General features: G+C 69.4%; 43 protein-coding genes and 6 pseudogenes (2 of these 49 only partly in view). 27 read left to right on the top strand and 22 right to left on the bottom strand.

Going from position 1 to position 57,671, the window contains the following annotated elements; translation table 11 throughout:
* Positions 1-2,570, top strand: partial view of an AfsR/SARP family transcriptional regulator gene (locus ACWDR4_RS13405; RefSeq protein WP_450407754.1) — the 3' portion only. Its footprint begins 439 nt before the window's first position; the window shows 2,570 of its 3,009 coding nt (coding positions 440-3,009); its start codon lies off the left edge, out of view; its stop codon occupies positions 2,568-2,570.
* 243 nt (positions 2,571-2,813) lie between these two features.
* On the top strand, positions 2,814-3,014 hold the full coding sequence (locus tag ACWDR4_RS13400) for a hypothetical protein (RefSeq protein WP_450407752.1): 201 nt from the start codon (positions 2,814-2,816) through the stop codon (positions 3,012-3,014).
* A 404-nt stretch (positions 3,015-3,418) separates the two neighbouring features.
* On the opposite strand, the pseudogene ACWDR4_RS13395 reads toward ACWDR4_RS13400, so the two are convergent.
* Together ACWDR4_RS13395 and ACWDR4_RS13390 are read right to left on the bottom strand one after the other, a co-directional pair.
* A pseudogene (locus ACWDR4_RS13395) lies at positions 3,419-3,658 on the bottom strand (ATP-binding protein); the annotation flags it as partial.
* A gap of 68 nt (positions 3,659-3,726) precedes the next feature.
* Positions 3,727-3,954: a hypothetical protein gene (locus ACWDR4_RS13390; RefSeq protein WP_450407750.1), complete on the bottom strand. Its 228-nt coding sequence runs from the start codon at positions 3,952-3,954 to the stop codon at positions 3,727-3,729.
* 131 nt (positions 3,955-4,085) lie between these two features.
* On the opposite strand from ACWDR4_RS13390, the gene ACWDR4_RS13385 reads away from it, so the two are divergent.
* Both ACWDR4_RS13385 and ACWDR4_RS13380 read left to right on the top strand, forming a co-directional pair.
* Complete coding sequence (locus tag ACWDR4_RS13385) at positions 4,086-4,937, top strand: helix-turn-helix domain-containing protein (RefSeq protein WP_450407747.1); 852 nt, start codon at positions 4,086-4,088, stop codon at positions 4,935-4,937.
* Positions 4,918-5,199: a DUF397 domain-containing protein gene (locus tag ACWDR4_RS13380; protein ID WP_450407744.1), complete on the top strand. Its 282-nt coding sequence runs from the start codon at positions 4,918-4,920 to the stop codon at positions 5,197-5,199. Before ACWDR4_RS13385 ends, ACWDR4_RS13380 begins: the two co-directional genes overlap by 20 nt.
* Here the strand turns inward: ACWDR4_RS13380 and ACWDR4_RS13375 are convergent.
* Together ACWDR4_RS13375 and ACWDR4_RS13370 are read right to left on the bottom strand one after the other, a co-directional pair.
* Positions 5,180-6,025: a helix-turn-helix domain-containing protein gene (locus ACWDR4_RS13375; RefSeq protein ID WP_450407743.1), complete on the bottom strand. Its 846-nt coding sequence runs from the start codon at positions 6,023-6,025 to the stop codon at positions 5,180-5,182. The genes ACWDR4_RS13380 and ACWDR4_RS13375 overlap by 20 nt on opposite strands.
* Complete coding sequence (locus ACWDR4_RS13370; protein ID WP_450407741.1) at positions 6,022-6,819, bottom strand: peptidoglycan-binding protein; 798 nt, start codon at positions 6,817-6,819, stop codon at positions 6,022-6,024. Before ACWDR4_RS13370 ends, ACWDR4_RS13375 begins: the two co-directional genes overlap by 4 nt.
* A 316-nt stretch (positions 6,820-7,135) precedes the next feature.
* On the opposite strand from ACWDR4_RS13370, the gene ACWDR4_RS13365 reads away from it, so the two are divergent.
* From ACWDR4_RS13365 to ACWDR4_RS13355, 3 genes are all read left to right on the top strand, one after another.
* Positions 7,136-7,579, top strand: coding sequence for a peptidoglycan-binding domain-containing protein (locus tag ACWDR4_RS13365; protein ID WP_450407738.1), 444 nt, complete (start codon positions 7,136-7,138; stop codon positions 7,577-7,579).
* Positions 7,580-7,695: 116 nt separating this feature from the next.
* Entirely contained in the window at positions 7,696-8,121 is a 426-nt protein-coding gene (locus tag ACWDR4_RS13360) for a peptidoglycan-binding domain-containing protein (RefSeq protein WP_450407736.1), read from the top strand.
* 285 nt (positions 8,122-8,406) lie between these two features.
* Positions 8,407-9,318, top strand: coding sequence for a MerR family transcriptional regulator (locus ACWDR4_RS13355; protein WP_450407733.1), 912 nt, complete (start codon positions 8,407-8,409; stop codon positions 9,316-9,318).
* A gap of 973 nt (positions 9,319-10,291) precedes the next feature.
* On the opposite strand, the pseudogene ACWDR4_RS13350 reads toward ACWDR4_RS13355, so the two are convergent.
* A pseudogene (locus tag ACWDR4_RS13350) lies at positions 10,292-15,357 on the bottom strand (DNRLRE domain-containing protein).
* Between the two features lie 318 nt (positions 15,358-15,675).
* On the opposite strand from ACWDR4_RS13350, the gene ACWDR4_RS13345 reads away from it, so the two are divergent.
* Entirely contained in the window at positions 15,676-16,416 is a 741-nt protein-coding gene (locus tag ACWDR4_RS13345; protein ID WP_450407732.1) for a hypothetical protein, read from the top strand.
* A gap of 73 nt (positions 16,417-16,489) precedes the next feature.
* Here the strand turns inward: ACWDR4_RS13345 and ACWDR4_RS13340 are convergent, their stop codons facing one another.
* The 4 genes from ACWDR4_RS13340 to ACWDR4_RS13325 form a co-directional block, all read right to left on the bottom strand.
* Positions 16,490-16,744 carry a hypothetical protein gene (locus tag ACWDR4_RS13340; protein ID WP_450407729.1) on the bottom strand — a complete coding sequence of 85 codons (255 nt, stop codon included), beginning with the start codon at positions 16,742-16,744 and terminating at the stop codon, positions 16,490-16,492.
* Positions 16,745-16,760: 16 nt separating this feature from the next.
* On the bottom strand, positions 16,761-16,988 hold the full coding sequence (locus ACWDR4_RS13335) for a hypothetical protein (protein ID WP_450407727.1): 228 nt from the start codon (positions 16,986-16,988) through the stop codon (positions 16,761-16,763).
* A gap of 47 nt (positions 16,989-17,035) precedes the next feature.
* The gene (locus ACWDR4_RS13330; RefSeq protein WP_450407724.1) at positions 17,036-17,737 is read right to left on the bottom strand and encodes a 2-phosphosulfolactate phosphatase; all 702 of its coding nucleotides are present in this window, start codon (positions 17,735-17,737) and stop codon (positions 17,036-17,038) included.
* Between the two features lie 92 nt (positions 17,738-17,829).
* The gene (locus ACWDR4_RS13325) at positions 17,830-18,084 is read right to left on the bottom strand and encodes a hypothetical protein (RefSeq protein WP_450407722.1); all 255 of its coding nucleotides are present in this window, start codon (positions 18,082-18,084) and stop codon (positions 17,830-17,832) included.
* A 792-nt stretch (positions 18,085-18,876) separates the two neighbouring features.
* On the opposite strand from ACWDR4_RS13325, the gene ACWDR4_RS13320 reads away from it, so the two are divergent.
* Positions 18,877-19,419, top strand: coding sequence for a hypothetical protein (locus tag ACWDR4_RS13320; RefSeq protein WP_450407720.1), 543 nt, complete (start codon positions 18,877-18,879; stop codon positions 19,417-19,419).
* Between the two features lie 132 nt (positions 19,420-19,551).
* Here the strand turns inward: ACWDR4_RS13320 and ACWDR4_RS13315 are convergent, their stop codons facing one another.
* Positions 19,552-21,132: a FadD3 family acyl-CoA ligase gene (locus ACWDR4_RS13315; protein WP_450407718.1), complete on the bottom strand. Its 1,581-nt coding sequence runs from the start codon at positions 21,130-21,132 to the stop codon at positions 19,552-19,554.
* Between the two features lie 115 nt (positions 21,133-21,247).
* Here ACWDR4_RS13315 and ACWDR4_RS13310 point away from each other — a divergent pair, with 115 nt between their 5' ends.
* From ACWDR4_RS13310 to ACWDR4_RS13265, 10 genes and pseudogenes are all read left to right on the top strand, one after another.
* The gene (locus ACWDR4_RS13310; protein ID WP_450407716.1) at positions 21,248-22,405 is read left to right on the top strand and encodes a lipid-transfer protein; all 1,158 of its coding nucleotides are present in this window, start codon (positions 21,248-21,250) and stop codon (positions 22,403-22,405) included.
* A 37-nt stretch (positions 22,406-22,442) separates the two neighbouring features.
* A complete protein-coding gene (locus ACWDR4_RS13305) occupies positions 22,443-22,859 on the top strand; it encodes a Zn-ribbon domain-containing OB-fold protein (protein ID WP_450407713.1) in 417 nt (138 codons plus the stop codon).
* Complete coding sequence (locus ACWDR4_RS13300) at positions 22,856-23,635, top strand: enoyl-CoA hydratase/isomerase family protein (protein WP_450407710.1); 780 nt, start codon at positions 22,856-22,858, stop codon at positions 23,633-23,635. Before ACWDR4_RS13305 ends, ACWDR4_RS13300 begins: the two co-directional genes overlap by 4 nt.
* 53 nt (positions 23,636-23,688) lie before the next feature.
* Positions 23,689-24,651, top strand: a complete 963-nt coding sequence (locus ACWDR4_RS13295; RefSeq protein ID WP_450407801.1) for an alpha/beta fold hydrolase — start codon at positions 23,689-23,691, stop codon at positions 24,649-24,651.
* A 152-nt stretch (positions 24,652-24,803) separates the two neighbouring features.
* Positions 24,804-25,199: a sortase-dependent protein gene (locus tag ACWDR4_RS13290; protein WP_450407798.1), complete on the top strand. Its 396-nt coding sequence runs from the start codon at positions 24,804-24,806 to the stop codon at positions 25,197-25,199.
* On the top strand, positions 25,196-25,843 hold the full coding sequence (locus ACWDR4_RS13285; RefSeq protein WP_450407707.1) for a class F sortase: 648 nt from the start codon (positions 25,196-25,198) through the stop codon (positions 25,841-25,843). The genes ACWDR4_RS13290 and ACWDR4_RS13285 overlap by 4 nt, the downstream gene beginning before the upstream one ends.
* 127 nt (positions 25,844-25,970) lie before the next feature.
* Positions 25,971-26,462, top strand: a complete 492-nt coding sequence (locus ACWDR4_RS13280) for an RNA polymerase sigma factor (RefSeq protein ID WP_450407705.1) — start codon at positions 25,971-25,973, stop codon at positions 26,460-26,462.
* Complete coding sequence (locus ACWDR4_RS13275) at positions 26,446-27,030, top strand: hypothetical protein (protein ID WP_450407703.1); 585 nt, start codon at positions 26,446-26,448, stop codon at positions 27,028-27,030. Before ACWDR4_RS13280 ends, ACWDR4_RS13275 begins: the two co-directional genes overlap by 17 nt.
* 68 nt (positions 27,031-27,098) lie before the next feature.
* A pseudogene (locus ACWDR4_RS13270) lies at positions 27,099-27,377 on the top strand (AraC family transcriptional regulator); the annotation flags it as partial.
* A gap of 74 nt (positions 27,378-27,451) precedes the next feature.
* On the top strand, positions 27,452-28,039 hold the full coding sequence (locus ACWDR4_RS13265; protein WP_450407701.1) for a hypothetical protein: 588 nt from the start codon (positions 27,452-27,454) through the stop codon (positions 28,037-28,039).
* A 90-nt stretch (positions 28,040-28,129) separates the two neighbouring features.
* Here the strand turns inward: ACWDR4_RS13265 and ACWDR4_RS13260 are convergent, their stop codons facing one another.
* Positions 28,130-32,377: a carboxypeptidase regulatory-like domain-containing protein gene (locus ACWDR4_RS13260; RefSeq protein ID WP_450407698.1), complete on the bottom strand. Its 4,248-nt coding sequence runs from the start codon at positions 32,375-32,377 to the stop codon at positions 28,130-28,132.
* 216 nt (positions 32,378-32,593) lie between these two features.
* Positions 32,594-35,599, bottom strand: coding sequence for a helix-turn-helix transcriptional regulator (locus tag ACWDR4_RS13255; RefSeq protein WP_450407696.1), 3,006 nt, complete (start codon positions 35,597-35,599; stop codon positions 32,594-32,596).
* A gap of 520 nt (positions 35,600-36,119) precedes the next feature.
* Between ACWDR4_RS13255 and ACWDR4_RS13250 the strand changes: the two genes are divergently transcribed.
* Positions 36,120-36,656 (top strand): hypothetical protein, encoded by a 537-nt coding sequence (locus ACWDR4_RS13250; RefSeq protein WP_450407693.1) that lies wholly within the window; start codon positions 36,120-36,122, stop codon positions 36,654-36,656.
* A gap of 175 nt (positions 36,657-36,831) precedes the next feature.
* On the opposite strand, the gene ACWDR4_RS13245 is transcribed toward ACWDR4_RS13250, so the two are convergent.
* The 3 genes from ACWDR4_RS13245 to ACWDR4_RS13235 form a co-directional block, all read right to left on the bottom strand.
* Complete coding sequence (locus ACWDR4_RS13245) at positions 36,832-37,848, bottom strand: HNH endonuclease (RefSeq protein ID WP_450407690.1); 1,017 nt, start codon at positions 37,846-37,848, stop codon at positions 36,832-36,834.
* A gap of 302 nt (positions 37,849-38,150) precedes the next feature.
* Positions 38,151-39,134, bottom strand: a complete 984-nt coding sequence (locus tag ACWDR4_RS13240; protein WP_450407687.1) for a hypothetical protein — start codon at positions 39,132-39,134, stop codon at positions 38,151-38,153.
* Between the two features lie 73 nt (positions 39,135-39,207).
* Positions 39,208-39,882 (bottom strand): recombinase family protein, encoded by a 675-nt coding sequence (locus ACWDR4_RS13235; RefSeq protein WP_450407685.1) that lies wholly within the window; start codon positions 39,880-39,882, stop codon positions 39,208-39,210.
* 451 nt (positions 39,883-40,333) lie between these two features.
* Here ACWDR4_RS13235 and ACWDR4_RS13230 point away from each other — a divergent pair, with 451 nt between their 5' ends.
* Positions 40,334-41,278 (top strand): hypothetical protein, encoded by a 945-nt coding sequence (locus tag ACWDR4_RS13230; RefSeq protein WP_450407682.1) that lies wholly within the window; start codon positions 40,334-40,336, stop codon positions 41,276-41,278.
* Between the two features lie 189 nt (positions 41,279-41,467).
* Here the strand turns inward: ACWDR4_RS13230 and ACWDR4_RS13225 are convergent, their stop codons facing one another.
* A complete protein-coding gene (locus tag ACWDR4_RS13225) occupies positions 41,468-44,497 on the bottom strand; it encodes a Tn3 family transposase (RefSeq protein WP_450407680.1) in 3,030 nt (1,009 codons plus the stop codon).
* A 364-nt stretch (positions 44,498-44,861) separates the two neighbouring features.
* Between ACWDR4_RS13225 and ACWDR4_RS13220 the strand changes: the two genes are divergently transcribed.
* Positions 44,862-46,151 carry an MFS transporter gene (locus ACWDR4_RS13220; protein ID WP_450407678.1) on the top strand — a complete coding sequence of 430 codons (1,290 nt, stop codon included), beginning with the start codon at positions 44,862-44,864 and terminating at the stop codon, positions 46,149-46,151.
* A 533-nt stretch (positions 46,152-46,684) separates the two neighbouring features.
* On the opposite strand, the gene ACWDR4_RS13215 is transcribed toward ACWDR4_RS13220, so the two are convergent.
* Positions 46,685-47,875, bottom strand: coding sequence for a UDP-N-acetylglucosamine--N-acetylmuramyl-(pentapeptide) pyrophosphoryl-undecaprenol N-acetylglucosamine transferase (locus ACWDR4_RS13215; RefSeq protein WP_450407676.1), 1,191 nt, complete (start codon positions 47,873-47,875; stop codon positions 46,685-46,687).
* 72 nt (positions 47,876-47,947) lie between these two features.
* Positions 47,948-48,403: an ATP-binding protein gene (locus tag ACWDR4_RS13210; protein ID WP_450407672.1), complete on the bottom strand. Its 456-nt coding sequence runs from the start codon at positions 48,401-48,403 to the stop codon at positions 47,948-47,950.
* A 136-nt stretch (positions 48,404-48,539) separates the two neighbouring features.
* Between ACWDR4_RS13210 and ACWDR4_RS13205 the strand changes: the two genes are divergently transcribed.
* Complete coding sequence (locus ACWDR4_RS13205; protein WP_450407669.1) at positions 48,540-49,424, top strand: helix-turn-helix domain-containing protein; 885 nt, start codon at positions 48,540-48,542, stop codon at positions 49,422-49,424.
* 3 nt (positions 49,425-49,427) lie between these two features.
* Complete coding sequence (locus tag ACWDR4_RS13200) at positions 49,428-49,610, top strand: DUF397 domain-containing protein (RefSeq protein WP_450407666.1); 183 nt, start codon at positions 49,428-49,430, stop codon at positions 49,608-49,610.
* Here the strand turns inward: ACWDR4_RS13200 and ACWDR4_RS13195 are convergent.
* Positions 49,594-49,734 (bottom strand): annotated as a pseudogene (locus ACWDR4_RS13195) (TetR/AcrR family transcriptional regulator); the annotation flags it as partial. The gene ACWDR4_RS13200 and the pseudogene ACWDR4_RS13195 overlap by 17 nt on opposite strands.
* Between ACWDR4_RS13195 and ACWDR4_RS13190 the strand changes: the two are divergent.
* A pseudogene (locus ACWDR4_RS13190) lies at positions 49,719-50,091 on the top strand (FAD-dependent oxidoreductase); the annotation flags it as partial. The pseudogenes ACWDR4_RS13195 and ACWDR4_RS13190 sit on opposite strands and share 16 nt — an antisense overlap.
* Here the strand turns inward: ACWDR4_RS13190 and ACWDR4_RS13185 are convergent.
* A pseudogene (locus ACWDR4_RS13185) lies at positions 50,074-51,705 on the bottom strand (IS200/IS605 family accessory protein TnpB-related protein). The pseudogenes ACWDR4_RS13190 and ACWDR4_RS13185 sit on opposite strands and share 18 nt — an antisense overlap.
* 315 nt (positions 51,706-52,020) lie before the next feature.
* On the opposite strand from ACWDR4_RS13185, the gene ACWDR4_RS13180 reads away from it, so the two are divergent.
* Entirely contained in the window at positions 52,021-55,170 is a 3,150-nt protein-coding gene (locus ACWDR4_RS13180; protein WP_450407664.1) for an ATP-binding protein, read from the top strand.
* On the opposite strand, the gene ACWDR4_RS13175 is transcribed toward ACWDR4_RS13180, so the two are convergent.
* Together ACWDR4_RS13175 and ACWDR4_RS13170 are read right to left on the bottom strand one after the other, a co-directional pair.
* Positions 55,151-55,945: an ABC transporter permease gene (locus tag ACWDR4_RS13175; protein WP_450407661.1), complete on the bottom strand. Its 795-nt coding sequence runs from the start codon at positions 55,943-55,945 to the stop codon at positions 55,151-55,153. The genes ACWDR4_RS13180 and ACWDR4_RS13175 overlap by 20 nt on opposite strands.
* Positions 55,942-56,952, bottom strand: a complete 1,011-nt coding sequence (locus ACWDR4_RS13170) for an ATP-binding cassette domain-containing protein (RefSeq protein WP_450407659.1) — start codon at positions 56,950-56,952, stop codon at positions 55,942-55,944. The genes ACWDR4_RS13175 and ACWDR4_RS13170 overlap by 4 nt, the downstream gene beginning before the upstream one ends.
* A 199-nt stretch (positions 56,953-57,151) precedes the next feature.
* Between ACWDR4_RS13170 and ACWDR4_RS13165 the strand changes: the two genes are divergently transcribed.
* Positions 57,152-57,671: the start of an eCIS core domain-containing protein gene (locus tag ACWDR4_RS13165; protein WP_450407656.1), read on the top strand. 890 nt of this gene lie beyond the right edge of the window; 520 of the gene's 1,410 nt are visible here — the first part of the coding sequence; it begins with the start codon at positions 57,152-57,154; its stop codon lies off the right edge, out of view.

Here is a 57,671-nt window from a genome sequence, read left to right as displayed (position 1 = left end):
ATGCCCGGGACGTCCTGAACAAGGCCCTCGACCTGTGGGAGGGGGAGCCGCTGGCGGGCGTACCGGGCCCGTACGCGGACGCGCAGCGCGTCCGGTTGGAGGAGTGGCGGCTCCAACTCCTCGAATCCCGCCTGGACATGGACCTGGAACAGGGCTGCCATGCCGAGTCCATCGGCGAGTTGACCGCCCTGACGGCGGCCCATCCCCTCCGTGAGCGGCTGCGCGAGCTGCTGATGCTGGCCCTGTACCGCAGCGGCCGGCAGGCCGAGGCCCTGGCGGTGTACGCGGACACGCGCAGGCTCCTCGCGGACGAACTCGGCGTCGATCCCCGCCCCGGCCTCAAGGAGTTGCAGCGGCGCATCCTCAAGGCGGACCCGGGCCTCGCCGAGCCCTCCGCCCCGCTCGCGCCCGAACCCGCCCCCGCGCCCGTCCGGCCCGCCCAGCTCCCGGCGACGGTCCCGGACTTCACCGGCCGCTCCGCCTTCGTCTCCGAGCTGAGCAAGGTCCTGGCGTCCGCGTCGTCGGCGTCGCCGACCCAGGGCCGGGTGATGGCCGTGTCCGCGCTGGCCGGTATCGGCGGCGTGGGCAAGACGACTCTCGCCGTGCATGTGGCCCACCAGGCCCGGTCCGCCTTCCCCGACGGGCAGTTGTACATCGACCTCCAGGGCGCGGGGACGCAGGCGGCGGAACCGGAAACAGTCCTGGGCGCCTTCCTGCGCGCCCTGGGAACAGCGGACTCGGCGATCCCGGACTCGTTGGAGGAGCGCGCGGCCCTGTACCGCTCGATGCTGGACGGCCGCCGGGTCCTGGTCCTGCTGGACAACGCCCGTGACGCCGCCCAGGTACGTCCGCTGCTGCCGGGCACGGAGGGCTGCGCGGCCCTGGTCACCTCCCGGGTACGGATGGTGGACCTGGCCGGCGCCCACCTCGTCGACCTGGACGTCATGTCCCCCGAGGAAGCACTCCAGTTGTTCACGCGGATCGTGGGCGAGGAGCGCGTCGCGGCCGAGCGCAAGGCCGCCCTGGACGTGGTGGCGGCCTGCGGTTTCCTGCCGCTGGCGATCAGGATCGCGGCGTCCCGGCTGGCGGCGCGCCGCACCTGGACGGTGTCGGTCCTGGCGGAGAAGCTGGCGGACGAACGCCGCCGCCTGGACGAACTCCAGGCCGGCGACCTCGCCGTCAAGGCGACCTTCGAGCTGGGCTACGGCGCCCTGTACCGCCAACAGGCCCGCGCCTTCCGCCTGTTGGGCCTGGCCGACGGCCCCGACATCTCGCTCGCGGCGGCAGCGGCCGTACTGGGCCTGCCGGTCGAGGAGGCGGAGGAGGTCCTGGAGTCCCTGGTCGACACGTCCCTCCTGGAGTCGGCGGCGCCGGGCCGCTACCGCTACCACGACCTCGTACGGCTCTACGCGCGTGCGTGCGCCGAACGGGACGAACACCCGCCGGGCGAACGGGAGTCGGCGATGTCGCGGCTGCTGGACTTCTACCTGGCGACGGTCGCGGCGACGTACCGCATCCAACGCCCCGAGGACAAGCTGGTCGACCACCTGGAGCACGCGGAGTACCCGGGCCTGACGTTCGCCGACCGGCACGCGGCGCAGGACTGGGTGCACGCGGAGGCGGTGTGCGTACTGGCCTGCGTACGGCAGTCCGCGAGCCGGCCGCACGCACTGCGCCGCGCCGCCGATGTCCTGTGGGCTGCTGTGGAGTTGGCCGAATCGGGCACCAACTCCCGGGAGTACGAGGCGGTCGCGGCGATCGTGCGGGACGCGGCGCGGGCGGCGGACTCCCCGCGCACGGAGGCACGCGCCCTCACCACCCTGGCCTTCGTGCACCACGTCTCCGGGAGCCTCTTCGACGCGGCCGTCCAGGAGTCGGAGCGGGCGACGGAGCTGGCGCTGGCGGCCGACGACCAGTACACCGCGTGCTGGTCGTCCAACATCAGCGGCGTGGTGGCCCTTTACCAGAGCCGGCACGACGCGGGCGAGGCCCACTTCACCCGCGCCATCGAGAACTACCGTGCCTGCGCGGACCGCCCCGGCGAGGCCAGCGCCCTGTGCAACCTGTCCCGCATCCACCTCGCCACCGGCCGCACCGACAGCGCGGTCGCCCTGGCCGAGCGGGGCACGGCGATGTACGACGCGATGGGCCACACGGTACGAGGGGCCAACGGCCGTTACGCGCTGGGCCTGGCCCTGACTCAAAGCGGCCAACTGTCGGAAGCGGCAGACCACTTGGACGAAGCCCTACGAGTCTTCCGGGACAGCCGGCAGCGCCTGTGGGAGGGCATGACCCTGTTCCGCCTCGCCGAGGTCGATCTCGCGGCGGCCCGTTCGGCGCGCGCGGCGACCAACGCGGAGCAGGCGCTGACGGTACTGCGAGGCATAGGCGGCGAGTGGCGCCGCGGAAATGTCCTCACGGTCCTGGGCCGCGCCCTGCACGGCATAGGCCAGCTGGACCGCGCCCAGGTGTGCTGGCAGGACGCGCTCGGCATCTTCGAGTCGCTGAAGGCGCCCGAGGGGGACGCGGTACGGGCGCTGCTGGGGCGGCCGACGCGCACGAACCACTGACGGTTGCCCGGACGAACCTCTGACGGTCGCCAGGCCAAACCCGAAGGTGAGCGGCGTTCATCGTTCGTTTATCGCGGTCCGGCAGTCTCGTCCCTGTCGAGCCGTCGCGTCGGGGGGCAGGCGGAACGACAGGGGGGCCGGACCTTTAGGGTGAACCGGCCCCGGGCCCGTCCCACGATCCGCGGGGGAATCGAGGGGCGGGCCCGTCCAGTCCACCGGTCACCATTCAGGGGAGACAGCAAGATGAGCGACGAAACCACCACGGACGACGTCCACGCGACGTCGGAGCCGGCCACCGTCACCACACTGGGCGACGTCCACGCGACGACCGAACCGGCCAAGGCGACGAAGGCCACGGCGACGATCCTGGGCGACGTCCACGCCACGACGGAACCGGCCACGGCCACGACGGACGACGTCCACGCGACGGACGAGACGGCCTGAGCCACGGCCTCCAACGGGGCTCCCACGGGGGGAGTCCCACGGGGCTCCAACAGACGTACACCTGCACGGGGAACGACCGCGGCGGCGCGGAGGGGGAGCCGCCGCGGTCGTCGTGTTTGCGGGGCGGTCACCTGTCCGGCTGTGCGAAGGCCCGGTGAGCAGCTCCCGGCCCCGCGCTCGGCGAAGACACGGCCGGCTTCCCGCCGTTCCATCTCTGCCGCCGCCATCTCCTCCTCCGCGACCGGACCGCCCTTCTCCTCCATCCACGCCACCAGCTCCCCCAGCCGCTCCTGCTCCCGCCGACGCTCCATGGCCCGCGGAACACCGGCACCGGCCAGCTCACACCACACCGTCTTGCCCACGGCGTCCACCTCCACGCCCCACCGCACCGCCAACGCCCCGAGCAGCGCCAGCCCACGCCCCGACTCGTCGGCCCCCGTGGCGCTGAGCAGCACGGGAAGGGCTCGCGGGTCGGGATCACCGACCTCGACCCGGATACGCGCGCCGTCGACACGGGCCACTCGTACGACGATGGGCACCCCCTCCCCGACATGCCGGATGACGTTGCCGATCAGCTCGGTGGCGCACAACTGGACGTCTCCGCACACCTGTTCACAAGCCTCGTCCCCGAGCCACTCCCGCACCGCGCGCCGCAACTCCGGTACCGCCTTGGGGACTGCGAGCAGTTCGGCACCGAAGGACGTCGTGACGTTCACCGCCCGGCCGCGTTCCGCAGCACGGCGGCCAGCTTCCGCGCGGTGGCCGCGTTGCAGCCGCCCAGCGCGACCAGTCCCATCGGCGGCCGGTAACTCCCCGCGAAACTCGGCAGATCGATCCGGAGCGACGGCAAGGTGATCCCGTGCTCGCGGAGGGCGTCGCGGAGTTCCTCGACGCAAAGGGTCACGTCGTAGACGGTGGAGTTCGACTGTGTGGGCTCCATCGGGCGGCCTTCCTGTTCAGCGCACATTTCCGTGCGCTCTGTGACGATTCCCTCACAGAGTGGCGTGACGGTGCGTACGGTGGAAGGGATTCAGATTGCGCAGTGCAACTGGAAAGAATCGGTGGTGAGTTGTGCCCGTACGCAAGGAACCCGATGCGTCGGCGAACGTCCCTTCCTTCTACGGCGCGGAGTTGCGCTATCGAAGGGAGCAGGCGGGCCTGACCCTGGAACAACTGGTCGACGGGAGCTGGCGCGGCATCTCGTTCCTGAGCCAGGTCGAGCGCGGCGAACGCAGGATGACGGACGACCTGGCCAAGCACGTCGACCAGAAGCTGGATACGGACGGCTTTTTCGTACGGCGCTGTGAAGACGCCCGGAAGGCTAAGCAGTCGGGGCACGCGGAGTACTTCGCAGACGTGGTCGAGATGGAGCAGCACGCGGAGTCGATCGAGGAGTGGGCGCCAATGCTCCTGCCCGGCCTCCTCCAGACCAAGGAGTACGCCAAAAAGGTCATCGAAACCGGGAGCCCCTGGCTACGCCCGCGCACGGTCGAGAAACAGGTCAAGGCTCGGGTGGAGCGCGCCAAGCTCTGGGCACGCGAGGAGCCTCCCGCGTTCTGGGCGATCGTCCGCGAGGCGCTGATCCGCGAACCGCTGCTGCCGCCCAAGGAGATGGCGGAACAACTGGAGCACATCGCGCACGTGATCCGCTCCACGCAGGGCGTTCTGCAACTCCTCCCGGAAACCACCACCGCCCACCCGCTCATGATGGGCATGATCAAAGTCATGACCTTCCCGGACGCACCCCCCGTCGTCTACACCGAGGGTCTCCACAGCGGCCAACTGATCGACTATCCACCCCTCGTGAGGGACTACCGCAGGTCGTACGATCTGCTCAGGGCCGCAGCACTTCCGCCGGATGCGTCCCTGTCCATGATCGAACAAGCGGCAGAGGACTACCGAAATGGCAAGCATCCAGCCTGACTTGAGCACCGCGGTGTGGCGCAAGAGCAGCCGCAGCAACTCCAGCGGCGGAGACTGCGTAGAACTCGCCGGAGCCTTCCCCGGAGCCGCCCTCTGGCGCAAGAGCACCTACAGCAACGGGAGCGGCGGCGAGTGCGTCGAGGTGTCCTCCGCACCCGGCGTCGTCCCCGTACGCGACTCCAAGACCGCCCCCCACAACGGCCCCGTACTCCTCTTCCGGGCCGGGGCCTGGGGAGCGTTCCTCAGCGAGGTGAAGGGCTGACGCGGGCCTCGACGCACTCCCGTTCGCCGTCGGCCGACGCCGGCTGGAAGCAGGCCCGGACGGTGCTGCCGGGACGGACTTCGGCCATCTTGGTATAGACGAAGGTTGCCGCGTCGTCCTTGTTCCTGATGCGCGCGCCGTAGGTCGGGCCGCCTGCCGTGACGTCCAACCGGTCGCCGATCTCGGTCCCCCAGGTCCGGGCCCAGCTCGCACCGCACTTCTTGCTGTGGCGCAGCTCGATGTAGGCGCCGGTGGCCGTGCGGTACGAGGCGAGGGTGTCGGGGCCGATGCCGCAGATCAGGAGCATCGGGTCCCGGCCCTCGCAGGCGGCTCCGTGGCATTGGGGAGCGAGGGAGAACGGGACGGCGGCCGGTAGCGGCTCGGCCTCCTGAGCCTCCGAGTCCGGCAGCAGGAGGAACAGCAGGACCGCGACACCACCGACGATCACGGTGTACGCCGACGCCAGCAGCACCAGGAGCCTGCTCCCGCCAAGTCGCCGCCGCCCGGTCCCGGCGGGCGGTGGCGGCTCCTGAGGATGTGTCCGCGGCGACTCGTCCGTGGGAGGGGCGAGTGCGGGGGCCTCCGCGCGTCCGCTCCAGTGCGACTCGGCGATCTCCCACAGGGCCAGCAGCCGCCCGTCCGGTTCGTTCGCGAGCCGGCACAGTTCCCGTACGGCCTGGCGAGGAGGCAGGCTCTTGCCGTTGAGGTAACGCTCCCACGAGGACTTGCTGTACGGCGTTCGCTCCGCCAGCGCCGCCAGGCTCAGCCCCGCACCGGCCCGCAGCTCCCGCAGCGCCTCGACCAGCCGAGTGTGTTCCGCGGTCACTTGGTCGCCGCCTTCCGCAGGGCGTGCCAGGTGCGCGTGCCGATGACTCCGTCCACGACCAGCCCGCTCTTCTTCTGCATGCGCTCGACCGCTCGCCGCGTCTTCGGGCCGAAGACGCCGTCGATCTCCCCCGGCGCAGTGCCCGCCCGGCTCAGCAGGCACTGCGCCTCGGCCACTTCGAGCCCCACATGGGTGTTGGACAGGGGGATCTCCGTGGTCCGGCTCAGGCCCGCGTACCAGCGGCCGTCACGCTGCTCCAGCCGGCAGGTGTAGATGACCGGCACCAGGGACGCCGACACAGTGGCCAGGGCCGCCGGGAGATCATCGCTGCGGTCGCGCGCGAGCTGGGCACGGGCCTCGGTGAGCTGCATGGCCAGCACGAGTGCCGCGGTCACGGACAGCACCGAGACCACGGCTCCCGCCGTGACCGCGACGCGCAGCCGACGCCGGTACGGCTGCTGCTCCGTGGGGGTGTGTGCCGGTGTCGCGGCGAGGTTCTCGGGGGCGTCGGTGGTGACCACCCGTCCCTCCGCCCAGCGTTGGGCGGCGATCTCGTGCATCAACAGCAGCCGGGCCGGATCGCCACCGCCGATGCGGGCCATCGCCTCGACGGCCTCCCGGGGCGGCAGAGACCTGCCGTTCAGATATCGCTGCCACGACTTCGCGCTGTACCCGGTCCTCGCGGTCAGTTGACGCGTGCTCAGTTCGCTGCGGTCCTTCAGTCCACGCAGTCGCACGATCAACTGGCGGACGTGTGGATGCAGTTCTGCGGGCAGTTGTTTCCAGCGCGACACGCTTCCCCCCACTCGCGTTGGGGCCGGGCCTCGGTCCGGGCCCCGTGTCCCGGTCTCATTCTGCACCAGCCGTCACGGGGGACCCCGCCCTGCCCCAACCCCGCCCTGGCGCGGAATCAGCCCGTCCCCCTCTCGTCGCAGTCCCGCCGCAGGGACTCGGCGGACGGCATCTCAGCAGGTCAGTGCGCGGGACGTCTCGGGACGAGGTCACTTCCGCGTCACCTGTGGCCGGACATCTCGCCGAACCCGCAGTCTCGTTGCGGAGCCGGCCGCTGCGGTCGGCTTCTTCAACCGCACGTCAATCGAGGGGAACAGCATGCGAGCTCTCACTAAGGCACTCGTCAGTGTCACCGCTGCGGTCGGGATCGCCGCCGGCGGCCTGGCCACCACGGGCACGGCCATGGCGGCTCCCGCGTCGGCCCAGCAGCAGGCGTCGAGCGGTGAGGTCGGCACGCTCGCGGTGGAGAACCTGGGTCTGACCCGGGCGGAGGCCAGGAACGTCCAGCGCTGGCTGGCGGAGCACTGGGAGTACAACGACCTGATCGACGGGTACCTCGGCGAAAACAGCTGGAAGGCGTTCCAGCGCTGCCTGGCCAAGTACTGGGGCTACGAGGACAAGATCGACGGAATCGTCGGCCCCAACACGATCAAGGCGCTTCAGCGCCTGCTGCGGGCCAACGGCGACTACGACGGCGCGATCGACGGCCTCGCCGGCCCCGGGACCCGGTCAGGGTTCGAGACGTGGGCCAACAGGCTCTGACGGACCGGCCGTCCCACGAACCCACCGGCCCGTCCTCCTCCCCACGCCGGGAGGAGGACGGGCCGCGTGCCGCGACTCGACACCACTCACCATCACGCACGGAAAGTGAGGGAGCCATGCGCTCTCGCCTGACCACGGCTCGTCTCGCCGCCACCGCCGGCGCACTCGCCGCTGCCGTCCTTACCGGTACGGCCCTCGCGCCCTCGGCCACGGCGGCCGGCGGCTACCCGACCTGCAACACGTACAAGAACGTCAGCGGGCACAAGGTTCCCGCCTACGGGCAGCCGACTCCCAGCCTGACCTGCAACCTCGTCCTCAACACCAGCAAGTCCAACGAGGCCGTGGAGGTCCTCCAGACCAGCCTGAACAACTGCCACAACTTCAATCTCGCCGTCGACGGCTACTACGGCAGAGAGACCTTCCTCGCCGTCGAATCCATCCAGGTGACCTACCTCGGGGAGGCCTACGCCGACGGCTACTACGGCCCTCAGACCCGAGAAGTCATGAAGCACTGGGGCCTCAGCGGCTGCGGCAGGATCTGACCCAGCCCGGCGAGACGCCCTGGGGCCGCGAGGAGGGGCCGACTCCAACGAGCCGGCCCCTCCTTGGCGTGGGCTATGTCATCGGCGGCCCCGCACTTGTACGTCCCCCGCCTCCCCGTTGTCGTGCGGATGCCCCGGCAGGAAAGGACGGGCCTGCGGTCATTACGGAGGAAGAGCGCGTTTCCTGGCATTGGCGCGGGGCGGTGTGTATGGGGTTGCACCTTCCGTAGCGGCATGTGGTCCGGTGGACTTACGTCCCGGTCCCTTGAGGAAAGGTCCCTGCTCATGCATGCGTCCTTCATGCCACCCCGCCAGGTCAAGATCGGTGACGCGGCGGCCTTCGCCGGCACCACGCCGCGGGCGATTCGCCACTACCACGAGATCGGCCTGCTCCCCGAGCCTGAGCGCGGCGGCGATGACCGCCGCCGCTACGGGTACGAGGACATGATCCGACTGCTGTGGATTCGCAGGATGGCCGACGCCGGGATCGCCCTGGACGACATCCGTGACGCCTTGACCACCGGCACGGCTTCCGCCGGTGCGGACAGCGGAGACGGTATCGCGGGCATCCTGGAGCGGTTGGAACAAACCCTCACCGAGCAGGAGGCGGAATTGCGGCGGCAGCGGACCGCTGTGCAGCGGATGCGCACCGAAGGCAGCCGGATGGGCCTGCTCTCCGACTTCGTCACCGACCGTCTCAAGAGCCTGCCCGAGGGCTCCCTGCGTCAGGCGGACCTGGACAGTCTGCTGGTCACTGAGCGGATCTTCGGCCCGCTCGGCGCGGCCGTCCAGACCAGCCGCTTCGTCGTCCTGGCCAAGCATCCCGCTCTGCGGGAGGACTCCGACCGCATCGATGACGCCGAGGAGGCACTCGATGACAGCGTCGCCGTCGACGATCCGCGGGTGGCTCAGGTGGCCGTCGAGCGGCACGCCTTCGAAAGCGCCCTGCAGGCCGTCATCGAGGAGTCCGGCCTGGGGAAGGACGACGATGCCCTCTTCGACGCCTGGGACACTTTGCACCCTGCTACGGCCGATGACGGCGAGGACGAGGCCGACCTCAGCTCCGGCAGGCGGGAGGCTGACTCCATGAACGCGTTCGAAGCCACCGGCAACATGCCCTACGACTTCTCCCCAGCCCGTCTGCGCTGTATGGAACTGGCCGAAGAACTATCCGCCCAAGAGTCACCCGCTACCTGAAACACGGCCTGGGCCGCGTTTGCGGCCCGGTACTTTTTTACCGACCGCCAACAGGGCTGCGATCATGAACCACAGCCATGACCGGGCGGCCAGTACGTCCGAAGCCGGGAACCACACGTTGTTTGCGTTCTTCTTTCTGATCTTTCCGGGGCAGGCCCTCAGGAGATCCACGACTGCCTGGTCGCCGTCAGCGACTGCGCTCGCGGATTCCTTCCGGTCCCCCCTGGTCATGGCGAGGAACACCACCTCTGAGACAGGACCACGAACATGAGGGTCATGACTGTTCCTGCCGCTGTTCCCATTAGATAGGACCGACCTCATGGTCGAACTATCCAGACCCCACATCAAAGCCATGCCAGGACCCTGAATGAGATGCCTCCGAGCCATTGATGACGGGATCACCCTTCACCCCTTCCTCTTTAGGTCACCTCTGCTTTAAATCACCCCTGCCGCTCCAAGTGCACGACTGCTCCGCAGGCCCTAGCCGAGGTAAGGGCCCGTTCGACAGATTCATCCGGTAGATCCACCCATACACGGACAGAGGACTCAACGGTTCCAAACAACTGGTGATCCCCTTTCCAGACTTCTGCGTTGATCACTCGGTGAGCCAGACGCGAAAAGTGAGTGACATCCTCATCGCGTGTTAGGTCGAGTTGGACCCCCATCAGAGGATCGGGCCGCGTGAAACGGCGCCGCCCAATGGGCGATTCCGGCTGCCCCTGGGCGGTTTGGGTCACCTCATGAAAGGACTGCACGGCCTGCTCATCGGTTAGCGGCTCATCTGTGTAGAGGTCAATGAACGCCCGCGCCTCAACGACTGAAAATTCGACAGCAATTTTGGAAATAAAAATCTCCAGATCGCGCGGATTCGCTGCTCCAATATATCTCATCATGCAACCCTGTTTCCCATTGATCGAAGGCGGGCCTCTACCATCACTCTGAATTATAGAGGCCCGACTTCACCTAGTTCGGACTAGGACGGCGGGCACTGCCGCCTCGGATAGCACGGATAGCGCCACCTATTGACGGGATTGGTGAAAATGGGTGGACTGATCCAGCCCGCGCCTCGGAGGAATCGGCCGCCCCACCTCGACGCCCACCTGAGTCCGTCCCTCGCGCGGTAATGCCGCTTACCAACGTTGAGGTGCCACCTGTTGTGCTTGTCCCATTCGAAGCGGATTCGATGGTTTTTGAAGTGGAGCCCTGGTCTGCCGTCCCGCATCACAAAATGCCGGTTCCTCTTGCCGAAGAAGAGGCATTTCGTGGCCGAGCATCCGAAGACCCGCTTGAACATTCTTCCTATGCCCCACCTGCCATCAAGATCGTAGCAACCGACCGGATCACCGCTGCAGTACTCGTAGGCATTGGCGTTGCCGCCCGGTATGGGATCAACAGACAGGAAGCGACCGCTGGTGGGGTCGAAGAGGCGCACCCCCATAAGAGTGGCGCCGGTGACCGATTCGCTGGACCGCTGCTTGCCGCCTATCCAGCCGTAGCGGGCAGGGGTGGTGTCGCCCTCGGGATTGCCGAACTCGTCGTATGCCGAGGTCGTCACCGCTTGGGCGGTGTCCAGCGGGAGACGGACGGTGACATCACCATGGATGTCGGTGAGTTGGAGGACGGTGTCGCCGGTGGCACTGGTGATGGCGTCCAGGCCACCGCTGCTGCCCTGGACGTTACGGGTGACGGTATTGCTGGTCTCCTGGATCCAGTCTGGGCTGTCGCCGTCAGAGCCGTAGTGGTTGGTCTTGGCCCCGGTTTGATTCCAGGTGCCGCTGCTGTTGGATTCGGTGGTCCAGGTAGCGAGGCGTCCTCCCGCATCCAGCGTCCAGGTCTGCCGGCTGGTACCGGAGGTCTGCTGCCGGACGAGGTCGTTGGTGTAGTAGCCGATGGTGGCGCCGGACGCCTGGGTCGTCGTACGGCCGAAGGCGTCGTAGACCGTGCCGGAGGTGACCAGTCGGTCGGCGCTGTCGTAGGCGTACGACGTGGTGGTTGCGCCGGTAGAGGTGCAGGCCGCGCCGACGTCGCTCGTCGAGGTGGCCAGGGCGGTGCGGTTGGTGTTGTTGTCGAAGGTGTAGTCGCGGCGGGTGCAGGCCCCGTCGGGGTCGGTGTCGTCCGCCCTGGTGAGGCGACCGGCCGCGTCGTAGGTGTAGGTGCGGCTGCGGCTCTGGCCCGAGGTGTTGGCGTCGGCCACGACCTGGCCCTGGATGCTCTCGTCCGTGCTGTCGGAGGCGATCACACTGTTGTCGCTGTCGCGGGTGTAGACCCGGGACGTCTCTGACCCCGTCTCGTCCTGGGTGACGGTGAGGCTGTAGCCGCCGGGCAAGGCCTGGGTGGTCAGGTCGCCGTCCGCGTCGTAGGTAGCGGCGAAGGTGCCGGCGACCGAGTCGGTGCGGGAGGTTTCCAGACCGCGCGGGTCTATGGCCTTGTCGTAGGTGTAGGTGGTGGTGGACGGGGCGGAGTCGGTGGTCTTCACCGCGCGGCCGAGGGGGTCGTAGGACGTGGTGGCGGTATTGCCCGCGCCGTCGTTGTAGGAGATCTCCCGTCCGAGGGTGTCGTAGGTGTGGGTGATGGTCTGCCCGTTGGAGGTCACGGTCGCCACGTCACCGCTGCCGGCGTCGTACGTGGTCGTGACATCCGGCACCGCCGTACCGACGCCCCCGCTGACGGCCGTCGTCTGGAGCCGGCCTGCGGAGTCGAAGGTGTTGGTGGTGGTACGGGTGACGGAGTTGGCGGTCTCGGTGACCTTGGCGGTGTTGCCCAAGCGGTCGTACTCGACGGTCCTGGTCGGCAGTGCGGTGGAGTTGGAGCCGCCACCGGTGATGCTCGCGGCCGGCCCCGTCGAGCAGACCAGGTCCGCCCACTCGGGGCGGCCGTTGCAGGCACCGCTTCCGGTAGCCGAGTAGTACGTGATCACCGTGGCGCCGGCGTCCGAGCCCGACGACTTCGGCAGGCTGGTCTTGATCACCCTGCCCTGGGAGTCGTACGAGGTGGTCCTGGCCAGTGCCAGCCCGTTCGGGTCGGTGATGGTCTTGGTGGGCAGGCCCTTGACCCAGTCGTACTGCGTGGTGCTGGTGCGTACGTCCGCGTCCGTCGGGTAGCCGTCGACGTACGCGCCCACCTTGGCGGTGGTGACCTGATTGACGACAGTCGCGGTGCCGTCGGTGGGACGGCCCTCGTCGTAAGCGTTGACCGTGTGCTCGCGGACCGGCCACGGGGTGCCCGCGGGCAGATCGGTGCCGCCGGAGCCCGCTGCCAGTGCCGAGGTGAGCGTGACCTGGTGGAGCGGACCCTTCTCGTCGGTCTCGCGCAGCCCGTCGGCGGAGTACACCGAGCGGGTGGACAGCAGTTCGGCCCGGTCGGGGCTGGTCATCTGGTCGATACTCAGCGCGACCTGTTCTGCCAGCCCGGCGCCGCTGGTGGCGAGCGCCAGTTCCCGGTTGCCCGCGGTCAGTTCACGCACGGTGTTGCCGAAGCGGTCGTACTCGGTGGTGGCGATGTGCCCGCCGGGCGTGGCCGTGTTGACCTCACGACCGGAGGCATCGGTGTAGGTGATGCCGGCCCGCTGGTAGTCGGACGCGACCAGATCGGTGCCGGTGTGGGACAACGGGACCGAGTCGGCGGGGAAGACCGCGGTGGCGTCCGTGGGCACATCGGTCTGGCCCCAGTCTCCCACGTCCGAAGTCCCCATCAAGTTGGGCGCCTTGGTACCGGACAGCGGAACGTCGTAGACCACACTGGTGGTCGCCGTCGTGCCGTCGGGGGTGTTCTGGGTGCCCGCCGTGAGGTTCGGCCGGGAGGCGGAGAGCAGCATGCCGGTACCGGCGGTGGCGGTGTTGCCCGCCTGGCCGTAGGTGAACGTCCAGGACAGTTCGCCGGGCGGGGTCAGGGTGGTGACCCGGCCCGAACTGTCGTACGTGTAGGCCGTCTTGAGCGCGGGGCTGATCCGCGGGTCCCACTGCTCGCGCAGTCGGCCGGAGGTGTCGTAGGAGTACTGCGCGACCACGGTCGCGGTCGCCGCCGTGGCGCCCGGGGAGGTGGCCCACAGCTTGATCTGCTTGACCTGCCCTGTGTAGTCGCCGAGCGCGCTCGACGTGGCCGTCGTGGAGGTGGCGTAGACGAACTCCAGCAGGCGGCAGCCCGCCGTCGCCGGGGTCGTCTCGCACGTCGACGAGGACGCTGCCGAGGTGGGGGCGATGACGTACTTCGGTCGGGCGAGGGTGGAGCCGCTGGGTGACTCGGAAACCACCTTGGTGGTCGAGTTCTCGGTCGGCAGATAGGTGCTGGCCACCTGCCAGGTAGTGGCGGCGGAGGTGACCTTCGCGAAGGTCGTGGTGGTGCCTTCGTCGCCCTTGAGGGTGAACGATCCCGTCAGGGACCCGGTCAGCGTGAGGTCCTCGGATCCCGGCTCCGGCTTCCAGCCACCGGAGGAGGTGAGGGTGAACCCGGTCTCATCGCCGTCCACGTCCACCAGCGCCACCGAGCTGGCCGACGACTTGCGCACGTACACCCAGTCGGAGTCGGTGATCTCCGCCGTCGTACCCGAGGTCCACTGCGGCCCGAAGATCGCCACCTGCCCCTCCGCGTCGGAGCCCGCAGTCGGCCGACGCGAGGATGCCGTGCGCGACACCGACAGGTCGAACCCGGAGGCATCGGTCGCGGAGAGAGCGAAGTCACCGGTCAGCGCGTTCACCGCCCACCTGGCGCCGCCTGGACGATGGTGTCGATGTCCCAGTTGGACCAGGCGGCCGGGCAGGCCGAGGAGTACCCGCGCGGCACCAGGTTGTTCACGGCACCGGTGCCGGCCGAGGAGGGCCGGGTGGCCCAGGTCAGGGAGGTCGACGACCGGGAGGACGTGATGCGGCGGACCGTGGTGCCCGCTCCGTCGGTGGCGCAGGTCGAGGAGTAGTAGCTGTACAGGGCGAAGTTGGTGTCGGTGATGTGCTTGCCGACGAACTTCGACACGTCGAACTTCAGGTACGAACGCGCCAGATCCGCGCCGCCGTCGTAGGTGCCCGACTTCAGCTCCTGCGAGGAGACCTGGGAGTCCAGGTAGTCAGGGGTCTGGATCCAGGTGTCCGTGGTCACCGCGAGAGTGGACGTCGGGTCCACGGTCACCGGATAGGTGAGGGCGGGGTCGGCGAGGAACTCCGCGTCCGGGGTCAGAACCAGGGTCTGCGCGCCGTCAGCGGCCGTCTCGACCTTAGTGGTCACCTGGGCCTGGTGCTCCGGGTCACCAGAGGAATCGTTCCTGCTGGAGTCCCACATCATGGGTGCCGGTGCTTCAGCGACCAGCTTGCCGCCGCCGTCCTTGAGCAGCAGGTGCCCGGACTCGGCCTGGGACAGCGTCAGTCCGTCCAAGTGCAGCGGGATGCGGTACGACACCGCGCCGTCCGGCGCCTCGTCCAGGATGACGTTCTGGGAGAAGCCCTGCGCGAGCGCGCTGACCGTCAGGGTCTGCCCGCCGCCCAGGTCGTAGGAGGCCGTGTTGCCCTCGACCGTCGGGGTGGGGAGCTTGTCCTCCCACCCCATCCCGAAGGACGTCTCCCCCTTCGACACCGACGCCAGTGCCGTGTCCCCACCGTCGGAGACGGTGATGTCGGCGGCCGTGGCCTCCGGGGTCAGGCTGGCTCCGGTGTCCGACAGCGACGTATCGATGTCCTTCCACACCTCGCCCTGCTTCACCCGGACCGGACCGGCGAACGTCTCCGTCTGCAACTCCCCGGAGGGCAACGCATATGTCGTCGAATCCGCAGTCCGTTCCGACGTCACCTCGATCCTGCGCCCTTGCAAACGGGCCATCAGCAACGCCGCCGCCACCGAGTCCGCCGACGACGCAGCCGTCGGCTTGGAGTCCGAGGCCACCGCCACTTCGGCGATCCCGGAATCGGCCGCGAACACCTCACCCGACTCCAGCGACACCAGGGCCGTCTCCGCCGCCAGCACGGCGGCAACCGCCAATGCCGTACGCCTCAGCCCGGAGCCCGGCCGTCTCGACCGCCCCCCGAAACGAGGTGCCCATCTCCCCTTGAGCTGCAATGCCCCACCCCTTGATCACACGGCAGCACGCCAATTCGCCACCAGGGGCGTGATCGTACGATCGAGATTTGGTGAAGGATTCATCGCGAAATGTTCATAACGAGACGTCAGATATGCATTCAACAAAGGCCCGACAACGGATTCGCATCACCAAATCAAGCAAAGCGGAAAAGTACATTCCAATCGCCTCGACCGAAGAAACCTGCCGTTCACCCGCCGTCGCCCCAAGGACTCGAAGTCGTGGCGTGATTGTGATGCACACGTTGGCGTGATCCTTGCGCATAGAACCCGACCCGTACGGGCCCTACGCTCCCTGACATGACCAAGTTCTTCGCCACTGTGTGCCTGCCGCCGACGGCTCCCCGGAAGGTCCCGCAGGCAGTGGCCGCGGCCATGGCGCCCTACAACTCCGAGCTGAGCGACGAGTGGAGTCCGGACGGCCACTGGGACTGGTGGGCCATCCACTCCGGCGCGGGCAGCGCGTACCTCGTACTGCCCGAGTACGACGGCGATCGCAGGCTCGTCACGGCGAGGACCGTGCCGCGCAGGAAGGCCAGGCTCGATGCCCTCGGGCCGCTCGAATGCCATGGCGGGCCTCGGGGTCTGCTCGACTTCGACGGTATGCGGGACCGAACGGCGCGCGCGTATGACGCCCTGCTCGCCGCCTGGACCGAGCTGACCGCGATACACCCGCCGGCCCGCCCGCTCACCGACTTCCTCGCCCGCCACGAGGCCGATCCCGACGGGTACTCCCTGGCGGACGCCAAGGAGGAGCATCTGACCCAGCCGCTCGTGCAGGAGGTGGCGCAGCGGGCCGTCGCGGGAGACCCGCACTTCACCACGTCGCTCCTGCTCAGCGACCCGGTCGAGTACTTCGCGCAGGACCAGGAGGAGGCCCGGCTGCGGGCTGTCCGGGGCGCCGTGCCCGGCTTCGCCCTGGTCACCCTCGACGGCTCATGGACGGACGCGGACACCGACGGCCACTGGGAACAGGCCAACCGCTATCTCGACGACCTCGACGCCGAGACCGTCGTCATCAACGTGCTGTGTCACTGCTGACCTCGACCCGGCGACTCCGATGCGTGTTCTCCTGACGACAGTCGGATCGCGCGGGGTCCGCTCCCGAAAGCCGTCACACGGCCCAGGACTTGAGCAACTCGGCCACACTGCGGACCGTGCAGCTCTCCCTCTTCAACTCGTTCGCGAGTGCGGAGACCCGCTGTTGATCGAGCTTGGCCGGAATTCCGGAGGCGATGAGGTACGCGTGGGCAGCCGCGACAGCCACCTTGAGGTTCGATCGCTCCAACCAGCGCATACGGCCCAGGGTGTGCGCGAGGGCCGCCGCCTTGACGTACGGCCCCTGCTGGACCTCCTGTCCGACAAGCACGGCTCGTTGCCGCGATTCACGTACGGGTCTCCCCCTGCTCCCCCTCGATCTCGTCCAGGAGATCGCCGTACTCATCCAGTACTTCCTGTGCGGCCGTCATGAAGACAGCACGCACACGCTCGTTGTCGTTCCGAATGAGCTGCTCGACGTAGGCGCTGACCGGCATACGCCTGGTCTCCGCCGCCTGCCGGGCCATCTCAGCGGTGTCCTTGTCCACCCGGATGTTGATCTGCGTCTTGGCCACAGAGGGAGGATGTCACCTGATACCAACCGCGCCGACCTCACCCGCGATCAGATCAAGGCACCGTCGGTCGACGAAGCCACGGCGCACGGACGCAGGACCATGAGTGAGCCCTCCAAGGCCGCCACCATGGCGAAGGGAAACCGGTCGAGCTCAAGACAGAGGGCGACGTCATCAGGATGGACGCCTTGCCGCACCCCCTCCGCCAGTTCGGCGGCGGCGCGCGAGTCGGCGGCGCGGCGGAGGAACCCGGTGGCGTCCGCCCCGGCCCCGTCGGCTCTGCCGGCGATGTACTGAGCGCACGCCAGATCTTCCTCGGCTTGCCCGTCCTCGCCGGTGACCACGAACGTGACGCTGTCGCACCCGCGTTCCCGCAGGAGCCGGGCCGTCGCCTCCGCCACCACAAAACTGGCGCACAGCACCAGCGACGCGTCCTTGACCGCGAGGGCGCCGACCGTCCCTGCCGTGGTCTTCTGCACGACGGTCCGCCCGCCGAGGTCGGCAGACCGCAGCAGCCCCGGCGAGTTGACCAGCTCGAACCCGGGCGCGACCGGCCCGTCCTTGAGCGCCACCCAGTCCGGGTGGCGGGCCTTGAGCGCCAGAGCGTCGTCCAGCGACTCGGCAAGAACAATCTTCTCCGCCCCTTGGGCAAAGGCCCAGGCAGCCACGGTGAAAGCGCGCATGACGTCGACGACGACGGCCACGGACGGGACTTCGGTCAGTTCAGCGATTCCGAGGAAATGAGTGTCCATTCCGATCATGATCGTGCACGCCCTACCCGAAGCACCCCACGAGTGATGACCGGGCGGCCCTCACCGTCGTACGCGGTCGTGGTCTCCGACGCTCAGCCGGCAGCAACCCTCTCGGGATCGTCAGCCGGAGTACCGGCGCGCAGCCACCGGTACCCGTAGGCGGGCAGTTCGACCTGGAGCAGGCCGTCGTCGGACACCGTGAGACCGGCCTGCTCGTCGCCGAGGCCTTTCGTCGTGCTGGTCAGGGTGGACCGCACGGTCGCGAGCTGGGCGAGCAGGTCGACGCGCTCGCTGTCGAGGGTGGAGGGGACAGAGGGGACGGAGGGGCGCGTGGTCGTGTCATTCACGGTGATCGGATCCTTATGCTGAATGTCGTTGCCGGTCTGGTTGCCGGTCTCGTTGTTCGGCACGGGACGACAGTCGCAGGGCAATAGGACAGCGCGTGACCGCTTCGCGGCGAAGTATCGGCGCGATGCAGCCGTTACACCACCCAGGACTTGAGCAACTCGGCCACGCTACGGACCGTGCAACTGAGCGTGCTGGGCGGGGCGGGGAGGCCCAGGTGGCGTGCCACTGGGCGCCTTCACGGTCACACCTTTCCCGCACCGGAAGTCCACGGAAATAACAGATTTGAGGAACAGTTGAGCTATGTCCGCAGCCCCGTATCGGACATAGCCCACCTTCCTCATCACTCTCTGACGGTGCATGAGATTCCTACTTGCGAATCCCTCCAGGAAAGGGCATTATCTGCCCCGTAACCTGCAAGATCGCCGGAGTAACACCCGCACACGCAGGCACAGTTGGTACAGCAACGGGGGAGTTTTCGATGAGCGTGCATTTCTATGCCCGCGGCCGTCCAGCCACGTCCGCGATCGGCAGTCCGGCGACCGTGTCGCCCACGCCGACGCGCTGACCCGTTTCTGCGGACTCTCGCTGTCCGCACGGTCAGACCGTCACCACGTCCACCCGCAAGGATTCTTTTTTCCCGGGTGAGTTGTTGGCGGCGGCGGTCCGCGTAGCTCCCACACACTTTTCTGACGCATCCACAAGAGTCGGCTTCGCCATGGGCATTGCCATTCTTGCGGCCTATTCATGCGTCGGCTATTCACTCATGAGATCCCGAAGGGAACTGACCCGACATGAATCGTATTCTCAGCACCGGTCTCGCTTCCGCCATGCTGGTCGGCGGCCTGGTCGCCACCGCCTCGCCCGCCTCCGCCGCCGCCCAGGGCTGCCTCGAGGCGGGACAGAAGGGCTACAAGATCAGCGACAAGTCCACGGTCTACAAGGGGACCAACCTCAGAAGCGACTGGTTCCTGGACAGGGACAAGCCCACCCTCGGCTACGAGTCGAACAAGACGGGCACCGTCAGCGCCAGTGGCACCGCGGGAGTGGAGGCCGAGGCCGGCGCCATCTTCGCGAAGGCCAGCACCTCGTTCAGCGTCACCGTGGGCAAGGAATGGTCGAAGTCCCAGACCTGGTCGTACTCCGCCACAGCCGTGAACAAGGCGGGCAAGACCAAGGTCCGGCTGATCATGACCCACGAGGCCAAGAAGTTCAAGGCGCGCAAGTGGGTCATCGTCAACTCGAACGGCGCCTGCAAGACCTCGTGGAAGTGGACCAAGTGGTTCACCGCTCCGGTGAAGAAGAACAACAACGTATGGAAGCTCGAGTACAAGTAGGCCGCGTGCCGTACCGGCGGTGAGTGGTTGAGAGTCTGAGACAGTGAACGGCCCGGCTACCAGAAGGCCAGAAGGAAGCCGGGCCCGTTCGCATACGCGCGCTCGGCCCCCACCGCAATATGCCGACCCCTGTCACGGTGCCCGCAACTCCCCCTTGACCACCTTCCCGCTTGCGTTCCGAGGCAGCCCGCCCACGAACTCCACCGCCCTCGGCACCTTGTAGTTGGCCATCTCCCGGCGGGCCCAGGCGATCAGGTCGTCCCCGGTCAGACTCACCCCCGGCCGCCGCACCACGTACGCCTTGCCGACCTCGCCCAACCGCCCGTCCGGCACCCCGATCACCGCCACGTCCGCCACATCCGGGTGCAGGCCGAGCAGTTGCTCGATCTCCGCCGGGTACGCGTTGAAGCCGCCGACGATGAACATGTCCTTGAGGCGGTCGGTGATCCGCAGGTTGCCGTCGGCGTCCAGGACGCCCACGTCTCCCGTCCTCAACCACCCCTCCCCCGTGACGACTTCGGCCGTGCTCTCCGCGTCCTCGAAGTACCCCCGCATGACGTTGAAGCCCCGCACGAGCACCTCCCCGGGCTCCCCGACCGGCGCCTCCACCCGCACCTCGGCCCCCGGCACCGCCCGCCCGGACGTCGACGCGATCACCTCCGCCTCGTCCCCCCGGCGGCACATCGTGACGATCCCGCTCGCCTCCGAAAGCCCGTACGCCGTCAGGACGGTGGCCACGCCCAACTCCGTACGCAGCCGTTCCACCAGCCGCAACGGCACCACCGCCGCCCCCGTGACCACCAGCCGCAGCGTCGACAGGTCGTACGCGGACCGGGACGGGTGGTCCAGCAGCGACTGGAGCAGAGTGGGTGGGCCGGGGAGCACCGACACCCGCTCCGCCGCCACGTTCGCCAGGACCGTGTCCACGTTGAACACCGGCTGCGGGATCACCGTCGCACCCCGCATCAGACACGCCAACACCCCTGCCTTGTAGCCGAAGGTGTGGAAGAACGGGTTCACGACGAGATAGCGGTCGCCCTCCCGCAGGCCTGCCAACTCGCTCCAGATCTCATACGCCCGCAGCGACTGCGCGTGCGTGATCACAGCCCCCTTCGGCCGCCCCGTCGTACCCGACGTGAAGACGATGTCCGAGGGGTCCTCACCCCGAACACCCTCCGCCCGCGCCCGGACGACCTCCCCCTCCACCCCGTCCCCGCCCGACAAGAAGTCCTTCCACGTACGGAACTCAGCCGGCGCGTCCTCCCCCAGCACCACCACGTCCGTCAGTTCCGGCAGCCCCGGCAGGGGTCCCGAACCGCTCCCCTCCCCCGCCGCCCTCCGCAACGACGCCACGTACGACGTGCCCAGGAACGTCCCCGTCACGAACAGCAACTTGGCCCGGCTGCGCGCCAGTACGTACGCCGCCTCCGTCCCCTTGAAGCGGGTGTTCAGCGGTACGAGCACCGCGCCCGCCGAGACCGCGCCCAGCGCGGACACCATCCAGTCAAGGGAGTTGGGCGCCCAGATCGCCACCCGGTCACCGGCCTCCACCCCGCTCGCGATGCACGCCGCCGCCGCGTGCTCCACCCGCGCGCCCAACTCCGCGTACGAGATGCGGGTACGTCCGTCCACGACCGCCTCGGCGTCGCCGTACCGTTCCGCCGCCGCCCGGACCAGCCCCGGAATGCTGCCCCACTCCAAGTCACCGCGCACCGTCGGCCTCCCCACAACATCCCGCACCCAAGAGCTGACTGACCGTCAGATTAGCTGTAACCTGACGCCCTGTCAGCAGCCAGCCGGGCGCTCGCGCGGAGGTGCACTCACAGCTATGGCAATTACCGCCGGGATCAAGGACGCCACCGCCATCGCCGGGATCGGACAGACCTCCTTCGCCCGCCAACTCCCCGAGAGTGAGCGGACGTTGGCGTGCCGGGCGATCCTCGCCGCACTCGACGACGCGGGCATCGCCCCCGCCGAGGTCGACGCCCTCGCCTCCTACACCATGGAGGAGACCGACGAGGTCGAGGTCGCCAAGGCGCTGGGCCTCGGTGACCTCACCTTCTTCTCCAAGGTCGGCTACGGCGGCGGCGGTTCCTGCGCCACCGTCGCCCACCTCGCCGCCGCCATCGACTCCGGACAGGCCACGGTCGGCGTCGCCTGGCGGTCCAGGAAGAGGGGTTCCGGTCCGCGGCCGTGGCGGAACACCAGCGCCCAACTCCCCACCCCGGCCCAGTGGACGCGCCCCTTCGGGCTCCTCCGGCCCTCCGACGAGATCGCCATGCTCACCCGCCGCCACATGCACGAGTACGGCACGACCCGCGACCACCTCTTCAACGTCGCCCTCGCCTGCCGCAACCGCGCCAACCAGAACCCGGCCGCGATCATGTACGACCGTCCACTCACCCGCGAGATGTACATGACCTCCCGCTGGATCAGCGAACCCCTCTGCCTCTTCGACAACTGCCTGGAGACCGATGGGGCGTTGGCCTGCGTCGTCGTCTCCGCCGAGCGGGCTCGCGACTGCCGGCGCGCCCCCGTCTACATCCACTCCGCCGCCCAGGGCCTGCCCGCCCAGCACCACGGCATGGTCAACTACTGGAACGACGACCCGCTGACCGGCCCGGCCTGGACCGCCGCCCGACACCTCTGGAAACACGCCGACTTCACCCCGGACGACGTCCAAGTCGCCCAGATCTACGACGCGTTCACCGCCCTCATCCCGCTCTCCCTGGAGGGCTACGGCTTCTGCGGACGCGGCGAGGGCGGCGCCTTCACCGAGGGCGGCGCCCTGGAGATCGGCGGCCGGCTGCCCATGAACACCGGCGGAGGCGGCCTCAGCGAGGCCTACGTCCATGGCTTCAACCTCATCACCGAGGGCGTACGGCAACTGCGCGGCACCAGCACCGCCCAGGTCCCCGGGGCCACCACCTGCCTGGTCACCGCGGGTGAGGGCGTGCCGACTTCGGCCCTGTTGCTGAGGAAATGACGTTGCGGAAATGACGTTGTGGAAATGAGGAGTTGAGATGCTGACCCCTGTCGTGGACGACGACGGCGCCCCCTTCTGGGAGTACGCCGCCCAGGGCGAACTCCGCGTCCAGACCTGCGCCGACTGCGCCGAACCCCGCTTCCCGCCCCGCCCCTGCTGCCCCCACTGCCAGTCCTTCGCGAGCGAGTGGCTCCCGGTGAGCGGACGCGGACGCGTCTGGTCGTACGTCGTCCCGCATCCGCCGCTCCTCCCGGACTACGCCGAGCTGGCCCCGTACAACGTGATCGTGGTCGAGCTGGCGGACGCGCCGCGTATCCGGCTGGTCGGCAATCTGGTCACGGGGCCTGACGCACCCCTCAACTCCCTTCCCCCGGACCGGATTCGCATCGGGGCGCGGGTGCAGGTGGTCTTCTCCTCGGCCGGGCTTCCGCAGTGGATCCTGGAGCGCCCGTGAGCAGCCCGAACCTGTCGACCGACATCGACAAGGACACCGGGGTCGCCGTCCTCACCCTCGACCGGCCGCGGATCCTCAACGCCATCGACCTCGCCACCGCCGCCGAACTGGCGGCCACCTGGCGGGAGTTTCGCTTCGACGACACCGTACGGGCGATCGTGCTCACGGGGGCCGGCGAGCGCGCCTTCTGTACCGGGCTCGACCGCACCGCGACCGTCCCGCAGCCCAACTCCCCCTACATGGTGGACGATCCGCTGGAGAGGATCGGGCCGAAGGCCAACGACCTCTGGAAGCCGGTGATCGCCGCGGTGAACGGTATGGCGTGCGGCGGTGCCTTCTACCTCCTCGCGGAGTCGGAGTTCGTCGTCGCCGACCCGACCGCGACCTTCTTCGACCCGCACACCACGTACGGCATGGTCAGCGCGTACGAGACGATGGGCATGGCGCAGCGGATGCCGTACGGGGAGATCGCGCGGATGGCGCTGATGGGGACCGCGGAGCGGGTGTCGGCGGCGCGGGCGTACGAGATCGGCCTGGTCAGTGAAGTGACCGCGCCCGGTGGGGTGTTGGCCGCCGCCGTGGAGTGCGCCCGGGTCATCGCGTCGTATCCGCCGGAGGGGGTGCAGGGCACGGTCCGGGCGGTGTGGGCGGCGAAGGAGGCCGCCCGTGCGCACGCCCTCGCGTACGCCCCGTACCTGGTGCGACTGGGCAATCTCCCGGGGGACCGGCAGGCGGAACTGTTCGCCGCCAGGACCCCGGATTTCCGGTTGCGATAGCAACGCATACCCTTTGCATCATGGTGGAAAACAGCACGGTGGTCGAGCACCGCATGGTGGACGTGAACGGCATCCAGCTGCACATCGCGGAGGCCGGCGAGGGCCCGCTGGTCGTGCTGCTGCACGGTTTCCCCGAGTCCTGGCACTCCTGGCGCCACCAGTTCGGCCCGCTGGCCGCCGCCGGATTCCGGGTCGTCGCCCCCGACCAGCGCGGATACGGCGGCAGCGACCGCCCCGAGGACGTGTCCTCGTACAGCATCCTGCACCTGGTCGGGGACGTGGTCGGGCTGATCCACGCGCTCGGTGAGGAGACGGCGTACGTCGTCGGGCACGACTGGGGCGCGCCCGTGGCCTGGCACACCGCGCTGCTGCGCCCGGACGCCGTGCGCGGGGTGGCGGGCCTGAGCGTGCCGCCGCCGTTCCGGGGCGACCGCCGGCCGCTGGGCGTGATGGAGGCGATGTTCGGCGGCCGTTTCTACTGGAACTACTTCAACCGTCCCGGCGGAATCGCCGACGCCGAACTGGCCCGCGACCCGCGCACCGCCCTCCGCAAGTGCCTGTACGCCTTCTCCGGCGACGGCCCCGACGCGGGCACCGGCAAGCAGCCGCTGGTCGAGGCCGGCCAGGGCTGGCTGGACACGATGCCCGACCCGGAGAAGCTCCCGGCCTGGCTCACCGAGGCGGACCTCGACCACCTCACCGACAGCTTCGCGGGCAGCTTCACCGGCGCCCTCGACTGGTACCGCAACATCGACCGCAACTGGGAACTGACGGCGGCCTGGCACGGGGCGGTGGTGAGCCCGCCCGCGCTCTACGTGTACGGCGACAAGGACCTGGTCGCGGCGTTTCCGGGAACGCCCCGACTCATCGAGCAACTACCGGAGTTGATGCCCAACCTGCGGCGCGCGCCGGTGGTGCTGGAGGGCTGCGGCCACTGGACGCAGCAGGAACGGCCGGAGGAGGTGAACGCGGTACTGGTTCCGTTCCTCAGCGAGTTGAGGGACGCGGCCGGGTAGGACCCGCAACGGAGGTACGGGGCTGCGGAGTTGGCGCCCCTCCGGCGACTTTGCCAGTTCTTTACAACCCGATCCCCGGCTGCCTCGTCTCTTCGCACGATCCGTCACTTCCGGGCGGACCGACGAAAGAGAGCGACTCCATGCGCCGTACCGTGCGCCGTACCGTCCTCAGCGCCGTGGCACTCGCGGCCACCGCCGTACTGGCGGGCACCGCGCCCGCGTTCGCCGACGGCACCGCGACCCCGGTCCCCAGCACCGCGCCGTCCGAGGGCACCGAGGCCCCGACCACCGCGCCGACCCAGGACCCGGCCGAGGAAGCCAGCCCGGTGCCCAGCGAGGCGCCCAGCGACGGGCCCACCACCGACCCCAACCAGGACCCGGCCCAGGTCGCCGAGGTGCCGGCGGGCGCCCCCGACACCGGCGTGACGCCGGCCTCGTCGGACTCCGGCGTACCGGGGACGCTGATCGGCGGGGGCGCCGCCGCCGCGTTCGCCGTCGGTGGCGCGGCCGTGTTCCTCGTAGTCCGTCGGCGGGCGACCGGGGCGTGACCGTGCTCTCCAGGCGCGCCTTCGGCACGGCGGCCACGGCGACCGTTGCCACGCTGCTCGTGGGCTGTTCCTCCGACGGCGAGGGCGTACGGACCTCCGGGACCGCCACGTCACCTTCGGCCTCGGCGTCCAAGAACGCCCCCGCCTCCACGAACACCTCCGCCAAGTCGGTGCCGGCGGTGGGCCGTTCGGCCCCGGTCCGGCTCCGGATCCCCGCGATCGGGGTCGACACCCCGGTCATGCGGCTGGGGCTGGCCCCGGACCGCACCGTGGAGGTCCCTCCGGTCACCGACCACGACCAGGCGGGCTGGTACGAGAAGTCGCCGACGCCGGGTCAGACCGGCCCGTCGGTCATCCTCGGGCATGTCACGGTCGGCTCGTACGGGGACGGTGTCTTCCACGACCTCGGGCGGCTGCGCCGGGGCGAGAAGATCGTGGCGCGTCTGGAGAACGGCACGGAGACGGAGTTCACGGTGACCTCCCTGCGGACGGTGGCCAAGGCCGACTTCCCGGCGGACGACGTCTACGGGAACGTGGACCGCCCCGAGCTTCGGCTCATCACGTGCGGCGGCCCCCGGGACGAGAACGGTTACCTCGACAACGTGATCGTCTTCGCCGCGCTGACATCGTCGACGAGCCCGTGAGCGGGTCGGCCACGAGCCCGTGAGCGTACTTGCGCAGAAAGGACGGCGGAACGGCGGAACGTACGCCGCCGAACCGCCGTCCTCCCCCACGAGTGCCACGCCGGTGGCAACAGCACCATGGAGAGCGTTGAAACGGTCCCGCGACAAGGCAGCGTCCGAGCTGTTCGCTGCCCTCTACCCGCGCCTGGCCGGCTGGTGCCGCCGGCTCGTCGACGACGACGAGACGGCCCACGAGATCGCCTCGGAGGCGTTCACCCGTCTGTGGGCGCGCTGGACGTCGGTGGAGGAGCCACGCGGCTTCCTCTATGTGACGGCGGCCAACATCGTCCGGGACCACTGGCGCAAGATGGAACGCGAGCGCAGGGCGATGCGCCATGTGACCACGGAAGCGGCGCTGCGCCCCCACGCCGACCCGGCGGACCCGTCCATCCGCATGCTGGTCCAGTCGTTGCCGGAACGACTGCGCGTCCCGATCCTCCTGCACTACTACGCTGACATGCCGATCCGGGACGTGTCCGCGCTGACCGGACGCAAGGAAGGAACCGTCAAGGCCGACCTCCACGCGGCCCGAGAACTGCTCCGCGCCCACCTGAGGAAAAGCCTTGACCACACGCTTTGACGACGAAGAAGACCCGGAATTCGGACCGTTCGACCCGACCAGCCCCGAGCACGCCCCGGACGACCCCCTCCTGGTCCTCCTCGGCCCCACGCCCACCTATCTGGGCGCACCCCCGGGCCGCTACGAGGAGATCCGCCGCACCGCGACCCGCCGCCGCCGAGTCCGTACGGCGGCCGGGGTGGGCATGGCCTGCGTGGTCGCCGCCCTGATCGCGCTCCCCCTCAGCCTGACGACAGGGGAGTCCCCCCGCTCCCCCACGATCCCCATGGCCCCACCCGTCTCGACCGTCCCGGCAACACCTCCCACCTCGGACGCCACCACCGACCCCAGCACCGACCCGACGCCGTTGCCCTCCACCCCGGAGTCCCCCGAACCCTCCACTGCCGTCCCCTCCGACGAGCCCAGCGAGGCGGCCACGGCGGAGTCCGGCGAGGCGTCCATCGCCCCGCCCGACCAGGCACCCGTGTCCACCCCGGAGGCCACGACAGGGGCGAGCGCGGCGGACGACGCTCCGACGCCGAGCCAGAACGGGGTCGACGCCGTACCGAGCGCCACGGTGACGCCGTAGACCCGTCGGCCGTCAAGGGGTGAGGATGACGGCGGACGTGCACGGCGGGGGGATCGGTGGGCGACGGAATGATCGGGACGGTGTTCCGCAGTGAGGACGTGCCTGCGGCGGACAGGTTCGACTACTGGCGGGAACTGATCGCCCGTACGCGCTCGAACGATTTCATCAGCACCCACGCGGCCGAATTCTGGGGCGAGCTACGGCTGTTGGAGCTGGGCCCGGCGACCGTGATGCAGGTGTCCTTCCTGCCGACGAGGTTCCGGCGAAGCACACGCATGGTGCGTCAGAGCGACCAGGAGCTGTACCACCTGACCCTGATGCTGGACGGCGCCCTGCTCTCCGACCACCTCACCGGCCTGCACCGCCAGGCCGACACCATCCACCACACGCAATTTCCCAATTCCCCAGCACAGGAGTCGGCTTGACCCCTCGTAAGAGAACCAGCTGGTGCACGGCACCCCTGTTGAGAGCCACGTTGACGGCCGCGTTGGCGACCAGCGCCCTCACCGGTTGCCAGACCCTCACGGATGCCGTCTCCGCCTCGGGCTGCGAGGGCACCGAGAGCCGGGTCGACGAGCTGAAGTCGTACGGCGTTCTCGACTCGCTGCCTCAAGGGGCAGTCGTCCCCCAGGGCTTCGAGGACCTCGAGTCCGGCTGCTGGGAGGACAGCGGCGAGGCATGGCTGTACGCCGAGCGGACCTACGTCCTCCCCGGCGACGGCGAGGGCGACAAGACCGACGTGACCCGGCACTACCGGGCCGCAGCGGAGCGCGAAGGCTGGAAGCCGTCTCAGTCCACCCGGCAGTCCTCGAAGGATGCCCGGCCCGCGAGCCTGTGCTTCACCCGCGGCGAGGCGGACGACACGAAGATGCTGGATGTCTACTTCCTGACCGAGGAGATCCTCGACGCGGAGGAGAGCGAGCCCGGCCCCGAATTCGACTCCGGGGCCGGCTACCGCGTCGCCGTCACCGCCACGGCCGACGGTTCCGCGACGAACTGCTCGGCCTGAGGCCGGTCCGCCGGGAGGCCGGTTGGGTCCGAGCAGGAGACCTGGCGACAGGACTCGCTCCCGCTCGGTCTCCAGGGCCTGTCCGGCGGATCAGGTCGCGGTCAGCGACAGGTTGGCCGTCGTAGCGCGGCCCGGCGGCAGGGTCACCTCCTTGGCTGCCGGGCGGTGACCGGTGGCCGAGGCCGTGATCCGCAGCGGGTTCGGGCGGGCGTCCAGCCAGAGGTCGTAGCGGCCGTCGGAGTCGGTGCGTACGGTGTGGGCGAGGTGGTCGCAGCGGGTCGTTCCGGCGTGCGCCACCGGGCAGATCAGGACGGTGGCCCCGGCGAGCGGCGCTCCCGTGTGCCTGTCGGTGATCGTTCCGGAGAGATGGCCCCAGGTCCGCGGGATCGTGACCTTGAGGCTGACCTTGACCGATGCTCCGGCGTAGGGGGCGTCGGTGCTGTAAGTGAGCCGCGCGGTGTAGGTGCCGGCCGTGGCGACGGCGGAGGCGTCCGCGCGGACGGTGACCGTGGTGGAACGGCCGGGGGCGAGGTCGAACGAGGTCTTGTCCGTCGACAGCCAGGTGACGTCGTCGCCGTCGCACTGGTCGTGCCCGGGCAGGACCTCGGCCGACGAGGCGGTGTCGTAGGTCGTGGTCATGCCGCCGACGCGGTAGATCCCGCAGCCGCCGCCGGCTCGGAAGAGCGTGGAGGCGGTGTTGGGCAGGTCGGACCAGGTGTTGGACACCGGGTCGTATTCGACGACGGTGTTGACCGCGTCCCGTCCGGCGATGCCGCCGACGACCTGGAGTCTGCCGTCGTTCCCGCCGGCGACGGCGCCCCAGCGCGTGTCGGGCATGTCGGCCGCACGGGTCCAGGTGTCGGCGGAGGGGCTGTATCGGTAGGTCGCTCTCTTGGCGTCGCTGCCCGAGAGGCCCCCGGCGCAGACCAGTTCACCGGTGATGCCGGCGCAGGCCGCGCGTTCCATGGGGAACGGGTAGTCGGCGCGGCGGGTCCAGGTGTCGGTGGCCGGGGTGTAGCGGTAGACGGTGCTGACCATGTCCGTACAGCCGGATCCGGTGCAGCCTCCGATGACGTACAGGCTGCCGTCGAGGACGGTCACGTTCGGCATGCCGAACGCCTGGGGCAGATCGGCGCGGCGGGTCCAGGTGTCGGTGGTGGGGTGGTACGCGTAGAGCGTGGCGCGGGCACCGCCCTCGGTCCAGCCGCCGGCGACGTACATGGTCCCGTCGACGAACGCCCCGCCCGGTGACTCCAGGGCCTCGGGGAGGTCGGCGATGGGTGTCCAGGCGTCGGTGGACGGGTCGTGCACATAGCCGCGGCTGAGGTACTCCCCGCCGAAGAGACTGGAGACTCCGGCGACGGAGTAGACCTTGCCCTGGTAGGTGCCCACCGCGTTGTCCATGACGGGCTCGGGGTAGTCGGCGATGCCGGTCCAGGGTCCGGTCGATCCTGATGCCGCTGCCGATGCCGTGGTCGTGGTCGGCGGGGCGCTCGATGTGCTCCTCGCAGCCGAGGAGGTGGAACTCATCGGTCCTGGTGCGTAGTTGCCCCTGACGCGCAGTGTCGGGGCGCCTGTCGAGGAGTCCGACGTGGACGTGGGTGTGCCGTCCGGTGAGGTGTAACCGGTGCTCTGCTCACCGAGGTTGACGTGCAGCGGCGCCTGCCCCTTGTTGGTGAAGGTGACCTTCTTGCTGCCTGATCCGCCCAGTGACTCGCTGACGGAGAGGGCGTCCGAACTCACCGCCAGGCGGCCCGCCTTGAGCGTGCGGTCGAACCGGTTGACCTTGTCCGGCCGGGTGGTGAGGGTGCCGGTCGAGGTGGCGTAGCGGGCGGCGGCCGTCCGGTAGGTGTGACGTCCGGTGGGCTCGCTGAACAGCCAGTAGTAGCCGTCGGCCAACGCCAGGTCGTCGGGGGTGGCCACGGTGGTCGCCGTCGCGTACTTGTCGGCGGTGTCGGTGATGGTGGCGGGCGTGACGGTGTCGCCGGTGTTGCCGTCGACGACCTTTCCGGCGACGATGCCTCCGCTCACGGCCGCACAGGAGCCGACGGTGACGGTGTCGAGCTGCCAGATCGACAGGCCGCTGCCGGAGTAGTGGAAGCGCACCTTCACGTTCTTCGCGTTCGCCGCCCGGGTCAGGGGAACCTCGACACGGCCCAGGTACTCGGCCGTGTCCCGGTGCCACACCGTGGTCCACGTCGCGCCCGAGTCGAGGCTGAGGTCGACGTCGGCCACCGAGTCCTTGCTGGGGGCGTAGAGGGCGTCGAAGGCGAGAACGGGTGAACTCTGGCCCGCCAGGCTGAAGGTGGGCGAGACGAGTTCGGTGTCCTCGCGGACACCGCCCCGGCCCCAGGGGTCGGCGGTGGCCCAGTTCCCGGTTCCGCCCGTGTAGTTGGCCAGGAAGCTGTCGGCGAAGTCCCAGGCGGCGCCGTCCGTCCCGTGATTGACGACGGTCCAGCCGTGCTCCGGCGTAGTGCCGGTCCAGCCCTCGAAACCGGTCTCGGCCGGGTAGGCGTGGCCGGGCGCGACACAGGCCGCCAGGTCCACGTCCGGCGCGACGTCGGTACGTACGTCGGCCGTGCCCACCGGGACGCTCAGGTCCGTGCTCCGGTAGCCGGGGTAGACCGGGGCCACGTGGACGTCGTAGGTGGCCTTCTCCGGAAGGTCCACGCTGTACTTGCCGGTGTAGGGGTCGGTGTAGACAGCGCCGTTCGGATAGCCGTCGATGGTGATCTTCGAGTACAGGGGCCAGCCGTGCCCGCTGCCGTCCTTCACGGTGCCGGACACCGTACGGGTGGGCAGTTTCACCAGGGCCAGGTCGGCGGTGGTGCTCTGGTTCTCGGCGACGCTCACCCCGGAGCGGGTGATCTCCCGGTAGCCGAAGTCGGTGGCGGTGATCCGGTAGTCGCCCACCGCGACAGGGAGGCTGTACGCGCCTTCGGCGTCGGTGGTGACCCGGTACTCCCGGCCGTCCGTCTCCTCTTCGGAGATGGCCAGCCCCGCACCGGCGAGCGGGGCGCCGGACTCGCTGTCGGTGACTCGTCCGGACAGCGTTCCATGGACGCCGAAGGCCAGCGCTGACACGCCCACCGGGGTGCCGAGACCGGTCGGCCCGTCCCAGCCGGCGCCGGCGGTGCACGTCACCGTGCCGCAGTCGTCGTTGGCGCCCTCGGTGACATCGGTCAGCCCGGAGGCGTTGATGTACGGGTAGGTCACCGGGTAGGTGTCCTCGACGGGGGTGCCCGCCAGCGCGTACATCGCCGCGATCAGCGGCGCGGAGAGGCTGGTGCCGCCCACCTGCAGCCAGCCGTCCTCGCCCACCGTGTGGTACACGGCCAGGCCGGTCGCGGGGTCGGCGACCGCGGAGACGTCAGCCGTCGCCCGGGTGTCGCAGCCGGTGGCGAGCCCCCTCTGATAGGCGGGCTGGGCCTCGTACAGCGAGCAGCCCGATCCGCCGGAGGTCCAGGCGGACTCCGTCCAGCCGCGCTCGGTGCCCTCGGCACGGGTCAGCCGGGTGCCGCCGGCGGCCACCACGTTGGGGTTGGTGGCGGGCCAGTTCTGGACATGGCCGGTGTCGCCGGTGGACGCGACCACGGCCACACCGGGATGGTCGTAGTGGTGGTCGTACGCGGTCTGGAAGGCGCCCTCGCCGGGCAGACCGTAGGAGTTGGAGACGTACTTGGCGCCCAGGCGTACGGCGGTGTCGACCGCGGTGCCCAGATCGTCCAGGCTCGCCGAATCACCCTGCACGAGAAGGATGTCGCACGCCGGACAGGCGGCGGAGACGGCGTCGAGGTCGAGCGCGGTCTCCAGTGCCCAGCCCGCGTCGTCGGCGGGGTAGTCCGTGCCACCTCTCTGATCGACCTTGCGGAAGCAGCCGTTGGCGGTGGTGCACTCGGGCAGCCCGTAGTGCTTGCGGTACTCGGCCAGGTCGGCCTCGGCGTGGGAGTTGCCGTACGCGTCGACGATCGCCACCGTCCTGCCCTCGCCGCCGGCGGGAAGGTCGTAGGCCGCCTGGATGTCGGCCGGGCCCAGCGCCTGGGACGGGGGCGCGCTCGCATGCGGCTTGACGATGTGGTCGGAGCCGGTGACCACGTCGGCGAAGCACTGGGCCACGCCGTCCTCGAGGCTCGGATTGTTGCAGCCGGCCGGGACGTAGTTCTGCGGGACGTTGTCCTGCGGCACGGCGTTGAGCAGGTCGGAGGCCCTGGAGGAGTCGGCGGGGGTGGCCGCGGAGGCGGTGGCCGGTGATATCGCGGCGAGAGCTCCGGCGCCGAGACAGCCGGCTATGAGAAGGGAGAGGGGTGCGCGTACGCGCGCACGTCTTGAGGACAGCAAGGAGGAATGCGAAGGGGACAGCAAGGAACACCCTTTTCGTCGCGTTCAGGACCCGATCGGGCCGGGATCAGAGAGGTTCGTAGTCGCTGTTGGGGTCGCTCTCCGGCGGACGGACGCCCTTCCGGTCGTGCCCAGTTGGGGTGCGGAACGGCTTACGGACCCTGCGCGCACTGAGTATCGATCGTCGCCGCGGGTCCTCGCGATGGGGCGGATGACCTAAAGTTCGGTGCCCGTACCGGTGTTGTGGTCTTCCGACGGGGTGATTCCGGCCTGTGTCAGGCTGACCGCCAGTGCGGTACGCGAGGTCACTCCGTATTTGCGCATCGCGGAGTTCAGCTGCGCGGCAATGGTCTTCGGGGAACGGGAAAGTGCCCGTGCGATGGCCGGGTTGGTCAGTCCGGTGAGCATCAGCCGGACCACTTCCAGCTCGCGCGGGGACAGTTGGTCGCCGTAGCCGCGCCGCCCGCCGCGCCACACCTCTCGTACCGGCGCCCCGGCCGCACGGCGCGCGTCGTGCACCCGGGCGGCGTCCGTCCGGGCTCCCAGAGCCGTGAACCCGGCCTGCGCGCGGGCGAGTTCGGCCAGTCCGGTGTCCCTGTCCCCCGCTGCCAGCAGACAGCTGGCCCGGCGTTCGGCCGCGAGCAGTGCCTCGTACGGCCGGGGCAGGCGCTGCCAGGCGGTGACGGCCCGGCCGAACGCGGCGGCTGCCTCGACACTGCGGCCCTCTCCTTGTGCCAGCACTCCGCGGCACGTCTCCAGGGCCGCGTCCGTTGCCGGCAGGTTCCTCCCACTGAGCCCCTCGGCCAGGTCCGCGACGAACTGCCTTGCCCGGTCCGGCCGTTCGACCGCGAGCAGCGCGCCGGTCCGCACCGGTGCGAACTCGGTGGCCCACAGCCAGATGTCCTTGCGGGCCACGACGTCGGCCGGTCCGTCCGTCAGCTCCAGCGCCTCGGCGGCCGACCCCTCGGCGAGCCGGATCCGCGCCAGGGCTGCCGCGGGCTCCAGCGGCAGATCCACGATGCCCCGCCGCAGCCCCGCGTCGAGCACCTGGCGCAGCCGCTCCTCGACGGTCCCGAACCCTCCTTCGGCCACCGCCACCGCCACGGGGCCGGGATCCGCTGCTCCACCGCCGCCGGTCGCCCGGTCCAGCAGGGCCGTGATCAGCAGGGCGTCCAGCTGGACCACGGGTTCCTCTTCCACCCCTGCCAGGGCGGCGGCTCGCTCGGCCAGTCCGTCCCAGGCGCCGGTGAACCAGTCCAGGTGCACCAGCGTCACCCGGATCATGTCCTGGAGCCGCTGATACCGGTGCTCTTCGGCCCTGGCCAGCCCGGTCGTCAGCAGCGCTCTGGCCTCGCCGTAGCGGCCCCAACGCATGGCCGAGTTACCGATGTTGAGTCCGCCGCGGGCCAGCTGCATCATTCCTTCCGGGGTCGTCGCGGTGTCGGGCAGCTCCGCGGCCACGGCCCAGCCGGCCTCATCTCCCATCTCCAGCAAGGAAGTTGCCCGGTCCCCCACCAGAGCAAGGCGCTGGTCCGCCGTCATCGGCAGCCGGGCCGCGTCGGCCGCCCGGTCCAGCCAACGGCGGTGCTCCCCGGCGGACATCAGGGTGCTCGGCGGGCTGCCGAGCGTGTTCATCGCCCAAGCGGCCTGGAACGGATCGCCGGCCAGATCCGGCAGCGCCCTCTCCAACTCCGCTGCTGCGGCAGCGTACTCGGCCGTGTGCAGCAGCATCCTCCCCAGTTGGGTCCGGACGGCCGCGCGGTCGTGCGGAGCGAGTGCCTCCCCCTCCAGCACCCTGCGCAGCGCGCGGGTCAGGTCGCCCCGGCTGACAAGCCCGGTGAAGGCCATGACCGGCATCTTCTGTGCCCACCGGGCCATCGAGGCGGCGGGCGGATCGCTCCCGGTGAGCAACTCGTGGAGCAGTCCTACGGCGGTGCGATGGTCCCCGGAGGCCAGGGCGAGGTCGGCGGTCCGTTCCGCGTACTCGCGCCACCGCCCGGTGTCCCCCGCCTCCCGGTAGTGGTGGGCGAGCCGGGCCACCGGCTGCGGCGTCATGGCCCGCAGTGAGCGGCCCGCTCCCCGGTGCAGGGCCCGGCGGTCGGGCGCGGGCGTCATGTCGTAGACCGCGCGGGCCGCCAGCGCGTGCCGGAAACTGACCCGGCCGGCCCGGTCCTCGCCGAGCAGTCCACTGCGTACGGCGGCGTCCACGGCCCCTCCGGCAACGTTGTCCGGGAGCCCGCTCACCGTCGCGAGGACGGCCGGGCCGACCGGTTCGGCCAGCACGGAGGCGGCCCGCAGCACGCGTTGCGCATCCGGGGTGAGGCGCGCGGCGCGCTCGGCGACGGCGTCCCGGATGGTGGGCGGGACCGCGATGTCGGCCAGCGTCCTGCGCACCCACTCGCCGTCGCGCCGGACCAGATCGGCCCGGTCGCGCAGCAGCCGGACGGACTCCTCGATCGCCAGCGGCACTCCATCGGTCCGTTCCTGGAGGAACGACGCGAAAGTCTCGGAGACGTGTTCCCCGTCCAGCATCGACGACATCAACTCGGCGGTCTGCGGCACGTCCAGCGCGCCGAGACAGATCCGTACGTACCCGGTGCCGGCCGGGGGCCGGGAGATCAGCCGCATCAGCGCGGACTCCGGCGCCACGTCCTCGGGACGGTAGGTCAGCACCAGGCTCATCCGGCGAGACCGTCGAGAGGCGAGGAACAGCAGGAAGTCCAGGGTGGCTTCGTCGGCCCAGTGGACGTCCTCCAGGACCAGCACGCCGACGCCCATGACGTCCAGCAGTTCGGCCAGTGCGCGGAAGAGCCGGTGCCGGGCGGCGCCCGCGTCCGACAGCGCCTCGGGGGCCGGCGGCAGGTCCTGCCCCCACTCCGGGAACAGCGGGCGCAGCACCCCGGCGAGCGGAGTGAGGGCCAACTCGGCGACATCGGGCCGGGCTTCACGGGCGGCATCGACGACCGGGCTGAGGGTGAGGGCCTCCCGGAACGGAGGGCACATGGCGGCCAACACCCGCCGGGCGGCGACACCGGGCTCGTCCAGCGCCTCCTGAACGAGTCGGCTCTTGCCGATCCCGGCCTCACCCTCGACGAGAACCGCGGCCGACGGCCGGGCCAAGGCGTCCGTCAGCCGGTGCAGTTCGGCCGCTCGACCGACGAAACGCGGAACACTGAGGCTGGGCAGCACACGCGGAAGGCCACCCTCGGCAGACCGCTCCATCCGACCGCCTTCCCCACCCCGCCCGGCGCCTGCTCGACCCGAACACCGAACGCCGAACGCCCGTGCGATCGCCGACACCGCAGCATGCCACGATCGCCACGCCGACCGCGCCCGGCAACACCCTTCGCCGACAGGGGCGGCAGATCGGTCCCCCGCCCTACGGGACAGATCAGAGGTCACTCTCCGCGATAGAGGCGGAGCAGGTCGATCAGTTGGATCTCGGTGGCCTCGGTCGCGGTGAACATGAAGCCGTCGCTGGCCCGAGAGACCGCATTGAGGAGAAAGACAATGCCCTGATTGCATAGGATAAGTCCGGCTATAATAACTGCACCTATACAAGGCCCTGTTCTCGTATCGCCACCACCAGGTGGCGTGTAGCGCTGAGTAACCGCCATAGCCCTCGTTTTCCCGGCCGGTGTGGAACACCGGCCTTGACCAGCGCCGCCAGTACCGGCGCCGTGGTCGGGCGGGCGCTCTGTTCCTCGCAGACCTCCCGCCGCAGCTCGCGGGTCACGTCGGGGTGGACGAGTTCGCCTGGAGCTTCCTGTCCTCGCTCCCGGAGAAGCGGCAGCTGCGTAGCATCGTCGTTGTCGCAGCACGATTCACGGGGAGGGGCACTCAGATGGCATTGGTAGCAGGGGAGTACGAGTTCACGTGCAGCGAGTGCGATGGGGACGGATCCCTGCAAGTCATCGGAACCGAAGGCGAACTCGTCTGGGACAAGTGCGACGAGTGCCGCGGCGAAGGAACCGTCAGCTACGACGAGCTGGAGGCGGCAGAAGCCATCGAGGTTGGCCGCACGCCGCTGCGGACACCCCCGACTAGCGATCTGCACAGCAGCCCTCTGAAGGACGAACTCGACCAATGGTTCGGGTTCCTGAGTGACCGCCAAGCCGAGTCGACGCCCCCGGCCAACATCATGATCGGTTACGCCTATGGGTACGCCGAGGCGATGCTCTTGGCCGACCGCGAAGAACCGGCCCGAGAGAAGCTGGACTTTATGATCCGGGCGGCCGAGAAATTCAAGGATCACCCAGGTTTTCCCGGACCTCGGTGACCTGTGTCCGAGTAGGCCCCGGTGTCCTATCTCTGGCCCACGGTGCAAAGTGGCCGAGGGCAGTTCCATGGGCAGCCCAGCAACGTCCTCGGGGTCCAGCCAAGATATGCCCAGAAGCCCATGAGATGATCTTGAAGGTCTACGTGTCGATGCCGGGGACCCTGCGAACGGGACGTCAGGACAGGGCTACCTCGCGGTTCCACCTGGCGTGCGCATGGGCCGCCACCTCGGCCAGCAGACTTCGCAGGGCCTCCCGCGTGCGTCCGTGCGTTTTGACCGCATGGCAGTTCGGGCACAGCGCGACCATCTGCTCGGGATGGTCACGGCCGCCAGCCGCGATCTCCTCCAGGTGATCAACTTCCAGAATCGGAGTCCCATCGTCTTTCACGTCCGCAGGCTGACCGCCACAGTTCGGATTCTCGCACCGGCCGCCGCACCTCAGAAGAACAGCTTCGCGTGCCGCCGGAAGCCGAACCGGCCGGGATCCTCCCGCGCCACTACGCTGACCGCGCGTCCGTGCTTCGCGCTCCTCTACCGCGGCCACTAACCGCCGGTACTCGACACTGCCGACGGCTGCGGCCGGAGCCTCGACGGCATTCTCGCCCGAACTCCGGAGTCCGTCGCACCGCTGGTGTCGGTACCGACCTACTGGCACGCCGCCCTTGCCGCACACAGGGCAGGAACGGGAATCCACCATTGGACCGTCGGCCGCCCGAGGCTGGGGAACCGGTGTGGCGCGAACTTTCTCTGCGTGCGAGACCATGACACCGGATAGCAGGTCGGGAGGTGGTGGCGCTGGCTGCGGTGTCCTTTTCGGAACCGGCCGCCTTGCCCGAACCAGCGACGGGGCGCTCAACTGCTCCTGATAGTGCCGCGCGAGCATCTCCTGAAAGAAACCCTGCGAGGCGTTGGAGGCGACCCGGATCGGCTCGTAGACATTCCGGACGCCATCCGGCCCCCGCGTCGGCTTGCCCATCAGTGTGATCATTCTCGACGTCCAGCCGTGCCGCCTCAGTGTGTGCGCGGTGATTCGCTCACTGCCCGGCACCCGCACTATCGCATCCTCTGGAAGCCTCTTCCGGTCCTCGGTTGACAGCGCCGGACAGGGAACCTCCACTGCCCTCGGCGCAGCGTCGCGGAGGGCAGCCATCAGGACATCCCTGCGTGCCCTGTGCTTTGTGCCTTTGCTCATTGGCTGCTCTCCTTGGGGTCCCAGTAGTTCTCGCCGAAAAAACAACGCTAAGGACTGAGTCGCAGGTCGGGGTTGCGAGATAAGCCCAAAAGGGGCCAAGGAATGATCTTGGAGACGTGAGAGGCGCGGGATCACGGCCCAACTTGGCCCCGGACTCCTATCTCTGACCCACGGTGCGAGTAGGCGCTACAGCTCGAACGTCAGTTGCCCGGAGGCTTCGAGTGGGGCACGGCGGGCTTGGGCTTCTCCGCCGAGAGAGCGGAGGAGGTCGCCTTTGATCGAATCCTTCAGTTCCTTCAGTCTCAATCCTCCGGTCCGAGGAGGCAGTTGCCGCAGATGGATTGCTCGTCCACGGCCCGGAACGGCTGGCGGCAGATCTCGCAGAGATCGGGGAAGGAAGTGGCGCAGTTGAAGCAGAAATTGGTGGGACGGTCAGGCGCGGCAGCGGTGACGGCGCCTCGTACCAGGGTGTCGGTGCCGCAGTCCGGGCAAGGGTCGACCGGAGGAGTGGCCGGTTGGCTGAACACATCGTTTGTCGGCGGGGGGCTGCGCCAGGGAAGGCGGAGGACGTACGTCGCGTAGTTCCATGCGGTCAGCTGGGAGTCGGTGGTTGCCGGACAGAACAGGCATGAGGTCGGTTCGCCTGCCAGCAGGGCCCACTGCCGGCAGTCGGGACATTGGAGGTTGCGTTCCTTGTGCGGATCGAGTTGGTCCTTCAGCCGTTCCATGCGTCGCTGCACGTAGGAACGGATTTTCGTGAGGCCACTGCGGATGTGCTCCACGTCTTCGGTGACCTGGTCACGGTCCGCCGGTTCCAGCTTCGGCAGTAGTGATTCGTCGAGGAACCGGACCAGGAAGTCCAGCACCTCCGCGGTACGGGCCTCGATCGTTCCGTCCGCGTCGGTCAAGCCGTAGTGCTGCAACGCGTTGCGGGATTTGGCCAGGTCAAGAATCTGCTTCTGTTCCTGATCGCTGATGGTCAGCCCGAGGACGCTGCGGAGTCGTTCCACGGTCTCCTCGGGGGTACAGCTGACGAAGTCGCCCCGATCGAAGAGTTCGCGGGTCATCTTCTTGCTCTTGTTCGCCCGGGATACGTCCAGGTTCTGCAAGACCAGGGTCCAGTGTTCGAGGTAGAGCCGGTACTTCAGCAGCACCTCGGTCGCGGCCTGAAGGTGCAGCACTGCGTACTTCAGGTGGCGAGGGGTCACCTCGTGCTGTTCGCGGGCAAGGGACTCGACCACGCTGAGCAGATAGTCGAGCCCGTTCTCGACGGGCGGGAAATGCACTGTTCCGCCTGGCTCATCAGCCGCGCGAACCGGTTCTCCGAATCTCATGCGGGTCTCTTCTCTTGAAGCGGTGTCACCGCTGAGCGGCTGCGAGTTGGTGGGGGACGGCGCCGGCGGCGCGCAGGTCCTGGAGATCGGGGATGTGGTTGTAGAGGGTGCCCGGGGAGATGCCCAGCATTTTGGCGATCGAGGTGATGGAGCGTCCGGGGTCGGGCAGGAGGTCGCGGGCGGCCTTGATGACTTCCTCGGTGGCGACGGTGGGGCGCCCGCCGACCCGGCCGCGGGCGCGGGCGGCGGCCAGGCCCTCGCGGGTGCCCTGGACGATGAGTTCGCGGATGAACTCCGCCAGGGCGGCGAACACGTGGAAGACGAGTCGGCCGCCGGGAGTGGTGGTGTCGAGGTTCTCGTGCAGCGAGGTGAAGCCGACGCCTCGCTCGCGCAGCTCGGCGACCATGTTGATGAGGTCCTGGAGGCTGCGGCCGTAGCGGTCGAGCGAGGGGACCACGAGGGTGTCGCCGGAGTCGAGGAAGGCGTGGCACGCCTTCAGTTCCGGACGGAGCGCGTTCTTGCCGGACTGCTTGTCCGAGAAGATCTTCCGGCACCCGGCGGCCGTGAGGGCGTCGATCTGCCGGTCGAGCTTCTGCCCGCCGCCGGACACCCTCGCGTACCCGATCTTGATCTCGGTGCGGACGAGCGGCTCGGCGACATGGAGTTCGGGGTGGCCGGACGGCTCCGGAGTGTCACTCATGATCCCGGATCATGTCAGAAAACAGTGGTCGAAGGTTCTTGAAGCACACAGGTTTTTGAAGGGGTTTTTGAAGGGCTCCCGGCTCTTTTTAATCTTGAAACGGTGATCTTCAGAAAACGTTCGTTTATTGAAGGCCTGGTGCCGGGCGGAGTAGCCCTGTGCGGAACAGGCAGGCGGCGGCGTCCTCGATGTCGGCGCGGGCTGTGGACGGGAAGATGTACCGCCGATGGGTGTTTGCGACCACCGCCTGATCCAAGCCGCCGTCGGCCGATACCGACTGGAGGATGAGCTACACCCCCGTACGTATTGGACCGCCAGCTCTGTCCTTCAGGTGACGGATTTCTGCTTCCGCACCTGCCGTACTCGGCTCCGGAACGCAACCATGTGATGCACACATATGGCCAAGGAGTCAGGGGGCGGGGACCAGATGGCTCTCGGCAACGGAAATTACGTGTTCTTCGTGACCGATGGCGGTCAGATCTGGTTCACCCGTCGGGCCGTCAACGGCAGTTGGTCACCGGCTCTCCGACTCCAAAATCCCGCTCTCCCCGGTGCAGCAGGCGACCTCGCGGTGAGCCACCTGGGTACTGCGGAGATGCAGATCCTGGCGACAGCTGCCTTCGGCGGAGGGCTCTGGCACTCCCTATGGGACAACGAGGGCAAGGCGACACAGTTCGGCGATGTGGAGACGCAGGCAGGTCAACGCCCGCCCTTCCTCGGCGTCGATGCCGCTCACGGCAGCCTGCAGAGCATCGGAGGGGGCCTGACACGATGGCAACTCCATGTGGTCGGTTGTGACGTGAACGGCGACCTGTGGCACACCCTCAGGTACGGCAACGGTGCCTGGATGCCGTTTGGGAACATCGAGCAGCAGGCCAGCGACATCGGCTCGGCCCGCTCCGTCGCATGCGCCTACTACGACGGTCCGCTCAGCGACCAACTGCATGTGGTGGCGGTCACCAACGACTACCGTCTCAAACACACCACGCTGAGGGTGTCCACCAACGACAGTTGGTCGCCCTTCATCGACGTCGAGATGGTGGCCGGAGAAACAGGCTCGTTTCTCCAGGCGTCATGCGCGTGCATCGGCCCAGATCTGCACCTGTGTGCCATCACCGGCGACGGTAACGTCAAGCACGCCGTCAGGACGCCTGCCGGGGCTTGGACCCCGCTAGGTGATGTGGAGACCCAGGCGGGCGACGTCGGCCAGATTGAGTACGTCGGGTGTGAAGCCGGAGCCCAGAAAACGCTGCAGGTCGTGGTCCTCACGTCAGCACAGCGCGTGCTCCACACCCAGCGAAACCAGGACAGCAGCTGGACACCCTTCAGAGACGTCGAGGGGCAATGCGGCTCCATCGGGAGCAGCTCAGCTCGTCCGCGCAGGGTTGCCTTGTGACGCCCCCCCCGCGATGGTCAGGAGACCCCCGCGTCGTTTCGGTACGTCATCGTCCCCGCCCTCAGGATCGTGCTCGGCATCCAAGGACTGGTCCGGACGGCGGATGCGGCGCTCAGGCTTCCTCGTCGGAATCCTCCGCCGCGTCCGCGGTCGTGGTAGGGAGCGCAGGCCCTCCCCGGAACCCGGATGTCACGCCGGGGCTGCGGTCTCCTCCCCCTGCGGGGCACGCGGGCCTGGCACTGCGGCCCGGATGGACAGGTTCAGATCGAGACGGCTGTTCATGTCCAGCTCGAACCGGCCGTACGGATTCACATGGGTCCAGAACAGCGGCGACAGGGCCCGCCGGTCCGCGTCGGTGAGCTTGTCCGCCCACTTCGGATCGGCCAGCACCTCCTGCACCAGCAGTGTGTTGACGTGCACCAGCGCGGACTGGAGCAGGTGCAGCGCGAGCATGCTGACCTCCTGGGACTCCTTGTCCGCACCGGCCAGATCGCCGTCCTTGCCGTAGAAGAGGTCCTTGTTCGCGGAGTTCCAGTTCTCCACTACCTGCAACCCCTCATGGATTTCTTGGCGCATCTCGACATCGGCGAGGTAGTCGCAGACGAACGAGGTCCGCACCGCCCGGCCCAGCTCCTCGATCGCCCGGTACGTCGGGTGCTTGGGACCGCCGCGGGTGAACCGGCGCAGGACCTGCTCGGCCTCGGCGGTGCTCAGGCGCAGAGCGGTGGTGTACTTCACGATCTGGTCGTACTGCTGGGCGATCAGGTCCCAGTCGATCGTCTTGGTGGAGAGCACCGGTCCCAGGTTCGGCCACTGGTCGTCCTGACCGGCCGCCGGCCGGTACAGCCTCGCGGAGCCGATGTTCTTCAGCCTCGGCATCAGCTTGAAGTCGAGCATGTGCGCGAAGGCGAACCCGACGATGGAGGCGCCGTGCGTGTCGGTGTACTGCCGGTCGACGACCATGTCGGTGCAGTGCCGGAGCACGCCCTCGATCATCGAGGCGACCTCGGAGGCCGAACAGGACCTGAGTTGGGAGTAGATGCAGACGGATTTCCGTTCGACGTGCCAATAAATCATCACGCCGGGGCCCCGGTAGCGCTGGTGCCACTCGGTCATCAGGTTCGAGGACCAGGCGCCGAACTTGCGGCTGTCGGAGGCGCACGCGGTGCCGGTGCCCCACCACATCTCGTCCCGGACGGCGAAGGTGGCGTTCACCAGCTTCCGCAGGGCCGCCCGCATGTTGGCGCGGTTGACGAACAGGTGCCGCACCCTGCGCAGCGTCGCCTCGCTCTCGCCGTGCTTGCCGGTCACCGCGACCCGCTTGATCCCCATGTTCGTGCCCAAGCCGAACAGGACCAGCAGCAAGCGGCGCCGCAGCACGTCCTTGGACAGGTTCTCTCTGGTGGCGACCGAGGTGAACTCGGCGATGAAGTCCGTGTCGAACTCGGCGTACTTCAGGATGTCCAGCAGGTCGATGGTGCCCCAGCGCCGCTCGATCTCGCCCTTGATGGCCACCAGGCTCTCGGGCTCCTCCTGCTTGCCGCGCGGGGAGACCCTGATCCACGGCTCGCCGTGCTTCTTGACGATCGCCACCCCGCCCGTCGTGCCCTCCGCCAGCGCCCGCTCGAAGCGGTCCAGCGAGGTACGGAGCTTGCCTTGCAGAGCGGCGATGAACTCCCCGGCGTCCTGCGGCTGGCCCAGCGCGGCGTAGTGCACGTCCCGGTTGTCCTCGAAGTCCGCCGGCAGCTCATCCTCCGGGTCACGCCACCGGTACGCCCCCACCACCCAGATCTCCCGCCGCCGCACCGCGTCCCGCAGCGCCACCAACACGCACAGCTCGTACGGGATGCGCTCGACACGGCCCTTGTCGTCCACCACCGCCGCCCGCCAGTGCTCCGGCACCACCCCCGCCAGCGGCACACTCTCCGCCGGATCGAAGAACGCGCCCTCCTTCAGCGGCTGCTCCAGGTAGCGCTGGAGCAGATCGATCGCGTCCATCACAGGCCGGTAGGCCGTGTTGTTGCACTTCAGCTCCAGCGCCCCCAGCAGTGGCGAGAGCATCCGGCGCCAGTGTGCCGAGTACGACGACCGCAGCACCGTACGGACCCTCGCCTTGTAGCGGGCCTCGTTCGCCGCGGCCTCCGCCGCCAGCGCCTTCAGCGTCTTCTCCCCGCCGACCACCGGATAGATCACCCGCCGCACCGTGCCGGACGGCTCCGACAAAGCGGCCTCCGCGACCCGCAGCAGCATCCCCTCCTTGCCCCGGACCTTCTTCAGCTCGGCGTTCAGCTCCTTGTCGACCTTCCGCTCCGCCCGGGTGTTGATCTTCAGCACGAGCTGGATGAACAGGTCCACCAGCGAGTCGGTGATCTCCGTCTGCCGCACATGGCACAGCGCCGCCAGCAGCGTCAGCCGCCTCGCAGGCTTCATCCGCTCCAGATTCGCCGGGTACTCCTTCGACGCCCGCGCCCGCCACGCGTCCACCACCTTCTCCGACACGTCCGCGAACAAGTCCGCGGGCAGCTCCAACCGCCGCACCCGGTTCAGCTTGTTCACCTCCGCCAGGAGACTCTCCAGCCCCGGCGCCCCCGGGTCGGCCTTCAACTCGGCGAAGTGCGACCGCCCGCCGCCCGACACCGCACCCTCACCGTCCGCGCCCTCGCCCGTCTCGTCCCCGCTGCCAGCGACCAGATCCTCCAGGCGCGAGCGCGTCGCATGCGAGATCCGTTCCACCCGGCTGCGGCAGAACCGGGCCTCGAAGTCCGTGACCGCCTTGCCCACCAGCCGCCCAACCCGCCCCGGGGCCGGCGGCTCGATGTGATCGTTACGGCACCGGGCCACCACCGCCTCCGCCAGCCGCTCCCGTGACAGCTCCACCGGACACAACTCGGCGGCCAGCCGCTCCTGGTCCTCCTCGGTGTTCGCCCGGAATCCGTACGCCTCCCGGATCTCCTTGCGGTGCCGCTTGATCCGGTCGCCCTGCCAGTCGTAGTCCGCCCACGCCCCGGCGGGCACCTTCACCTGCTGGGCCACGTACTCCACCGCCGCCGCAGGCATCTCCTTGGCGGACTCCGGGAACCGGGCCTCCACCTCGAAGAACTTGAGCAACAGTGCGAAGCCCAACCGGGTCGCCCCGGACTTGTTCCGCACCTTCTTCATGTCGTCTTCGAGCAGCGTCCAGACCTCGATCAGGTCTTCCGGCTCCCAGTCCTGCCGCACCCGTGCTCCCCTCGCCCAACCAGTTGGATCACCACAGGGTGGCGAGGCGGAACCGGAGAGAAGATCAGAAGACCACAACTGTGGCTGGAAGGTTACTCAGCGCTACATGCCACCTGGCGGCAGCTATACGAGAACTGGGCCTACAACTGTGGGGACGTGTCGCGGAGTCCCCCTAGCCCAATCCCCGCTTCGGCCATGCCGACCGCCACAGTCCACACCGGGCTCCAGCACACCCAGGGACATGCCCCGGGTCTCGCACACCGGTTCCAGCTCGCACACGCCGGCAACACCGGCGCAAGGCTGCCGTCGTTGCATGACCTGTTCCGACATCGTCCGTCGGCGATCTTCACGGTACGGTCCAGTCATGCCGCGCCTGGTGGAAGTCCCTGGGTACGTACGCTTCTTGACCGCGTCGGCCGTGTCTGCGTTCGGTTCTCAGGTCACGGGGCTGGCGTTGCAGATTCTTACCGCCGTGGTGCTGAGCGCATCCGCCACGGAGGTGGGCATCGTCAATGCCGCCCGCTGGGTTCCGTATCTGCTCTTCGGACTCATAGCCGGCGTCATGGTGGACCGCTGGCGGCGCCAGCCGATGATGGTCGCCACGGACCTCGGAAGGGCAGTCCTGCTCGGTGCGATACCGGTGCTGTATGCGCTGGATCGGCTCAGCATCCCCGCGTTGTGCATGTTCGTCTTCGTATTCGGGGCGCTGTCTTTGCTGTTCGAGGCGGCCAACCAGTCGTACGTGCCACAGCTGGTACCAAAAGAGCTGCTCAACGCGGGATACGCACGCGTGCAACAGGCCGACGCGGTGGCCGGCTCGACCGGCCCTCTGATCGCCGGGGCGCTGATCAAAGTCATGGGAGCGCCGCTTGCCGTGCTGGTGGACGCCCTCTCCTATCTGATATCCGGCCTGCTGCTCGCCTCGGTGAAGGCACCCGACCCCGTCCCTGATCGAGACGCGCGGCGCAGCCTGGGCAGCGAGTTGCGCGCGGGCGTGGCATGGGTCTACCGGCATCGCACGCTGGCGCCCATCGCCCTGACCTCGCACGCGATGCTCCTCTTCAACAGCATGGTGACCACGGTCTTCGTGGTCTTCGCCCTGCACAGCCTCAAGATCGGGGAGTTCGGTCTGGGGGTCACCTACGCCTTCGCGAGTGTCGGCGTGATACTCGGCGGTGCGCTCTCCGGGCGCGTGGCCAGAAGACTGGACGTCGGCGCCACCCTGATCGCCTTCCGCCTGCTCGCCGCCATCGGCTGGCTGCCTTTGGTCCTGGCCGAACGTGGACCATGGGCGCTCGCCTCCGCGTCGCTCGCCTTCTTCATCGTGTCCCTGGCCATCGGCCTCGAAAGCCCGGTGGAGATGAGCTACCGCCAGGCGGTGACACCCGACCGGCTGCGCGGGCGGATGAACGCGACGATCCGCTCGATGAACTGGGGAATGGTAGCGGTGGGTGCACCACTGGGCGGAGTACTCGCCGACCAGGTCAGCTATCGCTTCGCCCTGTGGATCGGCCTGTCCGGAGCCGTGATCCAGGCACTCGCGCTGGCTGTTTCCCGTACCCGGACGGCCCGTTATGTCGACGAACTCGATCCCTCGACAGCTGATCCGACACGGCACGGCGCAGAAGCCGTTGCCGGGGAGGGCAAGAACTGATCAGCTCGCGGTGGCAATTTACGCCTGGCCGTTTCCTGCTCCGAGTGGACTCGCGTACGGCGATCTCGTTGGCCAGCCGCGCTGTCTCGGCGCGTGCCACCTCCAGGAGGCCGGCGCTGCTGATCGCCTGCTCGGCGGCGTGCAGTCGGCGCGCGGTCTCCGGGTGCCTCTCGATCTCCACGACGACGCCCCACTGCCGGTAGAACATCCGGATCGGTACGACGCTGTCCTCGTCCCCGGCGCGTACGAAGGCCCTCTTCAGGTCATCGAAGAACTCGGGCAACCGGGAGGGAGCGACGGCGGCCACGGCCTGCCGCAGGTCGGGCAGCGTCAGCTCGGGCTGAGGGATGAGCGGGCCGTCCCCGTCCGCGTACGGCATGGTCATCGGCCGCCCCTTCCACTCGTAGAGCCGCGTTCCGGCACGTACCCACGCCAACGTCGCTCCCGTCACGACGGTCGCGTACAAGTTGCCCAGGGCGGAGAGCCGTTCGCCCTCGGGCTGTGCGGTTCACTCAGCTCGCGCTGGACAGGCTCTACGCCCCGGCCGCGGCGAGCACCACGTCGACCAGTCGCTCGGCGGCGTCGGGACGGCCGTACGCACGAGCCCGCTCCGCCATCGCCGAGCGCCGCTCGGGGTCGGTCAGCAGCGGCGCCACCGCATCGCGCAGCCGCTCGGGGGAAACGTCGTCGACCAGCGCGAGCGCGGCGCCGTTGTCCGCCAGGTGCCGGGCGTTGTGTACCTGCTCGTTGCCGGCCGACGTGGCGAGCGGAACGAACACACCCGGCTTGCCGAGCGCGGTCAGCTCGGCGATCGTCCCGGCACCACTGCGGGAGACCACCAGGTCGGCCAGCGCGAGCACATCGGGCAGTTCGGCCCCCACATATCCGGTGAGGTGGTAGCGCGCCGCGCTCGACTCCGACAGGCGCGCGGTGTTCTGCCGCAGCTCCGTGACGTTGTCGGGACCGCACTGGTGGATCACGTTGGCGTTCTCCAGCAGCCACGGCAGCACGTCGCGCACCAGGTGGTTGATCTGCTGCGAGCCCTGCGCGCCCCCGGTCACGTAGACGGTCGGCAGACGCCGGTCGAATCCACGCAGGCCCAACGCCTCGATCGCCTTGTCGGCCTGCCCGGTGAACACCTCGGGCCGCACCGGATTGCCGGTGACCACCGCCGTGGCACGCACGCTCTCCGGCAGCAACGGCAGCGTCGACTCCGACGACACCGCGACACGCGTCGCCGCTCCGGCGAGCGTCCGGTTGGCCAGGCCCAGCCGCACGGTCTGCTCGTGCACGACCAGGGGAACCCGGCACAGCCGGGTCGCCGCCACACCGACCGGCACCGCGACGTACCCGCCCGTCGCCAGCACCACGTCGGGGCGGAAACCGTTGATCGCCTTCCGGGCCTGGAGCACCCCGAGCGGAACGCGGCTCATGTCCGCCACGTTCGACGGCGAGACCAGCTTGAGAGGGTTGCTCGATCGTCGGATCTTGCCCGTCGCCACCGACGTGAACGCGATCCCCTCGGCAGCCGCGACCCTGGACTCCAGGCTGTCGGCCTTGCCCACCCAGAGCACGTCCAGCCCGCCGCCCTGCCCGGCGAGGCGGGACTGAAGGGTGCGGACAGCGGTCAGGGCTGGATACGTGTGCCCGCCGGTACCACCGCCCGTAACGATCAGACGGAAGGGCCGTCCAGCCCTCAACGGAATGCGGTGATCACTGTTCACGCAGAAGTCCAGTCACTCTCGAACGCCACACAGGCCGGGACCTGAGCCTCCCACAACCGGTACGCGGCCTCGTCACTCCTCGACCCCGACGAGCGGAACGGCATCACACCGAACGCCCGCCAGCCCCCACTCCGCCCAAACCGTCTTCCCCACCCCCTCCCGAGGCCCCACCCCCCACTGCTCAGCCAACGCCCCCACCAGCAGCAACCCCCGCCCGAACTGATCCTCCCCGCTCACCTCACGAGGACACGGCACCCGCTCGGCACGGGGGTCACTCACCTCGACGCGCAGCGCGGCGGCCGTGACGGTCAGCCGTACGCGGATGAGGCGTCCCCGGAGACCGCCGTGGAGCAGCGCGTTGGTCATCAACTCGCTGACGACCAGGGCGACATCACCGGCCAGCCCCGGGTGCCCCCACTCGACGACCAGGCGGGCGGTTCGGGTGCGGGCGAGGGGGACGCTACGGGTGACGGGGGTGTAGTCGAGGCGGTCTTCGTGGAGAGGGGCGGTGGGTTGAGGGTCGGGCATGGGGGCCTCCATTGACTCCGCTGTGCATGCGACTGAGTACCGAAAGTAGGGAGTTCCAAGTCTCGGATGCAAGCTAATCGGAGAAAATTGTCTCCATCGAGTGACGAGAGGGGCTTCCACACGCGACACTTGATCCGTGACTCGTACCTCAGAACTGGGCAATCGCACCTCAACTGTCCTGGGCCGCAAGCTCGGTGCCGAACTACTGCGACTGCGCGACATCTCGGAACAGACCCAGCAGCAGGCCGCCGAGGTCATCAACGCGACCAACTCGAAGATCGTGAAGATGGAACGCGGTTGGGTGCCGATGCGGGACCCCGACATTCGCGTGCTGTGCGAGTCGTACGGCTTGAGCGACCCGAAAGCCCTGGCACGGCTGCTGAACCTGGCCCGGCTGGACCGCGAGCGCCGCAAAGCCAAGGGGTGGTGGCAGGACTCGCCTCACCCGGGCTCCCTCTCCGAGTACATCGCGCTGGAGGACGCTGCGAGCCGCGTACGGACTTGGCAACTCTCCCTGATTCCCGGCCTGTTCCAGACCGCCGAGTACGCGCGCTCGGTGACCGTCACCGAAGGTGTGGGGGTATGGGAGGACCCGGACGAGATCGAGCGCCTGGTCGACATCCGGATGCGCCGTCAGGCACGCCTGCACGACGGACGCCCACTTCAGATGTACGCCGTCATCTGGGAAGCGGCGCTGCGGCAGCTGATCGGCGGGCCCGACACCATGCGCGCTCAGCTGGAACGCCTGCTGGAGGTCGCCGAGCTGCCCAACGTACGCGTGCAGGTACTACCTTTCCGTGCGGGCGGACACCCCTGCATTTCAGGCCCGTTCACCATCATCTCGTTCGCCGAGACCGAGGCTGTGGACGTGGTCCACGCCGACGCCATCGCCTCTACTGTGTGGGTGGAAAACGAGACCGAGAGCGCCGCGTACAGCGGGTTCTTCGAACGTACGGCGCGACTGAGTCTCGCACCGCGCGACTCGGTCCAACTGATCGACGCCATCCGCCAGGAGATCTGACCCATGCCCGAGTTCGACTTCGTCAAGTCCAGCTACAGCAACGCCGGAGGCGAATGCGTCGAAGTCGCCCGCAACCTCCCCAGAGTCGTCGCCGTCCGCGACTCCAAGACACCCCCCGAAGCCCCCAACGCCCCCATACTCCACCTCTCCCCCACCGCCTGGCGCCACTTCACCGCCGCGCAGTGATCCCCGCGAGGATCAGATCGATCCCCGCCACGAACTCCTCCCGGTCGTCGTGATCGCGTAGCTGGTCCGCGACGTTCCGGGTGAACGCGTACTCGTCGGGATCGAGGTGCGCCCAGGAGGCCGAGACGGGAGTTCGACGACTGGGCGCCGGAACTCACCGCGCTGACCACCGAGGGTGAGACCGCACCGGTCCTGCGCACGCTCAACACCCTGCCCATCGGGCACCGGTGGGACCGGGGGTGACCCTGCTCGGCGATGCCGCCCACCTCCCGACCCCGAACGGCGAAGGCGCCAACCTGGCCATGTACGACGGCGCCGAACTCGCCGAGGCCATCGCCACCCACCCCGACGACATCGAGACTGCGCTCACCGAGTACGAGCAGGCCATGTTCCCCGCAGCGCCGCAGCCGCCACCGACGGCACCCGACTCCACGGGCTGCTCTACGGCGACAACGCACCGTTCCTAGAGACTGAGCGGTAGTGAGTCCTGTTGCCAGGTCTCATGCTCAGCCGAACGCCCCGAACGGTGTTGGGCGTTCTGGTCCCCCGCATTCGCTCCGCGCCCGGGCGGCACGAATCGTGTCCGTGGTCCGGGGATGCGGGGGCGGGTTCCCTCACGCCCAGCAACACGCCGACCGGCCTGGACGGTCCGATGCCCCGCACGATCACTCCGGTCGTGTGGGGGCGGTGCCGTCCGTCGCCGGATCGGGTGTCCCTGGGCGCGCCTTCCGATCGCCACGGCAGCAGCATCGTGGCGAGTGGTCTTGCGGGTTGTCGTGGTGAGGGGCTTCTGCCAGTGCTGGGCGCCCCATTTCGAGGTGTAGGCCGGATCGACGGCGATGACCGCGATACCCGTCTGGTCCGCCATCGATGACAATCGGGCGCGGAGTTTGCCGGTGGGCATACCGGAGATCAGCTGCCGGAACCGCTTTTTGCGGCCGTGTTTCTCCCGGGTCTTCTCGGCGGCGAAGTCCAGGTCCTCCACCGCAATCGCCTTCACGCCACAGGTGCGGGCCCAGTGCAGGAGGCGGGTCAGGGCGTGGCGGACCTGGGCGTCGCGGTGTTCGGCGATGCCGGACAGGTCGTAGAAGAAACGGCGCGGGGCACCGGTCGGGTTGCCGTGGATGTCGAGGCGCCAGGCGGCCAGGTGATCGGTGTTCATGTCGACGCCAATGACGCCGTGCGCGAGCGCGGCCTCGATCGGGATGGTCGGGGTGGGCGGGATCTGCCAGGACGCGGTCAGATACCAGCGGTCCCCGCCCGTATCGAGGTGGATTCGGTAGGCCACAGCCCGGTTGGCCGCGACACGGTCCGCCCACTCGCCGCCCCGGTGCGCGAACGTGACCCGGCAGGCCAGGACGTATCGTCCGTGTGGGGCGTTCGCCAGATGCGCGAGCGGCGCGGGGAGTTTGAGGCACACCTCGCCCTCGGGACTGACACGGATCGTCTCGTTGCCGTAGCGCCTGCCGGACTCACCGTCCGCCTGGCAGAACCAACGCTCCGCCTCCCAACGCCCCCGCCACGCGGACTCCGTGAGCTGGGCGGCGCCCAGGTGGTGGCGAGTGCCGGCCAAACGTTTGCCGCCGCGTACGACGTGGACGACTCCGGCCTCTTGGTCGGCCCGCGCGACAGTCAGCCGGACCTCGAGCACCCGCAGCCGCCGGGACTTCGCGTACCACTCCCGTCGCGACCGGTACCCGCCCGGGGCGTGTTTGGTTCCCTTCTGCCCGATCGGCTGGGACAGTCGGTGCTCGATGGTGCGGATGCCCGCTTCCAGGTTCTGGATGTGCGCCAGCTGGCAGCGGCGTGCCAGTGTCCACTGGTCATGCGTGGCTTTGGTGATCGACCCCGCCCACCGCGACGACGAGAGGGGCGTCAGCTCCCGCTTCCGCACCGCCCACGCCTCAGCGGAGTGCTCCAGGGCGTCCCGGCAACGCGCCTTGAGATCCTTCGAGGCCAGCGATCCCAGATGCGCGCCCACCAGGCGCAGCACCTTCTCATCGTCCGGCGTCAGGTGCTTGAGGCGGGTCCGGACGGCCACGCCACTGGGACCGGACGCGACGAACGACGCCGCCACGCTCCTCTGCTCACCCACCCCGTCACCCCCATTCGAAGATCCCGTCGCCATGGGAAACGAGCGCCACCGATGAAGGTCACGCATTCGATGAGAGAACGCCAGTTCCCCGCCAATACCGACCCACGGCCGAGGCGCGCGACACGACGCAGACCACCCACGCTCACTCCCACTCACCAGAACGCTCTTGAACGCACTCCAGCGCCAACAGCTTCAAACCTCACAGCCTGATCGACATGTTCACCGGACACGCGTAGCCCCGACAGCCGCCCGCGCAGCGGGAGTTCGGCCCCCAGCAGGAGTTCCGTCGGCCAACCCCTTGACTACGCTGCACGAATGACCACCGCCCTCACCCTGCTCCCGCGCGTCGCCTATCGCGGGCAGGAGGTCACCGCGCCCCGCCTCCGCGCGCTCCTCGCCCTCCTCGCGGGCGACCCGCGCACCGGCTGCAGCACCGAGCGGCTGGTGGCCGGGCTTTGGCCGGACGAGTTGCCGGAGCGGCCCGGCAAGGCGCTCCAGGTGCTGGTGTCCCGGGCGCGGGCCCAACTCGGCGCCGACGTCGTCGCGAGCACGCCGACCGGATACCGGCTCGCCCTCCCCGAGGACCAGGTCGACAGCTCGGCCCTGCTGCTGCACGCCTCCGCCACCGCGGACCGGGCCAGGGCCGGGGACCACGCCGGGTCGCTGGCCGCCGCCGAGGCTGGACTCGCCCTGTGGGAGGGGAGCACGGACTCCGGCTCCGGCGGTGACAGCGACGACCCCGTCACCGCCCTGCGCGCCGAGCGTGCCCCCGTCCACCGCGCCCTCGCCCGCGCGCGGGCCCTCGCTCTCGCCCGGCTCGGCCGGCACTCGGAGGCCGCCGGGCCGCTGACCGCCGTAGCCTCCGAGCATCCGCGCGACGAAGAGGTGCTCGCCGAGCTGCTGCGCGGCGAGGCCGCGACGGCCGGGCCGTCCGCCGCGCTGACCCGGTACGAGGCGTATCGCCGCGAGCTGCGCGAGACGCTCGGTACAGATCCGGGGTCTCAACTCAAAGCCGTGCAGCGGGAGTTGTTGCGTGGCGGCGAGGCGCCCGTGGTCCGGCACGGGGTGCCGCACGAACCCAATCCGCTCCTCGGGCGGGACGACGACATCGCCGCCGTGGAACAGCTGCTGCGTGCCTCCCGCGCCGTCACCGTCGTCGGCCCGGGAGGACTGGGCAAGACCCGGCTCTCGCACGCCGTCAGCCGCCGCGCCGAGCAGCGCGTCGTGCACTTCGTGCCGCTCGCCGGTGTCACCACTAACGACGAAGTGGCCGCGGAGGTGGCCTCCGCGCTCGGCGCGGGGGAGAAGCGGCCCGGCGCCCTGGGCGGCCACGACCCGGTGACCGGCATCCTCGGCGTGCTCGGCTCCGGGCCCGCCCTGCTCGTCCTCGACAACTGCGAGCAGGTCATAGCCGGTGCCGCGGGCCTCGTACACGCCCTGGTCTCGTCCTCCCGGGACCTGCGGGTGCTCGTCACCAGCCGCGCGCCCCTCGGGCTGACCTCGGAGGCCGTGTACGCGCTGCCCGAACTCCGACTCGCCACCTCCGTCGAGCTGTTCACCCAGCGGGCGCGGGCCGCCCGGCCCGGTGTGGAGCTGCCGCCGGACGCCGTGGCCGGGCTGTGCCGCCACCTCGACGGGCTGCCGCTCGCCGTCGAACTGGCCGCGGCGCGCGTACGGGTGCTGTCGGTGCCGGAGATAGCCCGCCGCCTCGGCGACCGCTTCGCGCTGCTGCGCGGCGGGGCCAGGGACGCGCCGGAACGTCACCGCACCCTGCACGCCGTCGTGGACTGGAGCTGGAACCTCCTCGACGAGGAGGCCAGAGCGGCGCTGCGCCTGCTGTCCGTCTTCCCCGGCGGCTTCTCCGGCGAGGCGGCGGAGCACGTGCTCGGCGAGGACGCGCTGCCGCTGCTGGAGCAACTGGCCGACCAGTCGCTGCTCACCGTCGCCGACACCCCGGCCGGTGCGCGGTTCCGGATGCTGGAGACCGTACGGGAGTTCAGCGCGGCCCGGCGTACGGAGGCGGGCGAGGACGAGGCGGCCGTCGGCCAATTCCTTGCCTGGGCACGGGACTTCGGGGTCACGTACCACGACTGGTTCTTCGGCTCGGGACCCCTGTCCGCCTGGGAGCAGGTCAGGGCCGAGCAGGACAACCTCGTGGCGGCCCTGCGGCACGCCCTGGCCCGTACGGACGGCCCCGCCATCGCCGCACTCACCGCGGTCCTCACCGCCCTGTGGTCCACCGGCTCCAACTTCACCCGTCTCACCGCCCTCGCCGCGGACACCGGCCCGCCGCTGTCGCACTACCGCCCCGAGCCCGAGTACGTCGAAGTCGCCCGCGCCGCCGCGGTGTTGTCCACGGCGACCCTGTTCATGGGCTACGGCCCGCACGTCGTGCGCCAGCTCGTCACCCTGCGGCGGCTGCCCCCGGCCCCGCCGGACACCCTGGTGCGCGCCATCGCGGTGGTGCTGGCGGCGGTCCCCGACATGCGGCCTCCGGACCACGACGTTCTGCGGAGGCTCTGCGCCAGCGATCAGCCGCTGCTCGCCGGTATCGCCGAGTGCGTCGCCACGTACGTCTGGGAGTACGAGCACGACCTCGACCGCGCGCTCGCCTCGGCCCGCCGGATCGTCGCCGTACTGGGACCGGTCGACAATCCGTTCCTCCAGGTCATGGGCCACGCCCGGCTCGGTGAGCTGTGTCTGAGGACGGAGCGGGGCGAGGCCGCGTACCGGCATCTCAAGGCGGCGCTGGAGGCGCTGCCGAGGCTCGGTGACGAGCACGACTCCATCGGCGTACGCAGTGGTCTCGTCCTCGCCTGTCTGCACCGCGGCGACCCCGACGAGGCCGAGTACTGGCTGCGGCAGATCGAGGGCCACAACGCCCCGCAGCAGGACGACTTCCACAGCCCCGGCCTCGGCGGGCGCGCCGAGATCGCGCTCGCCCGCGGGCTGACGGAGGTCGGGCTCGGCCTGTGGCGTAGCGCCGTGGAGGGGATGGCCGAGGCCTCCTCGCTGCACAGCGACGATCCCTTCCTCGACCGGTGGGTGCTTCAGATCCAGTCGGCGGCGGTGACGGCACACGCGCACGTCGGCCGTCTGGAGCCGGTCGCGGAGGTGGTCGAGCGGCTGCGGCAGGCCCTGCGGACCATGCTCGACGGTCCGGCCGGCTCGCCCATGGAGCTGCTGTACGGGACGGCGCTGCATGCCCTCGGCATGGCGGGGCTCGCGTCCGGCGACGACCCCTCGACCTCCGTTCGGATGATCGCGCTGGCCGAACGGCTGCGGGTGCTGCGCGACTACCAGCCGACGATGTCGGCGGACCGCGCCCGGCGGGCGGTCGGGGCCGCCGGGAACGCTGCCAGGGCGGCCTACTCCGACGCGGTGTCGGAGTACGCCGCCCTGGAGCGGGACGAGTTGCGGGAGGCGACCCGCGCGGTCATGGCGGTTACTTCGGGTCGCGGTTGAACTGTGCCGTCGACCAGCGGTAGCCGAGCGCACTCAGGCCGACGCACCAGGCGATGGCGATCCAGCCGTTGTTGCCGATCTCGGTACCGAGGAGCAGACCGCGCAGGGTCTCGATGGCGGGGGTGAAGGGCTGGTACTCGGCGATCGGCTGGAACCAGCCCGGCATGGTGTCGGCCGGGATGAAGGCGCTGGAGATGAGCGGGAGCAGGATCAGCGGCATGGCCATGTTGCTGGCCGCCTCGGGGTTCGGGCTGGCCATGCCCATACCGACCGCGATCCAGGTGAGGGCGAGGGAGAACAGGGCGAGCAGTCCGACTGCCGCCACCCACTCCAGGGCCGTCGCGTCCGTGGAGCGGAACCCGATGGCGACGGCGACGACACCGACGAGGACCAGGCTGGCCATGACCTGTAGCACGCTGCCGACGACGTGCCCGACGAGCAGGGAGCCCCGGTAGATCGCCATCGTGCGGAAGCGGGCGATGAGGCCCTGGGTCATGTCCATGGAGACGGCGATCGCGGCGCCGATCACGGTGGAGCCGATGGTCATCATCAGCAGGCCCGGGACGATGTAGGCGATGTAGTCGGAGCGGTCGGCGCCGCTGCCGCCGATGCCCGCGCTCATCACGTCACCGAAGACGTAGACGAAGAGCAGGAGCAGCATGATCGGCGTGAGCAGCAGGTTCAGGGTCATCGACGGATAGCGGAGGGCGTGCAGCAGGTTGCGGCGCAGCATCGTGTTCGAGTCGCGCACGGCGAGGGCGAGGGCACTGCTCATCGGACGTTCTCCTTGGAGTGGCTGGGCTGGCTGGGGACGTCGGTGGTGCCTGTAGTGGAGGTGGGACCGGTGGTGGGACCGGTCAGCGCGAAGAACACGTCGTCCAAGTCGGGGGTGTGCACGGTCAGTTCGTCCGCCTCGACCCCGGTGGTGTCGAGCCAGTCGAGGATGGAGCGCAGCTCGCGCTGGCTGCCGTCGCTGGGGATCTGGAGCGCGAGCGCCTCGTCGTCGCGGGTGACCTCGCGCAGGGCGGCGGCGGCCGACCGGTAGGCGTCGGGGTCGGTGAAGCGGAGGCGGACGTGGCCGCCGGGGATCAGCCGCTTCAGCTCTTCGGCGCTGCCCTCCGCGGCGATCTTCCCGTCGTTCAACACCGCGATGCGGTCGGCGAGTTCGTCGGCCTCTTCGAGGTGCTGGGTGGTGAGGAAGACCGTCACCCCGTCGGCGACCAGCCCGCGGATGATGCCCCACATGTTGTGCCGGGAGCGCGGGTCGAGGCCGGTGGTCGGCTCGTCGAGGAAGATGATCCGGGGGCTGCCGACGAGGGTCATGGCGAGATCGAGGCGGCGCTTCATACCGCCGGAGTAGGTGGAGGCGGGCTTGGTCGCGGCCTCCGTCAGGTCGAACCGCTCCAGCAGCTCGGCGGCGGCCTTCCGCCCCTCCTGCCGGGGCAGGTGGTGGAGGTCGGCCATGAGGAGCATGTTCTCCTCGCCGGTGATCAGGCCGTCCACGGCGGAGAACTGGCCGGTGACACCGATCGCGGCCCGAACCGCGTGGGGGTGGGTGGCGAGGTCGTGGCCGCCGACGTGCAGGTCGCCCGCGTCGGCGGTGATGAGGGTGGACAGGATCTTCACGGCGGTGGTCTTGCCGGCGCCGTTCGGGCCGAGCAGGGAGAAGACGGTACCGGCGGGCACCGACAGGTCGATGCCGTCGAGGACGGTCTTGTCCCCGTAGGCCTTGCGCAGCCCCTGGGCCGCGATGGCGGGTGAGTGCGATGTCGTCGAGGTCATGCCGAGGAGATTGCGGCAGGGCGCATTCAGCGCGGTTTCACCATGGTTTCAGTGCCCTGGAACCGGGTGCGCCCGCAGGTCTGCCCCCGGGGACGCCGACACTGCCCCCTTTCCTCTGTCCCCCGCCACCGCCCCTGCCTTAGACACGGAACGGAGTGAAAGACCGGGGAACGCCGGGTGATCGAAGGAGAGTCGGCGCATGCGCGACCAGAGCCGCCGGGACGACAAGGGCGCTGACGGCAAGGACCCCCTCCGTGTCGCCCCGCGCCGCACCGACGCACAGCGCACGACCGCGACGGGGACCGGGACCGCCGCCACCGGTCTGCGCCACGGCATGCCCGGCGCCGCCGGACTCCTTTCCCTGCAACGCACCGCCGGCAACGCCGCCGTGTCCCGCGCCCTCGCGGTGCAACGGCACGCCGGCTGCCTGGAGGAGGACAAGGAGCAGGAGCAGGTGCAGCGCAGTACCGGCACCGGCGTCCACGACGTCCTCGGCACCTCCGGGCGCCCGCTGCCCGGGGAGGTCCGCCAGGACATGGAGGCCCGGTTCGGCGGCACCGACTTCGGCGACGTACGCATCCACGACGACTCGGCGGCCCGCCGGTCCGCGCAGGAGATCGGGGCGCGTGCCTACACCTCCGGCAGTCACATCGTCATCGGCGACGGCGGCGGCGACCGGCACACCCTCGCCCACGAGCTGACCCATGTCGTCCAGCAGC

Source organism: Streptomyces sp. NPDC000878 (assembly GCF_053599695.1).
Note: the sequence above shows the minus strand (reverse complement) of the source record. Positions and strands in the feature narration are given on the sequence as shown.

What these genes read in the sequence shown, in the direction of transcription:
- ACWDR4_RS13390 (WP_450407750.1), bottom strand. Translation starts at nt 3,954, where the DNA reads ATGGAGCCCACACAGTCGAACTCCACCGTCTACGACGTGACCCTTTGC.
- ACWDR4_RS13400 (WP_450407752.1), top strand. Translation starts at nt 2,814, where the DNA reads ATGAGCGACGAAACCACCACGGACGACGTCCACGCGACGTCGGAGCCG.
- ACWDR4_RS13355 (WP_450407733.1), top strand. Translation starts at nt 8,407, where the DNA reads ATGCATGCGTCCTTCATGCCACCCCGCCAGGTCAAGATCGGTGACGCG.
- ACWDR4_RS13330 (WP_450407724.1), bottom strand. Translation starts at nt 17,737, where the DNA reads ATGGACACTCATTTCCTCGGAATCGCTGAACTGACCGAAGTCCCGTCC.
- ACWDR4_RS13365 (WP_450407738.1), top strand. Translation starts at nt 7,136, where the DNA reads ATGCGAGCTCTCACTAAGGCACTCGTCAGTGTCACCGCTGCGGTCGGG.
- ACWDR4_RS13180 (WP_450407664.1), top strand. Translation starts at nt 52,021, where the DNA reads ATGACCACCGCCCTCACCCTGCTCCCGCGCGTCGCCTATCGCGGGCAG.
- ACWDR4_RS13255 (WP_450407696.1), bottom strand. Translation starts at nt 35,599, where the DNA reads ATGGAGCGGTCTGCCGAGGGTGGCCTTCCGCGTGTGCTGCCCAGCCTC.
- ACWDR4_RS13345 (WP_450407732.1), top strand. Translation starts at nt 15,676, where the DNA reads ATGACCAAGTTCTTCGCCACTGTGTGCCTGCCGCCGACGGCTCCCCGG.
- ACWDR4_RS13320 (WP_450407720.1), top strand. Translation starts at nt 18,877, where the DNA reads ATGAATCGTATTCTCAGCACCGGTCTCGCTTCCGCCATGCTGGTCGGC.
- ACWDR4_RS13380 (WP_450407744.1), top strand. Translation starts at nt 4,918, where the DNA reads ATGGCAAGCATCCAGCCTGACTTGAGCACCGCGGTGTGGCGCAAGAGC.
- ACWDR4_RS13305 (WP_450407713.1), top strand. Translation starts at nt 22,443, where the DNA reads ATGCTGACCCCTGTCGTGGACGACGACGGCGCCCCCTTCTGGGAGTAC.
- ACWDR4_RS13200 (WP_450407666.1), top strand. Translation starts at nt 49,428, where the DNA reads ATGCCCGAGTTCGACTTCGTCAAGTCCAGCTACAGCAACGCCGGAGGC.
- ACWDR4_RS13175 (WP_450407661.1), bottom strand. Translation starts at nt 55,945, where the DNA reads ATGAGCAGTGCCCTCGCCCTCGCCGTGCGCGACTCGAACACGATGCTG.
- ACWDR4_RS13170 (WP_450407659.1), bottom strand. Translation starts at nt 56,952, where the DNA reads ATGACCTCGACGACATCGCACTCACCCGCCATCGCGGCCCAGGGGCTG.
- ACWDR4_RS13245 (WP_450407690.1), bottom strand. Translation starts at nt 37,848, where the DNA reads ATGAGCAAAGGCACAAAGCACAGGGCACGCAGGGATGTCCTGATGGCT.
- ACWDR4_RS13310 (WP_450407716.1), top strand. Translation starts at nt 21,248, where the DNA reads ATGGCAATTACCGCCGGGATCAAGGACGCCACCGCCATCGCCGGGATC.
- ACWDR4_RS13235 (WP_450407685.1), bottom strand. Translation starts at nt 39,882, where the DNA reads ATGAGTGACACTCCGGAGCCGTCCGGCCACCCCGAACTCCATGTCGCC.
- ACWDR4_RS13295 (WP_450407801.1), top strand. Translation starts at nt 23,689, where the DNA reads ATGGTGGACGTGAACGGCATCCAGCTGCACATCGCGGAGGCCGGCGAG.
- ACWDR4_RS13210 (WP_450407672.1), bottom strand. Translation starts at nt 48,403, where the DNA reads ATGCCCGACCCTCAACCCACCGCCCCTCTCCACGAAGACCGCCTCGAC.
- ACWDR4_RS13220 (WP_450407678.1), top strand. Translation starts at nt 44,862, where the DNA reads ATGCCGCGCCTGGTGGAAGTCCCTGGGTACGTACGCTTCTTGACCGCG.
- ACWDR4_RS13360 (WP_450407736.1), top strand. Translation starts at nt 7,696, where the DNA reads ATGCGCTCTCGCCTGACCACGGCTCGTCTCGCCGCCACCGCCGGCGCA.